At 40.9% G+C, this 57,671-nt stretch carries 49 protein-coding genes and 1 pseudogene (2 of these 50 cut by a window edge); 28 read left to right on the forward strand and 22 right to left on the reverse strand.

The genetic code is table 11. The annotated features are described in order from the left end of the window. Both QQK00_RS11390 and QQK00_RS11395 read left to right on the forward strand, forming a co-directional pair. Positions 1–553, forward strand: partial view of an AgmX/PglI C-terminal domain-containing protein gene (locus QQK00_RS11390; RefSeq protein WP_284217700.1) — the 3' portion only. The gene continues 470 nt to the left of window position 1, outside the view; only the last 553 of its 1,023 coding nucleotides appear in the window; the start codon falls outside the window, past its left edge; it ends in the stop codon at positions 551–553. Between the two features lie 126 nt (positions 554–679). Beyond that, a complete protein-coding gene (locus QQK00_RS11395) occupies positions 680–1,357 on the forward strand; it encodes a DUF4919 domain-containing protein (RefSeq protein WP_284217701.1) in 678 nt (225 codons plus the stop codon). An 82-nt stretch (positions 1,358–1,439) separates the two neighbouring features. On the opposite strand, the gene QQK00_RS11400 is transcribed toward QQK00_RS11395, so the two are convergent. The 3 genes from QQK00_RS11400 to QQK00_RS11410 form a co-directional block, all read right to left on the reverse strand. Beyond that, entirely contained in the window at positions 1,440–2,135 is a 696-nt protein-coding gene (locus QQK00_RS11400) for a hypothetical protein (protein ID WP_284217702.1), read from the reverse strand. A gap of 253 nt (positions 2,136–2,388) precedes the next feature. Then, positions 2,389–3,024 carry a CPBP family intramembrane glutamic endopeptidase gene (locus QQK00_RS11405; RefSeq protein WP_284217703.1) on the reverse strand — a complete coding sequence of 212 codons (636 nt, stop codon included), beginning with the start codon at positions 3,022–3,024 and terminating at the stop codon, positions 2,389–2,391. A 171-nt stretch (positions 3,025–3,195) separates the two neighbouring features. Then, positions 3,196–5,358 carry an exonuclease domain-containing protein gene (locus QQK00_RS11410; protein WP_284217704.1) on the reverse strand — a complete coding sequence of 721 codons (2,163 nt, stop codon included), beginning with the start codon at positions 5,356–5,358 and terminating at the stop codon, positions 3,196–3,198. A 116-nt stretch (positions 5,359–5,474) separates the two neighbouring features. Between QQK00_RS11410 and QQK00_RS11415 the strand changes: the two genes are divergently transcribed. The 4 genes from QQK00_RS11415 to QQK00_RS11430 all read left to right on the forward strand — a co-directional run bounded on the left by QQK00_RS11415 (position 5,475) and on the right by QQK00_RS11430 (position 6,927). Beyond that, the gene (locus tag QQK00_RS11415) at positions 5,475–5,666 is read left to right on the forward strand and encodes a zinc ribbon domain-containing protein (RefSeq protein WP_284217705.1); all 192 of its coding nucleotides are present in this window, start codon (positions 5,475–5,477) and stop codon (positions 5,664–5,666) included. A 3-nt stretch (positions 5,667–5,669) separates the two neighbouring features. Further along, positions 5,670–6,314: a flavin reductase family protein gene (locus QQK00_RS11420; RefSeq protein WP_284217706.1), complete on the forward strand. Its 645-nt coding sequence runs from the start codon at positions 5,670–5,672 to the stop codon at positions 6,312–6,314. Beyond that, a complete protein-coding gene (locus QQK00_RS11425; RefSeq protein ID WP_284217707.1) occupies positions 6,311–6,436 on the forward strand; it encodes a hypothetical protein in 126 nt (41 codons plus the stop codon). Before QQK00_RS11420 ends, QQK00_RS11425 begins: the two co-directional genes overlap by 4 nt. Positions 6,437–6,636: 200 nt before the next feature. Beyond that, positions 6,637–6,927: a high-potential iron-sulfur protein gene (locus QQK00_RS11430; RefSeq protein ID WP_284217708.1), complete on the forward strand. Its 291-nt coding sequence runs from the start codon at positions 6,637–6,639 to the stop codon at positions 6,925–6,927. A 66-nt stretch (positions 6,928–6,993) separates the two neighbouring features. Here the strand turns inward: QQK00_RS11430 and QQK00_RS11435 are convergent, their stop codons facing one another. Continuing rightward, on the reverse strand, positions 6,994–8,592 hold the full coding sequence (locus tag QQK00_RS11435; RefSeq protein ID WP_284217709.1) for an amidase: 1,599 nt from the start codon (positions 8,590–8,592) through the stop codon (positions 6,994–6,996). Positions 8,593–8,902: 310 nt separating this feature from the next. Between QQK00_RS11435 and QQK00_RS11440 the strand changes: the two genes are divergently transcribed. From QQK00_RS11440 to QQK00_RS11450, 3 genes are all read left to right on the forward strand, one after another. Continuing rightward, on the forward strand, positions 8,903–9,685 hold the full coding sequence (locus tag QQK00_RS11440) for a delta-class carbonic anhydrase (protein WP_284217710.1): 783 nt from the start codon (positions 8,903–8,905) through the stop codon (positions 9,683–9,685). Positions 9,686–9,835: 150 nt separating this feature from the next. Further along, entirely contained in the window at positions 9,836–11,095 is a 1,260-nt protein-coding gene (locus QQK00_RS11445; protein ID WP_284217711.1) for a cyclic di-GMP phosphodiesterase, read from the forward strand. 86 nt (positions 11,096–11,181) lie between these two features. After that, positions 11,182–13,818 (forward strand): ATP-binding protein, encoded by a 2,637-nt coding sequence (locus QQK00_RS11450; RefSeq protein ID WP_284217712.1) that lies wholly within the window; start codon positions 11,182–11,184, stop codon positions 13,816–13,818. 14 nt (positions 13,819–13,832) lie between these two features. Here the strand turns inward: QQK00_RS11450 and QQK00_RS11455 are convergent, their stop codons facing one another. From QQK00_RS11455 to QQK00_RS11465, 3 genes are all read right to left on the reverse strand, one after another. Beyond that, positions 13,833–14,447, reverse strand: a complete 615-nt coding sequence (locus QQK00_RS11455) for a tRNA-uridine aminocarboxypropyltransferase (protein ID WP_284217713.1) — start codon at positions 14,445–14,447, stop codon at positions 13,833–13,835. Positions 14,448–14,453: 6 nt separating this feature from the next. Next, a complete protein-coding gene (locus QQK00_RS11460) occupies positions 14,454–14,960 on the reverse strand; it encodes a DUF2721 domain-containing protein (protein ID WP_284217714.1) in 507 nt (168 codons plus the stop codon). A 159-nt stretch (positions 14,961–15,119) separates the two neighbouring features. After that, positions 15,120–16,034 (reverse strand): LysR family transcriptional regulator, encoded by a 915-nt coding sequence (locus tag QQK00_RS11465; RefSeq protein WP_284217715.1) that lies wholly within the window; start codon positions 16,032–16,034, stop codon positions 15,120–15,122. A gap of 179 nt (positions 16,035–16,213) precedes the next feature. Here QQK00_RS11465 and QQK00_RS11470 point away from each other — a divergent pair, with 179 nt between their 5' ends. Both QQK00_RS11470 and QQK00_RS11475 read left to right on the forward strand, forming a co-directional pair. After that, on the forward strand, positions 16,214–16,687 hold the full coding sequence (locus QQK00_RS11470; RefSeq protein WP_284217716.1) for a DoxX family protein: 474 nt from the start codon (positions 16,214–16,216) through the stop codon (positions 16,685–16,687). A gap of 252 nt (positions 16,688–16,939) precedes the next feature. Next, the gene (locus QQK00_RS11475; RefSeq protein WP_284217717.1) at positions 16,940–17,851 is read left to right on the forward strand and encodes an alpha/beta hydrolase; all 912 of its coding nucleotides are present in this window, start codon (positions 16,940–16,942) and stop codon (positions 17,849–17,851) included. A gap of 442 nt (positions 17,852–18,293) precedes the next feature. On the opposite strand, the gene QQK00_RS11480 is transcribed toward QQK00_RS11475, so the two are convergent. The 4 genes and pseudogenes from QQK00_RS11480 to QQK00_RS11490 all read right to left on the reverse strand — a co-directional run bounded on the left by QQK00_RS11480 (position 18,294) and on the right by QQK00_RS11490 (position 24,490). Next, positions 18,294–19,619 carry an ATP-binding protein gene (locus QQK00_RS11480; RefSeq protein ID WP_284217718.1) on the reverse strand — a complete coding sequence of 442 codons (1,326 nt, stop codon included), beginning with the start codon at positions 19,617–19,619 and terminating at the stop codon, positions 18,294–18,296. A 204-nt stretch (positions 19,620–19,823) separates the two neighbouring features. After that, positions 19,824–19,892, reverse strand: a pseudogene (locus QQK00_RS20520) (hypothetical protein); the annotation flags it as partial. 193 nt (positions 19,893–20,085) lie between these two features. Beyond that, positions 20,086–23,286, reverse strand: coding sequence for a DUF3427 domain-containing protein (locus QQK00_RS11485; protein ID WP_284217719.1), 3,201 nt, complete (start codon positions 23,284–23,286; stop codon positions 20,086–20,088). A 340-nt stretch (positions 23,287–23,626) separates the two neighbouring features. Further along, positions 23,627–24,490, reverse strand: coding sequence for a YicC/YloC family endoribonuclease (locus QQK00_RS11490; RefSeq protein ID WP_284217720.1), 864 nt, complete (start codon positions 24,488–24,490; stop codon positions 23,627–23,629). Between the two features lie 148 nt (positions 24,491–24,638). Between QQK00_RS11490 and rph the strand changes: the two genes are divergently transcribed. From rph to tusA, 3 genes are read left to right on the forward strand one after another with little or no spacing between them, the layout of a single operon-like run. Next, a complete protein-coding gene (gene rph / locus QQK00_RS11495) occupies positions 24,639–25,352 on the forward strand; it encodes a ribonuclease PH (RefSeq protein ID WP_284217721.1) in 714 nt (237 codons plus the stop codon). A gap of 48 nt (positions 25,353–25,400) precedes the next feature. Then, a complete protein-coding gene (gene pyrE / locus QQK00_RS11500) occupies positions 25,401–26,042 on the forward strand; it encodes an orotate phosphoribosyltransferase (protein WP_284217722.1) in 642 nt (213 codons plus the stop codon). A gap of 10 nt (positions 26,043–26,052) precedes the next feature. After that, positions 26,053–26,307: a sulfurtransferase TusA gene (tusA, locus tag QQK00_RS11505; protein ID WP_284217723.1), complete on the forward strand. Its 255-nt coding sequence runs from the start codon at positions 26,053–26,055 to the stop codon at positions 26,305–26,307. A 107-nt stretch (positions 26,308–26,414) separates the two neighbouring features. Here tusA and QQK00_RS11510 read toward each other — a convergent pair whose 3' ends face one another. The 4 genes from QQK00_RS11510 to QQK00_RS11525 form a co-directional block, all read right to left on the reverse strand. Then, positions 26,415–27,179: a class I SAM-dependent methyltransferase gene (locus QQK00_RS11510; RefSeq protein WP_284217724.1), complete on the reverse strand. Its 765-nt coding sequence runs from the start codon at positions 27,177–27,179 to the stop codon at positions 26,415–26,417. Positions 27,180–27,224: 45 nt separating this feature from the next. Further along, on the reverse strand, positions 27,225–27,809 hold the full coding sequence (locus QQK00_RS11515) for a YqaA family protein (RefSeq protein WP_284217725.1): 585 nt from the start codon (positions 27,807–27,809) through the stop codon (positions 27,225–27,227). A gap of 24 nt (positions 27,810–27,833) precedes the next feature. After that, positions 27,834–29,150 (reverse strand): metal-dependent hydrolase family protein, encoded by a 1,317-nt coding sequence (locus tag QQK00_RS11520; protein ID WP_284217726.1) that lies wholly within the window; start codon positions 29,148–29,150, stop codon positions 27,834–27,836. A gap of 107 nt (positions 29,151–29,257) precedes the next feature. Next, entirely contained in the window at positions 29,258–30,148 is an 891-nt protein-coding gene (locus tag QQK00_RS11525) for a DUF3014 domain-containing protein (protein WP_284217728.1), read from the reverse strand. 212 nt (positions 30,149–30,360) lie between these two features. On the opposite strand from QQK00_RS11525, the gene QQK00_RS11530 reads away from it, so the two are divergent. The 6 genes from QQK00_RS11530 (at position 30,361) to QQK00_RS11555 (ending at position 38,377) form a co-directional block, all read left to right on the forward strand. Then, the gene (locus tag QQK00_RS11530; RefSeq protein ID WP_284217729.1) at positions 30,361–30,504 is read left to right on the forward strand and encodes a hypothetical protein; all 144 of its coding nucleotides are present in this window, start codon (positions 30,361–30,363) and stop codon (positions 30,502–30,504) included. A gap of 146 nt (positions 30,505–30,650) precedes the next feature. After that, positions 30,651–31,331, forward strand: coding sequence for a response regulator transcription factor (locus QQK00_RS11535; protein WP_284217730.1), 681 nt, complete (start codon positions 30,651–30,653; stop codon positions 31,329–31,331). A 2-nt stretch (positions 31,332–31,333) separates the two neighbouring features. After that, positions 31,334–32,590, forward strand: a complete 1,257-nt coding sequence (locus tag QQK00_RS11540) for a sensor histidine kinase (RefSeq protein WP_284217731.1) — start codon at positions 31,334–31,336, stop codon at positions 32,588–32,590. An 89-nt stretch (positions 32,591–32,679) separates the two neighbouring features. Next, positions 32,680–34,809 carry a TonB-dependent receptor plug domain-containing protein gene (locus QQK00_RS11545; RefSeq protein WP_284217732.1) on the forward strand — a complete coding sequence of 710 codons (2,130 nt, stop codon included), beginning with the start codon at positions 32,680–32,682 and terminating at the stop codon, positions 34,807–34,809. 225 nt (positions 34,810–35,034) lie between these two features. After that, a complete protein-coding gene (locus QQK00_RS11550) occupies positions 35,035–36,735 on the forward strand; it encodes a carbohydrate-binding protein (protein ID WP_284217733.1) in 1,701 nt (566 codons plus the stop codon). A gap of 10 nt (positions 36,736–36,745) precedes the next feature. Next, positions 36,746–38,377 carry a LamG domain-containing protein gene (locus QQK00_RS11555; RefSeq protein ID WP_284217734.1) on the forward strand — a complete coding sequence of 544 codons (1,632 nt, stop codon included), beginning with the start codon at positions 36,746–36,748 and terminating at the stop codon, positions 38,375–38,377. 15 nt (positions 38,378–38,392) lie between these two features. On the opposite strand, the gene QQK00_RS11560 is transcribed toward QQK00_RS11555, so the two are convergent. Both QQK00_RS11560 and QQK00_RS11565 read right to left on the reverse strand, forming a co-directional pair. Next, on the reverse strand, positions 38,393–39,442 hold the full coding sequence (locus QQK00_RS11560) for a mechanosensitive ion channel family protein (protein ID WP_284217735.1): 1,050 nt from the start codon (positions 39,440–39,442) through the stop codon (positions 38,393–38,395). A gap of 38 nt (positions 39,443–39,480) precedes the next feature. After that, positions 39,481–40,797: an ABC1 kinase family protein gene (locus QQK00_RS11565; protein ID WP_284217736.1), complete on the reverse strand. Its 1,317-nt coding sequence runs from the start codon at positions 40,795–40,797 to the stop codon at positions 39,481–39,483. Positions 40,798–41,220: 423 nt separating this feature from the next. Between QQK00_RS11565 and QQK00_RS11570 the strand changes: the two genes are divergently transcribed. Together QQK00_RS11570 and QQK00_RS11575 are read left to right on the forward strand one after the other, a co-directional pair. Next, complete coding sequence (locus QQK00_RS11570; RefSeq protein ID WP_284217737.1) at positions 41,221–42,690, forward strand: NarK family nitrate/nitrite MFS transporter; 1,470 nt, start codon at positions 41,221–41,223, stop codon at positions 42,688–42,690. 46 nt (positions 42,691–42,736) lie between these two features. Further along, positions 42,737–44,533, forward strand: coding sequence for a bifunctional protein-serine/threonine kinase/phosphatase (locus QQK00_RS11575; RefSeq protein ID WP_284217738.1), 1,797 nt, complete (start codon positions 42,737–42,739; stop codon positions 44,531–44,533). 6 nt (positions 44,534–44,539) lie between these two features. Here QQK00_RS11575 and QQK00_RS11580 read toward each other — a convergent pair whose 3' ends face one another. Both QQK00_RS11580 and QQK00_RS11585 read right to left on the reverse strand, forming a co-directional pair. Next, positions 44,540–45,127 carry a DUF6702 family protein gene (locus tag QQK00_RS11580; RefSeq protein ID WP_284217739.1) on the reverse strand — a complete coding sequence of 196 codons (588 nt, stop codon included), beginning with the start codon at positions 45,125–45,127 and terminating at the stop codon, positions 44,540–44,542. A 17-nt stretch (positions 45,128–45,144) separates the two neighbouring features. Next, positions 45,145–47,595, reverse strand: a complete 2,451-nt coding sequence (locus tag QQK00_RS11585; RefSeq protein ID WP_284217740.1) for a M1 family metallopeptidase — start codon at positions 47,593–47,595, stop codon at positions 45,145–45,147. 241 nt (positions 47,596–47,836) lie between these two features. On the opposite strand from QQK00_RS11585, the gene proB reads away from it, so the two are divergent. From proB to QQK00_RS11610, 5 genes are all read left to right on the forward strand, one after another. Then, positions 47,837–48,961 carry a glutamate 5-kinase gene (proB, locus tag QQK00_RS11590; RefSeq protein WP_284217741.1) on the forward strand — a complete coding sequence of 375 codons (1,125 nt, stop codon included), beginning with the start codon at positions 47,837–47,839 and terminating at the stop codon, positions 48,959–48,961. 62 nt (positions 48,962–49,023) lie between these two features. After that, positions 49,024–50,274 (forward strand): glutamate-5-semialdehyde dehydrogenase, encoded by a 1,251-nt coding sequence (locus QQK00_RS11595; protein WP_284217742.1) that lies wholly within the window; start codon positions 49,024–49,026, stop codon positions 50,272–50,274. A gap of 141 nt (positions 50,275–50,415) precedes the next feature. After that, positions 50,416–51,006 carry a carbonate dehydratase gene (can, locus tag QQK00_RS11600; protein ID WP_284217743.1) on the forward strand — a complete coding sequence of 197 codons (591 nt, stop codon included), beginning with the start codon at positions 50,416–50,418 and terminating at the stop codon, positions 51,004–51,006. Positions 51,007–51,125: 119 nt separating this feature from the next. Then, the gene (locus QQK00_RS11605) at positions 51,126–52,916 is read left to right on the forward strand and encodes an alpha/beta hydrolase family protein (protein ID WP_284217744.1); all 1,791 of its coding nucleotides are present in this window, start codon (positions 51,126–51,128) and stop codon (positions 52,914–52,916) included. 129 nt (positions 52,917–53,045) lie between these two features. Continuing rightward, positions 53,046–54,272 (forward strand): multidrug effflux MFS transporter, encoded by a 1,227-nt coding sequence (locus tag QQK00_RS11610; protein WP_284217745.1) that lies wholly within the window; start codon positions 53,046–53,048, stop codon positions 54,270–54,272. Position 54,273: 1 nt separating this feature from the next. Here QQK00_RS11610 and QQK00_RS11615 read toward each other — a convergent pair whose 3' ends face one another. Both QQK00_RS11615 and ilvC read right to left on the reverse strand, forming a co-directional pair. Next, positions 54,274–54,534 carry a Cif family virulence factor gene (locus QQK00_RS11615; protein WP_284217746.1) on the reverse strand — a complete coding sequence of 87 codons (261 nt, stop codon included), beginning with the start codon at positions 54,532–54,534 and terminating at the stop codon, positions 54,274–54,276. Positions 54,535–54,673: 139 nt separating this feature from the next. After that, the gene (gene ilvC, locus QQK00_RS11620; protein ID WP_284217747.1) at positions 54,674–56,152 is read right to left on the reverse strand and encodes a ketol-acid reductoisomerase; all 1,479 of its coding nucleotides are present in this window, start codon (positions 56,150–56,152) and stop codon (positions 54,674–54,676) included. A 245-nt stretch (positions 56,153–56,397) separates the two neighbouring features. On the opposite strand from ilvC, the gene ilvY reads away from it, so the two are divergent. Continuing rightward, the gene (ilvY, locus tag QQK00_RS11625) at positions 56,398–57,261 is read left to right on the forward strand and encodes an HTH-type transcriptional activator IlvY (RefSeq protein ID WP_284217748.1); all 864 of its coding nucleotides are present in this window, start codon (positions 56,398–56,400) and stop codon (positions 57,259–57,261) included. On the opposite strand, the gene QQK00_RS11630 is transcribed toward ilvY, so the two are convergent. Further along, positions 57,243–57,671 carry the final stretch of a YifB family Mg chelatase-like AAA ATPase gene (locus QQK00_RS11630; protein ID WP_284217749.1) on the reverse strand. The gene runs 1,107 nt beyond the window's last position, so 429 of the gene's 1,536 nt are visible here — the last part of the coding sequence; the start codon falls outside the window, past its right edge; it ends in the stop codon at positions 57,243–57,245. The genes ilvY and QQK00_RS11630 overlap by 19 nt on opposite strands.

Genomic DNA, 57,671 nt, shown 5'->3' on the forward strand with positions numbered 1-57,671 from the left:
AAGTATGCGTGAATCTACAAATTTACAGAACTTGGCCAATACCCAACAAACAACGGGTGGTGGACAAGCTGCACTTACGCAGCGAAATACCATTGCTGCACCTGTCTTAGCTACTAGCGGTGGCATTCAATCCGGGCCTGTCTCGAGCGATATGGGTGCCAAAGGAGAATTGAGTGGGCGGCGCAATACAGAATTTGTTGCGGCAAGTGAAGGTGAAGCGTCCATCGCGACTAAACGAATTGAGCAAAAACAACAAGTGATTGGCAATCGCGAGCTAGATAAAATTCGTCAAACGCTTGATGCAAACAAAGGCGCGGTATATTCGCTCTACAGGAGAGCATTAAGACAAGACCCAAGTATTGAAGGTAAGCTATCGGTTAAATTAGTCATCATGCCGGACGGTACCTTGTCATCAGTTACTTTGATTGATTCAGAATTAGATGCGCCAGAATTGGTTGAAAAGCTGATTCAAAGGATTCGACTAATTAACTTTGGTGCGGAAAACGTTTCGCAGACAGAGTTAGAATACGCATATAACTTTTTGCCTTACTAAACGCTTGTTTCTGATTGTTTTTTGTTCCATGTGGAACCTTTTTACACTTGTAGCTAAAAAATAATGTAATTCTTGTGTACACTTGTGGTCGAAGAATTCGTGTTATTTAATCAAGGATTGAGCGCTATGTTAAAGCGACTATTCATTTGTTGTTTTATATTGTTATTAGGCGCTTGTGGGGCAACCGACAAATCGACTGAGCCTAAGCAAGTCTTAAATTATGCTAAGAGTGATGCTGATTTTCGCGCGTTAGCAACAAAAATTCGAAACCAATCTGCGTCGCCTGAGGATGTAGATCGTATTCTTCGATTGTATCCACTAACCTCAAGTTATCGCCCTGAAAGTCCAGCAGAGCAGTCAGCGAAAGTAAAATCAGAGCAATTTATTCAACAAAATAGTTGGTTGCGTTGCATACAGATAAACAGGCAGCTATTGCAAACAAATTTTACGTCTCTCATTGGGCATTATGGAATGGCGATATGTTCGCAAGAGGCAGGAGACAATGCGTCGGCACAATACCACAACTGGGTGCTAGATGCGTTTATTGAGGCGATTTGGCGCTCAGGGGATGGGCAAACACCGGAAACGGCTTTTTACATTAATAGCACACACGATTTATATGCTTTTATCCAACTTCATCAGTTGATGGCAGTGGAACAAGCGCTTATTTATCGAAATAAGTTACCGATTCAAAAAGTTATTGTACAAAACCCTGAGAGTCAAAAAAATTATACTTGGTATTTTGATTTAACACCGCAGTTTCGTAGGGCGCATATTGATAAGCTAGAAGGCCGAACAAATTGAATTTTTTGATTCGTACTTGTGCCTCTTAAAGTAGAAAAACGCACCGTTTTACGATGCGCTTTTTTTACAGTGCAATAATGATTTAGCTATTTTCTTTGTTTGTACTCATGTCTAGATATATAACAAATTTACCCGCCCAATCTTTCATCAATTGGCTAAACCAGCTGTAATTCATTGCATTGTCTGTTTCAATAAATACGCTGTCGAGCCCCCCGGCATCACGTCTGTCTTCAATTTCAAACATCGTTTGTTTGTCGGCGCCTTCAACGTTAATGACGATTGAAGACTGCCCAATATTCCTCACTAAGACATGCTCTCTCGTGAGTTTTTCAGGGCCAGTAATGAACAAGTCCTTTATTTGTGCGTTAACGATGAGCGCACCGTTTTCATATGTGTCTACGACATCCCACCCAGACAGTGTTAGCCTATCAACCAAATGGGCTTTTAAGGCTTTACTATAGTCATTGAGTACTTTGTTTCTATAATGCTTAGTTGTGTCGCTTCGATAAGTGTTCATCCAGTCCCTAGCAAAGTTAGCCTTTATATCACTTATATATACTTTACGAGACACTGGTATCACTGCGTCTTCAGCTACTTTTAGAGAGTCGAAATGGGGAGTGCCTACCGCCTCTAAGCCTTCGGTGCTTTGCTTTATGAACCCTGAGGCACCGGTCGAAAATAAAACCAAGGAGACAACAGCCAAAAGCCATGACTTTTTAGAAAGGTTAGTGAATTTGTTTGTTACCAAATTTATATGTGTAGATATACTATTTGCCATAACATTATCCTATTCATGTTTGTTTATTACCGAGTTCAACCAATCCTTTGTTGTATTAATTTTGTACGATTTAAATCAGTATAAATTAAAACCACTGGATTGCCAGTAATTCCCATGTCAGGTTAAAAATAAGATGTAATAAAGTTTATCAGCGCTATCTTGCGTGCAGCTTTACGAAATAAGCAATCGCAAATGTTTTCGAACGCTTTGTATGGTGTTGTGTTGCGCAATAATAACGGCGCTAGGTTTTTTACTATGAGGTAGGCGGTTGCGTTAATAGAAATGCGCCGAGCCCGATAGTAAAGAGAAAGCTACCCCACATACTATGTTCGATGATTACCACTAAGGTAGAGCGTGTTTGTATGTAACGATAACCGAAGATTAAGCCACCCACCCAAGTAACTGCAACCGCAATCCAATTGCCATAGACAATATGTGCAAGGCCAAAACAGAAGCTGCTTACTAACAAGCGGCCTGTTTTAGACGGTAATATGTTTTTATATCGGTGAAAAAAATAAGTCCTAAAGATGATTTCTTGAGGAATAACAGATACTAAGGGATAGATAAGTAAAGTGATGAGCCAAAGTGAATTATTTTGTATCGGCAAGGCTAAAAAGTAGTCGGGAAATATAAAATAAATACCAAGTGTCAATAAGCAAGCCCAAGGTGCAAAAAAGCGCACTGAAGACCGTAGATGGGATTTAATATTTTGCGTATGCCAAAGCCTAAATCGTTTGAACTGCTTGTCAACAAGTAACAAGCTGAGACAAACGACGCCCATGAAACCGAGCATAGGCATTAGCCACGCATCAATATCTTGTATTAGCAATACAATAATTACAGGCGAAATAAAGAATAGGCCAAAAAGCTCTAACCATCGACTAACCATGAAAACTAGGGTCTTACCTTTTATGAATAAAAATAGGATTATGCAACTAATGTGCAATTATTACATTTTTATGACAAATATACTTGAAGTTATCGGCAGATGATGGGCTTTAGTTATTTTTAACCAAAATCAGAGGATAATAACAATGACCTTGGCAGATAAAGACTGTCGTTACATGCTTGGCGCTGAGCGTTTGGCATTTACTAAATTTAGGAGTTCGCTTGCTGCTACTGCATCGGACATTGCGCGGTGATGTTTTTCCATTGTGATATCAAAATGCGCTGTTAAATTAGCTAGGGAGTATGACTTTAGTCCTTTATAGTGTTTTCGCATTTGTTGGACGGTGCACAGTTTGGGCCGTCGCCAGTATTTATCAATACGCGCGAATTCTTCTCGAATGAAGCCATAGTCAAAATTAACATTGTGCGCGACAAAAATAGCATTTTTCGTAAAATCATCCACCTTCTCCGCGACTTCAGAAAATATCGGTGCGTCTTTCACCATGTCGTTGTCTATGCCGGTCAGTTGGGTGATATTGGATGGAATAAATCTAAGTGGATTAATCAAAGACTGCCACTGATCCACGATTTCCCCCGCAATCACTTTGACCATACCTATTTCGGTAATTTTGTGGTGTTGCGCCCTGCCCCCAGTGGTTTCAATATCGACAACGACATACGGTTGCAGCGGATCGATAGTAAAATCTACGGTGGTTATTAATACGTTAAACCCTGCTTCGCGCATTTGCTGGATGCGCAAGAGTTGGTTACGTCTAAGTACGTCCCCTTCTCCTTTTACTTCCTCGAAGCGAAGCTTATTGTCATCCAATACCATTAAGTCTGGAAAACCATCGTTGGTTTGATGCCACGCTCGGCACATATTAAGCAGTACTGCGCTTATACTTGATAAGTCTGAGTGCCTGACAAGTACCGCTAGCTCGTCAATGAGCGTCGGATACCAATGAAAAATACTCTGCGAAAAGGCATAGTTTGCAGCCGCTATTTCCGCTAGATGAGTCAGCCATTTTTTTGGCGTATCTAGTGATGCCAACACACGTTTGATGGGTGCTTTTGCTTTTGTATAAAAACAATCTTGTTTTAAACACTCGGGTAAGTAATCAAATTCAGTCGTTAAACCTAAGCCTGGTGTTTCAAAAAGCACCGGCCAAAAAGTGAGGCCAAATAATGCCCGCCACAGATTGTTTTCGGTTTTAAATGCACGTTTATTCTGGTTTTCGTAGTACTCAACCACACCATGCTCAACCCTCCCCTTATGTATCTCATCTAAACGAATGTGCTGATTATTTTGTCTAAGCATATCAGTCATGATGCTAGTGCGTTTTTTCTGATATTTGCGTGCTAAAAAATCCTCTGCAAATATCAAAAGTTGATCGCTTAGTGGCGCGTCGATAATCGTATTTAAGTGATGTTCAACTTGTTCAGTTTTGCCATCTTTGTATGCTTCTCGGCACCATTTTTCTTGTGCATGGGGGTCTTTGCATGCAAGCAAATAATCGAGGGCTTTTGGCCTATCGTGAGTAAGCAGACGATGGGCTAATTTAAATTTAATGTTGTAGTGAATCGCTTCACTAGCGGCATCTTTGTAATCAGGTATTTGTTGAATGAGTGCATTAATTTGACTGCTATCAATAGTTGCCTCTGTCTTCAATCGTTGCTTCATATTTTGCAAGGTAAACATCATTAAGGCTGTTTGTTTACATTCAAACCTTGATTGCGCAGGTGTACTTTTCACCTGTGTGTCACGGGTTTTCATGACACCTAAGTCACGCAGCGAAAATTGATTTAGCCTATCTCGACAGTTACCAAAGTATAAAAACAGAAAATAATCCACGCAATCATCGCAATTACGCGCTAAATAGCGTTTTGCTGTCGCAGACTCAGGAATGGTTGTAGCAATAAGTGCGTGGCAGGCGCTTTGTAGTTGTAATTTGGGTATGCTTTTTTTTAGCGGTGAGACACTTTCGAATTTCGAACACTCTGCGTAAAGCGCAAACAACTCTTCTTTGGTAAAGATGTTGATAACATCATTTTTGTCCTCTGCACTTATTTCCCGTAGCCAAGCCAATTGTGTTAACTGCTTAGTCAAGTCTTCAATATTATTAAGCTCAGAAAATTGCAGTGTACTTTTCCGGATAAGACGTGATTTACGATTAATACATCTCACTAATAAGCATTGTTGCTCTTTTGTTGCAGAAAAATATTCTGTTAAAAAGGTTTTATGTTTGTCATGCAATAAATGCTCGTTGAATTCAATGACGAACTGTAAGAACTCGTTAAAGTGATCGAGGTAGTAAAATGTTGGCAAATCGCGCAAGATTTGAGTCACTCTAGTAAATATATTTTATACTGTTTTAATATACAGTATTTGTCAATATTTAAATCCGAAAAGTGTACTAAGGAGTATGCATTTACAATATAGGAGACGAATGTATGAGTTTGAGTCATGCGGAAACGTTTGAATGTCCATATTGTATGACCTATAACGATATAGAAATTGATCACGAAAATGATATCGGGCAGCAGCAAATAGTTGATTGCCAAATTTGTTGCTCGCCTATCGAAGTATACATTGAAGACAATGGTTTTGGATTATCTATTGTTGCAACTAGAGATGACGAATAAGGCATGCAAATTACACGGCAAGAAATTGCAGGAATGGACAAACGCTTTCGGGCAAATTTTATTAATAGTTTGTCTGGGTTTAAAAGTGCAAATTTAATCGGGACAGTGGATATGCAAGGCATTAGCAATTTATGCATAGTGAGCTCGGTATTCCATGTCGGCGCTAATCCACCTTTGCTAGGCATGATAATGCGACCTCATACCGTGGCGCGAGATACGTTGCAGAATATTAAAGACACTGAAGAGTTCACAATTAATCACGTGAATTCTAGTATGGTGCGGCAAGCGCATCAAACGTCTGCGCGTTACCCGTCTGATGTTAGCGAATTTGACGCGGTAGGGTTATCTCAATATAAAAGTACGCTGTTAAATGCGCCTTATGTTGAAGAGAGTAAAGTTCGAATAGGTATGCAGCTTCGAAGTATTCAAGAAATCGTATTGAATAAAACAGAACTCGTGATTGGGGAAATCATTGAAGTGCAGATGGACAACAAGTATGTATTAGAAGATGGCTTTATTGAATTAGAGCCAATGAATGGTGTGGTAGTCTCGGGCGTAGACGCCTATCATAGTACACAAATAATTGATCGTTTGAGTTATGCCAAGCCGGATGCGAGTGCGTCTTCGATTCGTGGGCATGCGAAATGATCCCAAATCTGACGCAATTGTTATTGGTTTGCGGTATAGCTTTTGCGGTTGTCGGTTTGATTATTTGGTTATTAATAAAAATACCCGGAGAGGACGGCGGTAGTGATCGATATGATGATTAATTGTTGCCTCATCAGGTGTTGTAAAAACTTTGATACGTCGCAAACAATTGCAGTATAAGGTTGTGAAGATCCCTTTAACTAGTGTATAAGTATATTAGATAATAAAAACAGAGGCTTGCCATTTAGGCAGGCCTTTGACGTTTATGGCTTTATGTAAAAAAGAATTATTATCATTATCAGTCTATCAATGAGGAAATGTTATGAAACAATTTGATCGCCGAGGCTTTTTGAAACTGTCAGGCTCGACGCTAATTGGTATGACGCTTGGTGGTGTAGCGTTGAGAGCAAATGCTCAAGAAAAATTGTCTTTAGAAGACCCAACAGCCGTAGCTTTAAAATATACCCATGCTTCTAAAGAAGAGGGTAAAAACTGTGCCAATTGTACGTATATTCAAGGAGAAGACGGCGCTGAGTGGCGTCCATGCGGTATCTTCCCCGGTAAATTAGTAAATGCTAAAGGTTGGTGCAGCGCTTGGATGAAAAAAGCGTAAACTAGCCGAAGATGCTCAGCAACTATACATAGCCCAACTTGTTTGGGCTTTTCTAATTAATATAGATTATTTTGACAAAGGTGCTAATGCTTTTTGTGTCTCAAAATGATCAAACCCACTTCCCGCAAAGCTTGGCATCATCAATTTAGGCGCGGCTTGTTCTAATTGCCATGCGATGTTGAGTAATAATTGTTCGTCCCAAGCTTTGCCAATAAAACTGATGTTAAGTGGTAAACCTTTCATTGACCCCATTGGAATACTAACCTGCGGATAGCCTGCAATTGCTGCCATCCAGCCTGCGCCAGCATTGCCGCCGGGAAAGCTATCGCCAAAGATTGGGTCAATCAAAAACGCGGGTGTTTGCGAGGGTGCTACTAGCGCGTCTACTTGATACTCGGACAGCAGTTTATCGATGCCATTTTTACGGGTAGCATCGGATAAAAATTGCTTAATGTCTTCATATTCATCATTGTAGCCTTGCGTTTCTTGTGCCTGTTCGAAGATACTTTGATCAAATAGGGCTAACTCACGCGCAGATTGAGCATTAAATAGTATTAAGTCCGCCAACGTACGGTGCTTGTTTATTGTAGGCGTATTACTTAGGTAATGGTTAAGCGTTTGTTTAAACTCTATGAGTAATAATTTCAATGACTTATCCCAAAAACCATCAGGTGTTTCTAAGGCGTCAATGTTAACCAATTCAACACCCAAAGATTCTAGTGTCGCCAATGATTCATTGAATGCTTCTATAATTGCGGGATGACTAGACTGTGTACTTCTTAATACCCCTAAACGTTTACCCTTAATTGTGGCTGTCAGTTGTTGGCTATATGATGTCTTGTTTTCGTCGGCTAAAGATGTTGCCGCGTCTGTTGGATCGCTTCCTGCCATAACTTCTAACATAAGCGCTGCGTCAGCAACACTCAAGGTCATTGGTCCTGCCGTGTCTTGCGTGACCGATATAGGCACTATATGTGTTCTGGACAACAAACCTACAGTAGGTTTTACACCTACCACGCCATTCATTGCGGCAGGACAAATAATTGAGCCGTTCGTTTCAGTACCAATCCCTAACGCTGCGAAGCGAGCTGCAATCGCTGCGCCTGTGCCCGATGACGAGCCACATGGGCTTCTATCTAAACTGTGAGGATTGCGTGTTTGGCCACCAATACCACTCCACCCACTAATTGAGTCATAAGATCTAAAATTTGCCCATTCAGACAGATTGGTTTTACCAAGAATAATCGCGCCGGCGTTTTTGAGTTTTTTTATAATGGGGGCGTCTCGCTGCGTCATATTTTGCTGTAAGGCTAAAGAGCCAGCGGTGGTTGGCAGACTTGCTACTTCAATATTGTCTTTTACCAACACAACCGTGCCATGCAGTGGTCCTAGCAGCTTCCCTTCATTTCGTTGTTTATCACGCAATTTGGCGAGACTTAAGGCACTTGGGTTTAAGGCGATAATCGCTTGAATTTTTATTCCTTGCCTATCCATCCCCTCTATACGTGCTAAATAACTGCTCACTATCTCAGCTGACGTAATTGTGCCCGCTTGCATTCTTGCCAATTGTTCTGTTGCGGTCAAGGTGTATAGCGGAACCGCTTTTTCGTTCGCCCAAGTAGCAGCGCCTACGAATAGATATAAGATAATAAAAAATAACCGCACGTTAAGCTCCTAAGTCATTAGCTGATGTTTATTTTGTATTCACCGTTTTTTTCGAATTACTTGTAAGTAAATAACTAACATTGACGTTTGAATTACGTAAAATGTAGCAAAAAAATGCTAAGATTATGATAATTAAATGAAATTAATTTACTTAATCGCAAATAATTGATGTGTATTATACAGTTTTTGTATAGATTCTAGCGTAATTCGGTAAAATGAATATATACAGAGCTGAACTATCTTCTGAATAAGCCGTAAAGGAATTTAAACAACAATTGTAAATGAAATTGTAATTACTTGAGGATAAATAATGAGAAAAGTTGCGTTAGCGAGTGTGCTATCTGTTTTGAGTTTCGCGTCTGTAGCAAATGTATGTGAAGGTTATGGGCCTCAAACGCCCCGAGACATTGATTCGCTTGAGGGAACCAACAAACGAATTTTCAGTATCGCACCGCCGTCAGAGCAAATGAATTTATGTAATATTCATTTTCATAACAACGCTGAACATAAGGCAAAAGACTTTTCTATCTACGCTGGTGAAGGAGACAAGGGTTATGGTGGTGGCTATATGTGTGGCATTAGTAAAGAACTGTCTGCAGCCGAGCTAAAACCTGTTAAAGGGAAGGTATGTGGTGGTTTGGAACCAGGTGATACGATTGAGATGCATTGGGTACATTCATCATGTGACGTAAAACCGGGCGCTGGTTTAGGTAGTTGTTTATCTGACACTTGTGCGAACCCTAATCTACGTGTAGAAACTCAAGTATTCACCTTGGTAAATGATTCGTCTGCAATGGATTTCAATGATATGGATTATGATGGCAATATGATTGATGGTTACCATCAAGCGAAAATGATCCCAACGACGACTGGTGCACCGGTTGAATTTTTAGGATCTACTACTGGTCCATCATACGATGCAGCGCAGAAGTGCTCTCCATTGCAGGTGACATGGTCAGTGCGTCCTCAGTGTGCGAAGCTTGATATTAATTCGATCGCAAAATGGTGTGAGAGCAATGAGTTTGACGAGAAAAAATCGCATGGTGTGCGTCAATTAGTGACCGACAAACGTTTACTTTCTGTTATTCACTAAAAGATACTCCTCGTGTGATAACACGCTTGTATCAATAGTTGAAGCCGCTGATTGTTCAGCGGCTTTTTTTTTGTAAAACTGAGGCTAAGTTCACAAGCATTTTCCTTCGCTGCCGATAAATAAATACGTTTGACGCATTCTTAGTTATCAATGACACATAATACTTTTTTGACAATTCCAATTAGTGAACTTAGGCCTGGCATGATGGTGCATAAGATTGGCGATCAAACAGGTAAACTTTCAGTAAAAAGTAGGGGAAAGGTAAAGCACCCAGCCATTATTGATCAATTGATTGCATGCGGCGTGCAAACTGTCGTTATTGAAAGAACCAAGCAAGTTACTAAAGAAACGATTCAGGCCTTAAATAATCGTAAACACGCATTAAGTAAGAAAACACTCAATATCACGCGCAATCAACCGGTAAATGCTGCATTCGAGTTAAGTGATGATGCACCGCAAAATAGTATAAGTGTAATACCAAGTTCGCGCGCTGAAGAGTTTCAGTTTGCGGAGCAACTAGTCATTGACTGCAAAGACCTATACAACTTACATAAATTGCGTGCAGAAAAAAGTTTGTCGATCGACATTACTCAAGCCTTAGACATAGTGAACGACGTCTATGCTAGTTTAATAAGAGACCCAAACGCTTTATTGTGCGTCAGTATGGTAAGAACCAAGGGGGATTACTTTGCGAATCATGCAATGCATGTCTCTATTTTACTTTGCTATTTTGCGCTTCAATTGGGCATGTCAGAAAGTGACTGCAAGCGTCTATCAATTGTCGGGTATTTATATGACATTGGCATGGTGAAAATTCCGCATGAGATCACGCATAAACTGGATCGCCCAACAATAGATGATTTAGTCACTATCCAATCTCATGTGCAACATTCACTAGACTTAACTGCCCCGCTAGCGATGGACAATGAGCAGCGCTTAGCGATAGAGCAACATCATGAGCGCTTAGACGGTACCGGCTATCCTTATGGTTTGGAGGGAGAGCAAATTCATAAATACGCTAGAATGTTAGCCATCGTAGATTGCTATGACGCAATGACGTCAAATAGACCCTTCCAGAAAAAGCGTTCACCGGCATCGGCACTTAGGATCATATGTAACAAAGACTTTGGATACGATCAAAAGTTGGCGCTAAAGTTTGTGCGCTCTCTTGGGATATACCCAGTCGGTTGTTTAGTCGCATTGTCTAACAAAAAAATTGCGTTAGTGACTGAGACTAACCGAGCAAAACCACTAAAACCTAAAGTGAAAGTATTCTTTTCTACTGCGAGTATGCAAGCCATCACTGCTCAGTATATAGATTTAAATGATGAAACCGATGATATCGTGATTGTTAAGCCAATTATTGCGGAACATTATGGCATTAAATTAGCTGAAATTGATTTAGGTTAATAATAATCAAAATAAATAATGCTAATTTCTTATAATTTGATAACTTGGTTGTTAACGTTAGTGACCATAAAAGCCGTAATTAACAGATGCGTTATTTATTCGAGATTTTCTTTGCCGTCAGTCTATTGATATCAATATCAATAGCGGCACAAGCAAAATCAGAGAATATTCTTATCATTTATCACCTCGGTAACGACGACACTGTTTATCAAAGTTTCGAATCAAATTTAATAGAGCAGTTAAATGCTAAGCTAGATGATCCGGCTATTTTCGTCGAACATTTAGATTTAAAACGCTTTGGATCTTCTGAGTATACGAATGCAATGCGTCGCTTAATTTTGGAAAAGTACACAGATATTAACCTTGACGTAATTCTCTTTAATACTGCGCAAGCAGCCTCGGTATTTGACTTTGACCATTTGGTGCTAGCTAACAGCCACAAATTTATTCTTGAGCGATTGTTTTCATCAACTGAACCGTCGTCTCCCCTTATACATAATATTCCTTTGTATCCCAGATATGATGTATTAGTTGAAAGTGCAGGCGAACTCACTAAGCGTAGTAAGATATTTGTATTGACTGCGGTAAATACTACCCAGCAGGAAAAAAACATTCTTGCCCAATTAGGTAATACGAAAGTCGACGTAGAGTTCTTACCGTTTATTAACACTGCTCAAACGATAAATTTACTGTCGCGTTTAGATCAAAGTACGCCACTTATCATTCCTCCGACGTTTGCTGAGGGCGTAAACTCTGTGAATAATCCTACACAGACCCTTAAACGCATTTCACGCATTGCCAATCAACCGATATTCGTGCCCTACGATTCGTTGATAGTTGACAATGTTGTGGGAGGGTACGTTCTTTCTTCCGCAGCGTCTGCCGCTTTTATTTCAGATCAGATTCGACTAGTCACCAATGGGTATTTGCCAGAAACGAATAGCGCAAATATTCATAACTATGTTTTTAATTTTCGAGCGCTCAATTTACAACGACTACCTATAAACAAACTGCCTGAAGGCCATATTATCCTCGATAAGCCAGCCAGTATCTTTGATCTATTCCTGCAAGAACTGCTGTACATTGTGTTTGTACTATCGATTCTTTCTGGTGTTGTAATATTCATGCTTTATTCAAACCGGCTATTGCGTGTGAAACAGGAGCAACTAGCAAGTTCACAAGCTAGCCTCAAGCGTTTTAATGAACGCATGGATGTCGCAACCAATGCCACCCGCATTGGTATTTGGGAATACGATTTACAAACAAGTGGCCTTTATTGGGACGCCGCGATGCATGTGCATCATGGCATTGAAGAAAATCGATTTAATAACAAACTTAGCAATTGGTTGGATTTACTCAATGTCCAAGACAAGGTGCAACTGGAAGCGTTAGTGAATGAGTGTGTGCAAACCGGGGCATCATGGAGCCTACGGTACACAGTGTCAATCAAAGGTAGTACAACGTATTTAACGTGTAATGTGACTAGTGTAAAAGACGCCAATAATAACGTTATTCGCTTAGTTGGTACGGTATTGGATGTGACGGAAAGTGAATTGCATCAGCAACGCTTGCAAGAACAACGATTTAAAGCGGAACAAGCGACAAAAGCAAAATCAGAGTTTTTAGCTAACATGAGCCATGAAATTCGCACGCCAATGAATGGTGTTATTGGCGCGGCTGATTTGCTGGCGGGTACTTCGCTTAGCGAAAAACAGTCTCAATATGCAAATATGATCAAATCATCGGCCGGTGGTTTACTACACATTTTGAATGACATTCTCGATTTATCAAAAATCGAAAGTGGGAAATTGCATATTGAAACGTCGCCATTTGACTTAAAGATGCTGGTGCAGCAGACGATGTCGACGTTTACACTAGAAATCGCGCGTAAAAAGTTAAAGTTTAAATTGCATCACCCGAATTACATTCCAGATGTGGTCAAATCCGATGCGCTACGAATTAAGCAAGTACTCTTCAATTTAATTGGCAATGCCATTAAATTTACTGAAAAAGGATGCATATACCTAGCGCTTGTTTACGATGCAAGTAATGCAGACTCTGACCAAGGAACCCTAAAGTTTACGGTGACGGATACGGGGATTGGCATTTCTTCTGATGATCATGAGCGTATCTTTAGTAGTTTCGAACAAGTGAACTTTAATAAACAATTCATTGCGCAAGGAACTGGACTCGGTTTAAGTATTTCGAAAAAATTAGCGCAATTGATGGGCGGAGATTTATCCGTTAAGAGTATTGTAGATAAAGGCAGCGCGTTTACCTTGTCAGTGCCTGTCACTGTTATTGATAAAATTCATCTAAGTGCTAACTTGGTTACTAAGGTAGACAAACCTGATCTCAAGAATAAGAATATTTTGGTGGTTGACGATAATGAGATCAATCAGACGATTGTGGGTGAGATGTTGTTGGATTGCGGTGCGGATGTGCAATATGCAAATAATGGTGCTGAAGCGGTTGATATGCATAAAGCTGATAGGCCATACATCATTTTAATGGATCTTTTGATGCCAATTATGGATGGCATTGAAGCTACTCGAGTTATTCGTGAATATGAGGTGGCGCACAAGATACCCAGAACTACAATAGTGGCACTTACCGCGCATGCGCTTAAGGGGTACGAAGACAACTGCAGAGAGGCGGGTATGGATGACTATTTAACAAAACCCGTCAATCGACACGAATTATACGCTGTCTGCCGCCCCTGAATTTTCGTTATCTTTTAGGGCTTACTGTACGTTAGCCAATGACTTTTTAATCCAGCGAGTGCGTTTTGCAACGGCCTAGGATCTATTTTATAAAGCACGTCTAGCGAGTACGCAAGTGCTTCGAGTGTAGACAATTGATGGTTTTTCTTTGATCTACGAATGTCATATTGTCTATTTGGTGGCGTATCGAAATGGTGTGCCTGTAAACCATGTAACCATGGGTTCGACTGCCAAAGCGCATACGCTTGCCGCCAACTGCCATCTAATAGAATCAGGTGTTCATGCGCCAAGGTTAATGCCTTCAATGCCTTATCTTTGCTTCCTTCAACATGTTTTAATATTGTCGATGCTGACTCAATAGGCGTACTTAACGCCGATGGGTAGATTAAGGTCGTATTTAGGGCATTTGTGTGTTTTTGCGCATTATCAAAGTCAGCAGGTAAATGGCCTACATAAATTGTTGCATTGGGGATTACTAACCCAATGAGTTTAGCTGTATTTTTACTATGCCCCGTTTCTTTTGGATGTTGCAAAATCGAAATTTTGGGGCAATGGTAGATTTTAGAAATTGAATGGCAAAGGCAAACTTTTTCTGGAAAGCCACAAGCTGCGCAGTATTGCCTTGACACAAAGCCTTACTCGCAGTAATTAGTTTCTGGTATTCGGAGTGTTGCGCTGGCAATACCGACTTCAATAAAGAAGCATATCAAACCACCAAAAATTGCACTCATTGTAAACATGTAAAGAAAGAGAATAATTGAATCTAGAGGCACAGAAACAATACCATTCAACAATAATAGAATGACGGTTAAGCAAACAAAAATAGCCGCGCCCGTTAGGAAGTTAATTGCCCAATTAGCAAATCGCATACGTCGTCGAAGTGCATTTAGTTCCTTACATTGTCGCTGGTTAAATTCAACAATAGTGCCCAAAAAACGCTGTTCTTCATAATAGCGTGCGCGGTCTATAACGCGCGCTAATCGACCCGTTACTACATTTAACATTTGACCAATTGCGACTAACAAAAAAACGGGTACTAATGACAATTGTATCAACTGTACGACGGAAGTATTGTCTACGTGTATTTCCAAGGTATTACTCTGCGTTAGGATGTAAGGTACTCGGCTTAGCTTGGGAAGCAATATCAAGCCTTGGTGTATTTCACCATATAATACAAAATTATCAATGATTATAAAGAGTAAGCGTGTTTTTATTTTACGAGCGTTTATCTCATAGATAGTATCGACTTGAGCAAATAATGCTTGAATACAAAAGTACGGATATTTATCTGCATTGTGTCCTTAAGTGTTAAAATGGTCCCAGTATGGTGGGCTTCCATAATAATCATCAAAAAATGCTAAAAATACACGTAACTTACTTGCGAGTAATTTTCGGTGCGGATATACGGCATATAAACCAACGGGGTTGGGTTCAAATTCAGGCAATATAATCTGAAGTTTACCCTGTTTAAGTGCTTCACCTGCAATGAATGTTGGTTGATATACGTAACCTTGTCCAGCAACTGCAGCAGCAGTCAATACTTCGCCATTATTTGATACAAAATTAGCCCCTTGTCTGTATTTCTTTTGCGTTAGAATGTTTAATAATGGTGAGTCATTTTGATGGCTTTCCATATGGCTATACCTAAGATAATGCTCTGGTATTAGCTCTTCGGGTGAATTAGGTTTTCCATGTTTGTTAATATAGTCTGGTGAGGCACATAGTACTAAGCGAACAGATGCGAGCTTTTTTGCAATCATGGAGGAGTTTTTTAAGCTACCGATACGTAGCGCAAGATCAAAACCCTCTTCTATTACGTCGATTTTTCGATCGTTGAGTTGCAAATTTACGGTAATTGCTGGGTATTTAAGTTTAAAGTCAGCCAATAATTGTGCTAAATGCAGTGTAGAAAATGATACCGGCGCATTAATATTTAGTATTCCTTGCGCTTCTTGAGTCAATTGTCCGAAATAGCCTTCCATATCATTCATGCTTTCTAGTATGTGTTGTGCATGCTGAAAGCATTGCTCCCCTGCTTCGGTTAAGTGAACTTTACGGGTTGTCCTGTTAAAAAGTCGAGTATTTAAGAGCTCCTCTAAATGAGAAACGTATTTGCTTACTAGCTGATTTGAGATATCTAACTTTTCAGCAGCTTTAGTGAAACTACCCTCGTTTGCAACGGTAACAAAAGCATTCATTGTGGTTATTCTGTCCATATATTCTGTCCGTATAACGTTGATTCACTTGTTAGATAATAAAAATTATCAACGTATTGTTGGTAATTATTCAATAATATATCTATTTATCTATAAATTAGCTGGTAGTAGTCTTATATGCAAGCTGATTAGAACGACTAGATAATCAGATTTACTACACAATTTATCGGAGACATATTATGAATAAGCAAACTATCTTAAAGTTAATTGCATCTAACAAGAATCTTGGTTCTCTTGCGCTAAGGGTCCCATTGGGCATTGTACTTGCTGCGCACGGTGCACAAAAATTATTTGGTTGGTTTGGTGGTTATGGACTTGAAGGTACAGGGCAATGGATGGCAAGTATTGGGCTTGTGCCTGGATTTTTAATGGCTTTATTGGCTGGGTCCGCAGAGTTTTTTGGTGGTTTGGCATTAGTGGTTGGTTTACTTACGCGTCCGGCTGCGCTTATTAGTGCATTTACAATGATCGTTGCTATTTTTAGTGTACATATTAGTAACGGCTTGTTTATGTCAAATAACGGTTATGAATTCGCGTTGGTGTTGTTGGCTGCGACTATCGCGCTCAGCATACAAGGTGGCGGGCGTTTTTCTGTTGATAATTGGATAGGTGAGCGTATAAATAATTCGCAAAGCAAAGGTATAGCCGGGTAATCAGAACGGGTATAAAGGCGCCTTAGCTGATGCGCCATATATTGCTTCAACGCTTTCAAATGTCGTTAAGAAAGCGTTGAATGTTATTTTTAAAGGGGTCCACGCTCCATGTTGATGTGCCTCATGAGTAGCCATTGCCATTAACTGCCTCAAATAACTATTGCCACCCACTAACCCTAGCAACTAATGGTAGTAACGCTATGAATATTACGATAGCGTATGTGCATATCGAATCTAATACTAAGTGTATTCATGCATCAAACTCAAAAGGTATACTCAGAAAAACGCCCCATTCTATTTGGCATTGTTTTTATATTGGTGAATTTGACTAGTTTTTCTGTATTTTCACAAGCAATCATTGAGCTGCCGCATAAAGATACTGAAGGTGTTGAATGGGATACAAAAGAACGTGAATTCTTTTCTGAGGCGTGGGGTGGTCTGGCAATTACAAATGTTGCTAGGCCTGAACTAGTTGTATTCAAAGCGCCTGAAAAGAATCGCAAGGATATTTCCGTTATTCTTTCACCTGGCGGCGGTATTTATGCGCTGAGCATGCAACACGAAGGCTATAGTGTGGCTAAATGGTTGAACGAACAAGGTATAACCGCATTTATTCTGAAGTATCGGCTTGTGCCAACGGGCGAAGATGGCATTGCAGAGTTGGCACATATAGCTAGCACAGATAACAATGCTCGAATAAAAAAAACGCAGAAAATATTACCTTATGCCGTCCAAGATGGATTAAGTGCCGTTAGCTATGTCAGAAACAACGCAAAGAGTCTTGGCGTGAGCCCAAATAAAATTGGTTTTATGGGCTTTTCTGGCGGTGGCGTCATTTTGTTTGGTGTAATGAATGAAGCAAATATGCAAAATAGGCCTAATTTCCTCATACCTGTTTATCCGGGGACAGATCTTATATTGCCCAAACCAGATAAACATACGCCACCTACCTTGTTTATCGCTGCTGCTAACGATCAGTTAATCGATGCTACGGTGTTTACCGGTATTTTTAATCAATTCCATACCGCTGGCGTAAGTACCGGTATCTATTTGTACAATGACGGAGGTCATGGTTTTGGTACTTGGTTGAAAGATAAACCGGCATCAAAGTGGTTAGAAAGTAGCTACGAATGGATGATGGATTTATCGTTTGAAGAGGAGTAAGCAATAGAAAGGTTTTTGAAGAAAACCTCATAGCTGTACTTTATTTTCAACGGATGACATAGGCATTATCCATTCGCTTTGAGCTATTTAAGTACTTGCTCACAACGACTCAATCCGTAAAGCTTGCCAAAACTGAGGTTTTAAGTAGGAAATTCCAAAGTAGCAAACCACTCCTTAGACATTGCACTGCCCACCACTTAACGATTGTTTTATTAAGGAAATTTGTAAACTGATTTGGTCGGAGAAAATAAAAACCATTAATTTGAGTTAATTAAGCTGGGTTTGGACAGGGTGATTTAGCTTGATGTCACCATTTGGTTTTAAGTTAGTTCTAAACACAAAAAAGATCGAGATAACTTAAAACCGGAAACGTATTTTAATTTAACATTTTAGCAAATGAATTACAGCGATACAGAACAATTCAATAAACCACTTTTACATATTAGTCATGAGTATTGATGAACTGCTCAATTTTACTTACATAGTATAGTGGTAATACTAAAGCATTTGGGTTATCTGCTGAGCCTTGTGAACCTATCAATTTAATTGTCTTTTTGGGTTGGTAACGTTGAACATATACATCGAGTGATTTTGCCCTTGTTCGCTTACTGCTTTTGACTTCAATCGGGAAAATACTTCCTGATTCATGCTTGAATAAAAATTCAATTTCACTTCGAGCATACTCCCAAGAATAGGTTGGGCTACCATATTTGGCTATCAGCTCATTTTGCACAAAGTTTTCGGCTATGTAGCCTTTATAGTTGAATCCTTGATCTTTGTGCTCTTTGTATGCAAGCCCGAGCATATTTCCTAGTAACCCAATATCGAAAAGGAAAAGCTTGAAGATATTTTCCTTAGCTAATGCGGGTAATGGCGAACTTGGCTGAGTATCGATAGGTTGGCATTTCGATAATAATTTACACTTGTCCAACCAATTAATTGGCCCTGATAATTCTTGATACCTTGTTTTCTTCTGAATAACATCTTTAAACTTAAACCGCTTTACTGAGTCATCAATGTTTTGTGAGAGCTGAATAGGTATATTATGAAATATAGCTTGAATATGTTGCGCTGAAACTTTGTCTGAATACTTGCCAAAGTCACGCTCATAACCAGCAATTAAAGCTTTGTGAATTTGATTAACTATTTGTGTCCTTTCGAAAATTCCAGTTGATTCTTCTGCCTCAAACCACGCGTTAACTGCCTCAGGCATGCCTCCAACATAATAATAATCGAGCAACAAACCAAACAACTTATCATGTGCAACAGATGTCATTTTGTTTTGCTGAAACGATTTAATCAGAGGTGCTTTATTTGAAGCTAGTAAAAACTCTTCGAAAGTAAGCGGATAGAGTTCTAGCAATTCTACTTTGCCAACGGGAAACGAACCTAACAAACCAATGTTAGAGCCTGATGCACAAACAAACATCTCAGGGCATTGTTCTGAAAAAAACTTTAAAGAACTAATTGCGGCTTGGCACTCTCCAATTTCATCAAAAATAATTAATGCGTTATCGCGCTGAATGCTTACATTAAGCTCAAGCTCTATATTATCCAGAATTTCTTGCGGCTTTAACGAGTCATTAAAAAGATTTGCTAACGAAGGCTGCTCTAAAAAATCTAAACGAATAACTTGCTCGAATTGAGCGCCAAATAGCTTTTCAAGTAAGTACGACTTACCTGTTTGTCTCGCGCCATCAAGAAGAATAGGCTTACGAGCCTTTTTATCTTTCCAAGCAATAAGCTTTTGAAGTAGTAACCGTTCCATTACATAGCCACGTTTAAAAAATCCACTTACCAATGAGTATATGAAAACTCATCTAAATGCGCAATTAAATGCTTTGATAATACATTTTAATGCGCATAAAAGTGTTGTTTGTTATCGTATTTATCCGCAAAAAAATGTAATTTGGCTATTTTTTTATAATCCACTTTTGCACATCAGTTAACCGTCAACCGACATTACTAGCAGTTAACGGTATTGTGCAGGAAATTTTCCTTCGCGCTCTAAGCGCCAAATAGTCGTTCTTGATAACTCGGTAAGTTCTTAAACTTTTTTCGAACGTGTAATGGTCTAAGGTGCAGTTCAAGTGATCACTGCAACGCTCTTGTCAATTTTGTGTGATGTCATTTTACGGCTCATATTTACCTCATTAGTTGGGGGTAGTGTACCTCTGATAAGGTGTCCGGAAAAAGTAGACCGTTACAGATGTCTAAAAGAGCACATCTTTAATCTAACCAACAGCCAACCTAGCCGTCTCATGCCACAAATATGCTGGCATGGGATGCTTTAACTTCCATGTAATATTCATAGGTTGACTACCTTCATGTTTAACGAAATCAACAGGGCCAAAGTTTACAAACCCCATTGTTCTGCCATTTGCATCTTTGGCTTGCTCACGTACAAATAAGAGGAATGTTTTCTTATTTTCTTTTTGTTTTATATAGCCTAAGCCTCTACCTGAAGTCGGTTTAGCACTATTTTGAGTTTGCCAATGGAATAATGTTGGGCTAATTGCGTAATCATGATACATGGTTGTTGCAGAAAACTGTTTTTCACACTTATCTAAAGTTACAAATAAAAGCTCTGTATTGGCATCTGCAATATTTAGCACACCTTCTCTACTTGATGATTTTTTAGCAAAAGTACTATCTCCAAAAGCTATCAATATATGTTCCTTGGGGTAGCGAACATGCATTTTCAAAACAGAAGTATCGATTATAGAGTTTCCAACAGAAGGCATATCAAACTCCTTAAACTCAAGGCGTTCAATAAGCAGTGATATAACATCTGATAACTCACTTTTTAGTTTACTGTGATTTAGAGAGGCTAAACTACTAACAATCGAGTCAAAGTCTGCTTGAGCGCCTGTTTTATCCCAAAAGTCATAGTGGCACATTGTGCCGAATAAATTATTGTGCCTCGCAGGCACGGATTCAATATTTTCTAAGTTTGGTAATTCCAAACTGCTTTCACAAAGTGCCTTAATGAATGTGAGGTAATTTAATGAAGTACAGCTCAATAGACGATTATTGATTGCACGATAGTAAGCCGCATAAATAGCTTTATCTTCTTCGTTTATTTCTTCCTCATTGCTTGTCGCAATTAAAGTGTTCCATCCTCCAAATTTACCTACTTTTACCTTGTATATGTCTTCTATCGATATATAGGGATATATATGCAGGAAGTTGCGTAAAGTTAAAGGTAACTCAGTAACATGTGGGTAGTTTAAGATTAGACTCATTAATTTGTTTTTATTCAGAGTTGCTTGTGAAATGTTCTTGAGGATCATTTGTTGAGTTTTTTCTTGCAACTCAATTCGGCACCCTAAAGGTAAATGGGGGAAGCCTTGCTTAACTTCTTTAGAAATGGATTGGCTGGTTTTACCTACAAGTGCTCTGAATTTATGAGAAAAGTCATACTCTGGGCGAGAGTTACCAACAAAATCAATTATAGTGCAGCATTCTTTATCTCCAGTTAACCTCAATCCTCGTCCTAATTGCTGAAGAAAAATAGTTAAGCTCTCCGTTGGCCTCAAAAACAACAAGGTATCTAACTCAGGTATGTCTACGCCCTCATTAAATATATCAACAACGAACAATACATTAATCTCTTTTGATCTCAAACGCTGCTGCTGTATATCTCGCTCTTTTGTATTGTCGCTAGTCAAAACACCGCAAGCGATATTATTTAATGTGAATTTCTGAGCCATAAAGTTCGCATGATCTTTACTGACACAAAAAGCCAACGCTCGCATTTGCGATATATCAGTAACTATTTCTTCTAAGCTTTGAAAAATTCTAAATACTCTTTGGTCATTATAGGTATAGAGTTTAGTCAGCTCTGCAATATCGTATCTACCGTTAGACCAAGATACATTTGTCAAATCTGTTTCGTCGTTTACGGCAAAGTATTGGAATGGAGATAAATGACGTTGATTAATCGCTTCAGGTAATCTGATTTCAGCAGCGATAACGTTGCAAAAATCTTTAAGAATATCAGCTCCATCGTGTCTTTCAGGAGTGGCTGTCAGCCCAACTAATATCTTGGGATTAAAATGCTCTAGTATTGCTCTATAGCTATTTGCAGCAATATGGTGAACTTCATCAATGACTATGTAGTCAAAATAATCTTCAGTTAACTGAAGGTTAGGTAGTTGGTTGTTTAAGCTCTGAATTGAAGCAAATAGTTGATTGTATGCGTTAGGTTTATTTTGACTGACCAATAACTCACCAAATTGACTGTTTTTAATAACTCCACGATATGCACTTCTTGCTTGTTTAAGGATTTCTTCTCGATGAGCAAGAAATAAGAAATTTGCTTCAGGTTTCTTGGCGTAATAATCAGCGAAATCGAAAGCTGAAATTATTGTTTTTCCTGTACCTGTTGCTGCAACTACAAGATTTCTATATCTACCATGCAGCTCTCTTTCTACCTTTAACTTATCTAAAATAGCTCGCTGGTGTGAGTGTGGTTGTATATCAAAATAAAAGCTCGGAGTGGATGTGTCAAATGTGCCTTTTGCTTCTTGTAAGGCATTGGTTAATTTTTGCTTACTTTCCGTTTTGCCATTAAATATTTCAAAGTCTGATGATTCCCAATATGTTTCAAAGATACTTAGTGACTTTTCAATTATGTGTGGAATTTCTTGTGAAGTTATTTTTAAATTCCACTCTAAACCATTAGTTAATGCCGAGTGAGATAAGTTAGAAGAACCTATATAACCAGTATTAAATTTGGTATCGCGTATGAATAGGTAAGATTTGGCGTGTAGACGCTCTCTGTTAGTGTTGTAGCTAAGTTTTACTTCCGTATTAGGTAAGGATGCCAAAAACTCAACTGCTTTGGCGTCAGTCACTCCCATGTAAGAAGTCGTTATAACTTTTAGTTGTTTTCCGCTGCGAGCAAATTGTTCCAATTCCTTTTTGAAGATTCGTATGCCAGCCCATTTGATAAAAGAAACTAACCAATAAATTTTATCAGAAGACTGAATCTCACGTTTTAACTCTGTCTCCAATGAAATACCAACATTGCTACCACAGAAAAGTTCACTTTGTGTCAGCCCAGTTAAAGGCATTATACCGTCGATATATTTCGGTAGGTCAGATGATATGGGGTTTTGTTTATCTAGCAGCGCTGTGAGAATCTTTCCTTGAGTATCAATCAAGTTTTCAGAAATTAATTCATGATCACTGATATGGGTACTGAGCCACGCAATGACTTTGTTGGCCAAATTGATTTGTTCACAGACTCTATTGTCACCACTCGGTATAGAATCCATCGCGATTTCAATAATTCGAGTTAAAAACCGAGACAGCCACATCGCGGCTTCCCCATTCTCTAATGAACGTTCACCAACATAAAAAGTGTCTCTATCTAACTCTTGTTCAACCAATTGGGTGATTAGTTGCTCATATATGCCAGCTTGATTCATAAAGTTCCTTTTTAGTCATTGATTCCTTGAGAATAACTGAAAAGTGAATTTGGGTAAAAGCTTAATGGTATGGGCATAATCTTTAAACAGATCAGGCAAATAAGTATTATTAATTATTAGAAAACTAGTTTTTTTATTTTTGAAAAAGTTTACTAGAATATGGATTAGCAAAATGAAAAATGGCTGACTCGCCATATGACTCGTTTTTCTGATTTAGAAATCGAAGGGAACTGAAGGTTAATAAAGGCCAAGAAGGTTTAGAGTTACCGTCAAGGCACTATTTGATAGCACCATGACGGTAAATGACGGTTTATAACCCTATGTAAAGGTTAATAAACCTCTATTCTATATTCTGGATCTGCTCGCGCATCTGCTCAATCAACACCTTCAACTCAACCGCCGATTGGGTGATTTCGGCGTTAATTGATTTCGAGCCTAGAGTATTGGCCTCGCGGTTAAACTCTTGCATCATAAAGTCTAAACGTCTGCCAATGGCGCCGCCTTTTTTGAGGATTTTTTGCGTTTCGCTAACATGTGATTTTAAGCGGTCAAGTTCTTCGGCAACGTCGGATTTTTGTGCCAGTAGCACCATTTCTTGTTCTACGCGACCGTCTTCTAATTCAATGTTGGCGTCTTTAAATTTGTTCTGAATACGTTCTTTTTGCCATTCAAGTACCGTTGGCATTTGCTGTTCTACTTTTTCTGCTTCAATCAAAATTGACGACATGCGTTGGTCGATAAGCGCCGCCATGTTAGCGCCTTCACTGGCCCGCGCGTTAATGAAATCGTCGAGTGTATCGTTAAAGCTCGCCATCATCGCTTGCTGTATAGCATCGATATCAGCCTCTTCGGCAGAGGTAACACCTGGCCAACGCAGTATGTCTACAGGATTAACTTCACCACTGGCACCATTATTGGCTACCCAATTTGCTGCGTCGATGATTTGTGCCGCAAGGGCTTCGTTTATTGTCACGCCGGTGGCGTTGGCTTCGTTTGCGCTAAAACGCAATGAACATTCAACTTTACCTCGTTGTAATTTTTGACGAAAGCGCTCGCGTAACATAGGTTCTAAGCCGCGGAATTGTTCGGGTAAACGGAAGAACATTTCTAAATATCGTTGGTTAACAGATCTGATTTCCCACACAGCTGTTCCCCAATCCGCTTTTAGCTCTCTGCGTGCAAATCCGGTCATGCTGCAAATCATAATGTCTTCCCAATAAATAGTTGATTAAGTTAATAAAAAGTAAACAATGTTAAGTATGCTATTTTACCTCAAGTTTGTTGGATTTGCTCATTTTAAACTACTTCTCTATTCGCTATAATTAATCTTAATTAAACAAGGAGCCAATTTAATGCGTCCAAGTAGCCGCACCGCGAGCCAAATACGTCCAGTTAGCATCACCCGCAATTATACAATTCATGCAGAAGGTTCTGTATTAATTGAATTCGGCAATACCAAAGTCTTGTGTAATGCGAGTGTCAATGAGGGCGTTCCTCGTTTCATGAAGGGGCAAGGAAAAGGCTGGATCACAGCAGAATATAGTATGCTGCCTCGCGCTACTCACACGCGCTCTGATCGCGAAGCCGCTAGAGGTAAACAAGGCGGGCGAACGCTTGAAATTCAGCGTTTAATCGCACGATCTTTGCGTGCAGCTGTCGACCTTAAAATGCTAGGCGAAAACACAATTGTAGTCGACTGTGACGTGATTCAAGCAGATGGTGGCACACGGACTGCCTCGATTACTGGTGCATGTGTAGCGCTGGTTGATGCGCTTTCACATATGCGTACAAAAGGCATAATTAAAAATAATCCGCTGAAATGTATGATTGCCGCTATTTCGGTTGGCATTTTTCGGGGAACACCCATTGCGGATTTAGAATACTTGGAAGATTCAGAGGCCGAAACTGACATGAATGTCATCATGACAGACACAGGTAAACTGATAGAAGTGCAGGGAACAGCGGAGGGGGAAGCGTTTTCGTTTGACGAGCTAAACGAAATGTTAGGGCTTGCAAAAACAGGCATTAATGAATTATTCGACATTCAACGTACTGCGCTGAGTTAGATAATTCTTTGAATTGATTATCTTATAAAACACTAGTGAGAGCCTATTATGCAAGACTACAAAAGAGAGTTTATTGAATTTGCTATCAGGCGAAAAGTATTACGTTTTGGTGAATTCACCCTTAAATCTGGGCGCGTAAGTCCGTATTTTTTTAATGCGGGTTTATTTAATAGTGGTGGTGATTTAGCCAAACTGGGTCGCTTTTTTGCGTCTGCTATTCAAGCAGAAGGGATTGAATACGACGTATTATTTGGTCCTGCATATAAAGGTATTCCGATTGCTTGCGCGGCTGGTATTGCGCTAGCAAATAGCTTTGGGGAAGATGTACCTTATTGTTTTAACCGTAAAGAAGCAAAAACTCACGGTGAAGGCGGCAACTTAGTGGGTAGCCCGCTGGAAGGCCAAGTATTGCTAGTCGATGACGTTATTACTGCGGGTACTGCTATTCGTGAGTCTATGGATATCATTAGTGCAAACAACGCCAATTTAGCTGGTGTGTTAATTGCGCTTGACCGACAAGAACGCGGTAAAGGTGAGCTATCAGCCGTGCAAGAGGTGGAGCGAGACTTTTCTACTAAAGTGTTTTCCATTGTGACCTTAGACGACTTAGTTGCGTATTTACGCACGCATCAAGATGCGGCGGGTGCCATCGAATCGATTGATGAATATCGCTCGCAGTTTGGTATTTAGTCTTTCGTAAATGTCTAACGAACGTAGTTTTGAAAGCGCGGATCGCGAGTTGGATGCATTAGGTTTGCGGTGTCCTGAACCAGTGATGATGGTACGTTTAGAAGTGCGCAAGATGAAAGACGGCGAAACCTTATGTATTGTGGCGGACGATCCTGCCACTACCCGAGACATTCCAAGTTTTTGTCGTTTTATGGAACACCAACTATTGCGCAGTGATACCCAATCAATACCCTATAAGTTTTTGATTAAAAAGGGTTGTGCCTAAGCGGTCGACGCTAAACTTATTTGTTGTACGCTACTGAAAAAGACGAATCAAATGTCGCATTCGATTCGTCTTTTTTGTGTTTTGGAAATTGAACAAACTGAAAGTAGTTATTCAGGTTTCATAAACTTCAGTGTCCAGCGGTCGGTATTGCCAGAAACGCTTCTTGCACCCACTTCGTACTCAAGTTCATCATCTTCCCTATGATGCAAACTTGAATAATCGACTAATACAAAACCTGCATCTTGAATTTCTTTAATTGCTTTCACTGGGTCAAAGCGGCGTCTATTACTCGGGGTCATCGGCTCCATATGTCTGGCGGTATGATCAATAACTCCGTATATACCACCTGGCTTTAGTGCTTCAAACGCCGCTTTATTCATTGCTTCACGACCTTGATCACCAAAGTTGTGATAGTTTCTAAACGTTAATACCATATCGGCATTTTCTACGCCTAAAGAATCAATTTTTAGCGAGTAAAAACGAGCGCCATCCTCACGCCATAATTCTGCGTCTTGTGCTGTAATAGTCATGCGCTCAAAGCCCGGTAAGGTAGACAAATTCTTTTCTATTCTAGACGTACCAATGGCTGCTGCATAACTGCCTTTTTCGGCAAGAATCGGCACGAGCAGCTTTGTATACCAACCGCCACCAGGAATTAATTCGACAACACTCATATCATCTTCGAGACCAAAAAATGCTAAGGTCTGCGCCGGTTTTCTGTTCTTGTCACGATCAACCTCTGCTTGTGAGCGCACATCTGATGCTATTGCTACTTTCAGTTTGTCTGCTACATTTGCCATACTAAAACTTGACGACAAAAGCAGCCCACTAAAAACACTGATATAAAGGCTACCACGCACTAATCTGTTCATTTTTGTCTCCGTTTGTTTACATTTTCTCAGTATGAGCGACACATTTTAGTGACTCGCGAATACTGTATACTTTAAGGTAATAATTATACTGATGATTGCGATGCTGGTCGCAATCGCTTGCCATTTATACTTTCTGATAATTTTTTCGGTTTTGTTTCCAAACAACTTTACCAATAACGCTATGCCAAAATAACGAATAAAACGACTACTTGTGACTGCCAGCATATATAAGAACAATGAATAGCTTGTTACTCCCGCGGCTAACATCGCTATTTGCAGAGGGATTGGCGTAACACCTGTGGAAAACACAAACCAAAAGCCATCGTTTTTCATCATGTCCTGAAACATAGAGAATTGTGCGTCGGTTGTCAGATGTGTCATCACAAATTCACGCAGTACATCAAATAAAAAGTAGCCAACAGCATATCCGACTAACGCACCTAGCATACAACCGAGAGTCGTTATTGCCGCAATTAACCATAACTTTTCACGACGGGCTTGCATTAGCGGAACAAGAATCGCTTCAAGTGGTATAGGTACAATGATAGATTCTAAAAAAGATGCTATACCAATACTGGTAAGCATATGTTTTGAATGTATTATTCTTTTAGTGCGTGCTTTTATCGACACTCAAATACCTAAGCGCTTCACGCTCTACTGTTGTTTATAAACCTTTCCGTCTTTCATGATAAAGTCGATATTTTGAAGCAAAGTAATGTCATTTGTTGGGTCACCTTTTACTGCAACTAAATCGGCAAATTTGCCTTCCTCAATAGTGCCCAATGTATCCTGTACTTTAAGTAACTTTGCGGCATTGATGGTTGCCGATAGAATAGCATCCATTTCGGACATACCGGCTTCAACCATTAACGCAAACTCCTGACCATTGTCGCCATGCGCCGATACGCCAGAATCTGTGCCAAACGCAATTAACACGCCATCTTCATGGGCTCTTGCAAACGTTTGTTGAATGAGTGGGCCGATAGTGGCTGCTTTAGGGCGCACTATGTCAGGAAAGTATCCGTCTATTTTGGCTTTTTCAGCAACGAAATTCCCAGCCAAGATGGTCGGCACGTAATATACGTCATGTTTACGCATTAATTTAATGATTTCCTGATCCATGTAGGTGCCATGTTCAATGCTATCGACGCCAGCTAAAATCGCGCGCTTCATGCCTTCTTTTCCATGCGCATGCACCGCAACCGTCATGCCATAATCTTTAGCGGTTTGGACAACAGCCTCTAATTCATCGGTCATAAATTGCGGATTCTGTCCACTTTTCGCAACAGAGAGCACGCCGCCTGTGGCTGTTATCTTAATGAGATCTGCACCATCTTTATATCGTTGACGTACCGCTTCCCTTGCTTCCGCAACGCCATTAATTACGCCATCTTGTGGTGTTGGTGCGCCCATTAAGTGTTTGTGCATGCCATTGGTAGGGTCGGCATGACCACCTGTCGTTGCGATAGACTTTGCAGAGGTATAAATGCGAGGGCCATCAACAACACCTCGGGTAATCGCGTTTCTAAGGGCAACGGTCTCATTATAGGAGTCACCAAGGTTTCTCACGGTTGTGAAACCCGCTAGCAAGGTTTTTTTCGCATAATTTACCGCTTGAATGGCGTAGTCAGCTTCATTGTTTGTAAATCGCTTTAGGTAGCCGGCAGTGCCTTCATGTTGAAAGGTTAAATGCACGTGCATATCCATTAAGCCGGGCATTAAGGTATAGTCGCTTAAATCAATGAATGTATCCGCTTCATTGCCCTTGCGTATACCATCTTGAATTTCAACAATTTTATTGCCTTCAACAATCACGGTTTTATCTTCGGTAACACGAGAGTTAGTACTAGTGATAAGTTTACTGACATATATGTAAGTAGCGGCATATGCAGAGTGAGTTGTGAGCAAGGCGAGTAGAAAAAATGCAATACAGCGTTTAGTATATTTTGTCGTTATTTTTATTTTATTCATGAGTGTAGAAACCTGCCGAACCATGTGAGCATTTAGCACTATTTGTAGTGCCACATTAGGGCAAAATTACTCACAAATCAAAAGAAGTAAAAAACAGGCGTAAATATCTACTGTAGTTCGGCCTTCAAATCACGTAGTACTTCTTTTAATCGACGGATGTTGTCTGGTCCCATTCGAAGCATTTGTTTTTGTGGAGCACTAAGTGCTTCGATGCGTTCATCCTTAAATTTATACATTACACTATCTGTATACACTTCAATGGGCACTGGCACTTGTGGGGTATTTAATAAGGTATCGAGTGCATCAATTAACGCATCATCAAAGCTTGCTCCTGGTCTAGAAATCTCTGCATAACGTTCTTCAATAACGGGTTTGTATTGTTCAAATAATTTGATGAGTTCATCAGTATCGAGACTTTCAAGCACATCTACATATGGAGTGTAACGCTGAAAACTAGCAGGGTCTATCCATTGGCGATCTGCTTGTGTATATACCCTGAAAGATTGTTGAGGTGGAACAACGAGAGCATCCTTAGGCGATGCTTCAGCATTTGCTAGATTACTCACGTTAATCACAAATTTTTGAATGAGCGCATCATTAACTAGCAAACGCACAAATGCTGGCGAGTCGGTCACTTGCGCAAGCATGGTTTTGACGACGGCATCACTTACGTCAATTTCAGGCTTTGTTACTGGTTCCGGTATTTCTTCAATCACGGGAGGGGCAGTGGTTGTTTCGTCTTTTTGGTTTTCCCCGATAACAACTTCCTTCATGTCAGGTAAAGGCTCAAATGTGTCAGACGATTCCACGTTATCGTCTGAAATAGTGTCTGCCGAAACTACTGAGTCTGTTTGCGTAGATACTGGCAATTCAACAGGTGCTGATGGTTGTTCTGATGTGGTTGGCCAAAAGAGAATAACGAGTAGCATGATAGTTAACGCCCCCGCAGCAATTAGATACGGCTTCATTTGTGCTAATTGACTTGGTTGCTCAGACATATTCACTCTCCGTTAGATTACTCTAGCTATGCACTTCATGACTCTACAGTATACATATTGTCGACTCCATAAATTTCAATAAATTCAATTTAAACGCAGCGTTGAAGAACAGGTTCAAGTGATGCTTTGACTTGAATATGGTATGTGTCGAATCTATTTTTCTATGATACGCGTAATTTAAACAATGAAAATTATGTTAATAGGGAAGTAAATTGACAAAATTCTTATTTGCTAGCTTACAAAATGCGTCTATACATATTGAAACACTCGAAGTACATTCTTTTGAAATGATTGGAAATCCGAAAAAAGCTGAAAAGCCCATGTCATTGCCCTTTAGTATGGATTTACCCTACTAGCGCACGGCAATGAAACTCTCTTATGTCCCATGCTTTCACGAATGTTTCACACATCAGAAGATAAGATTAATGATGTACTCGGCCAAATTCTTAGGTAATCTGGCTTGAAAATAATTCATCATTAAGTAGCGGAAGGAAACCGACGAATGCAATCTTTGTCTATATTGGTCGTAGAGGATAATCGAGATATAGCAGAAAACTTGGTTAACTTTTTGGAGGACTGCGGGCACGAGGTAGATGCAATTCATTCGGGTAATCGGGCGCATCAACTATTGTCAATTAATCAGTACGATGTGTTGTGTCTAGATGTGATGTTACCTGGTATGGATGGCTTTACGCTGGCCAGAAAGGTGCGTAACGAACTTAACTTGTCTATTCCTATTTTATTCATGACCGCTAGAGATACCCTTGAAGATAAGGTTGAAGGCTTTACCTTTGGCGGCGATGACTATTTAACTAAGCCTTTTGACCTTCAAGAAGTTGAATTGCGTATTTCTGCTTTAGCAAGGCGTGCATACGGCAATGTGACTAACCGTTTATTGGTTGGCCAATGGCGAATAGAGTTTTCTCGCTTGCAGCTATTTCATCGAGATGAAGCAATTAAAACGACGCAAACTGGCTTCAATATATTTAAACAACTCGCCCTTAATTACCCAAACCTAGTGAGTCGACAGGCCCTTGAACGAAGCCTGTGGGGCGAATTACCCCCGGCAAGTGATGCTTTGCGTAGCCATATTTTTGCATTAAGAAAGGCGATACGTGAAGCGACGACACATGACGCCATTGAAACGGTTCACGGACTTGGTTTTCGCTTGGTAGTTGAATAACCGTGATTCCCAACAGAAAGTCATCGTTGCGCCGTTCGATTACGCTCGGTTTACTACTTTTTTTTAGCCTTCAATTGCTAGTTGGTTTATTTTATTTGTTGATGAGCTTCTATTCTGGTCAAGAAAGTGTTCATTCCGCATTTTTAACCATGCAAGCGAAAGAGTATTTGCTTGCTAAGGCGCAAGATTCAAGCGTCGTCACGCCAAGAAATCCGTCGTTCAGTGTCTATTTATCGACTGACGAAATGCCGAGTACTCTATCAACGATTGCTGAAGATTTATCTGTGGGTTATCACGATTTAGATGAAGTAGATCCCTTTGGCAGCGGCGAACAAACGGAGCTGCAAGTATACATTGTCGACATTCAAAACATCGGGCGACACTATTTTGTGTCGCGCATTTTTGAGCCTGATGATGTTAATTTTATGCGAGATAAAACCTTGGGGTTCATTGGTAGTTATACACTCGCGGCGATGGTATTGAGCTTCTTCTTTATCTGGTTACTTCGCCGTCACTATTTACATCCTCTAAACGCTTTAATAGACAGTGTAAACACCTGGGACTTTTCTTCAGAACCGAGCCAGTTTGCCAAAACGTATAACAAGGGGGACTTGGGCATACTTGCGCGTTCATTAGACGAACTGAGTCAGCGACAAGCTGAATTTCTCCGCCGTGAACAAAATACGACTCGCAACATAAGCCACGAACTTCGCACACCTATTACAGTTATTCGCAGTACGTTGGATCTAATGCAAATGCGCGCAAACAAAAATGGTGAGCATGAAAATGACAATCAACTCGCGAAGCTTAAACGTGCCTGTGATGAGCTAGAAGCCAACGTGTACGGCATTTTGTATTTGGGCCGGGAAAAACACTTAGACAACGAAATTACGGAAGCCACCGAAGAATGCAGAGATATTATTCAAGGACTTGAAGAGCACCCTGCTTGGAACATGTCTTATGTTGAACTGGACATTGAAAACGGGATCGTACTAAATTGTCAGCGCATCATGTTTAGAATTCTTGTCGGGAATTTGCTTAGAAATGCATTGGAGCATGGTGAAGTTAATTCCATCAAAATTTCATTAAACAGTACCTTGTTATCTATTCACAATACGCAGCAATCGCCACTTGAAGACATTGATGAGAATCATTTTGGTTTAGGGCTCGATATCGTTAGGCAAATATGCGAGCGCTTAACGTGGCGTTTTTCTTTGACTAAGAGTGGCGTAAGTATTTGCGCAAAGGTCACGTTTTAAATATTTCACACTTGCTTCACACTCCCTTGTCATTTGATTGACGTAAGCCATGGCAACCTAGTCCCAGATTGAATAAATAGGGACTAAAAATGAAGAAAAATGGTGTTAAGTATATTTCGTTTTGTATTGCTTCATGCTTGCTGTCAAATGCCTTTGTCATTAATCAAACATTTGCTCAAACAGAAACGAACGGTGTATCTACAAATAGCGAAGTAGAAAAAGAAACTGAAGTGATTGATGTGGTGGCAATGCGACCACAAGGTATCCAAATTTCTTCAAAACAAATTACGACGATGCCGGGTGGTTTTGGTGACCCTCTCAAAGCGTTAGATGCACTGCCAGGCGTGGTCTTAGCGCTACCCTCTACAGGCAGCCCTGTTGCACAACCGGCGATTCGAGGCAGCTCCCCAGGTGACAATCAATATGAAAGTGATTTTTTGCCAGTTGGATACGTGTTCCACCGTGAGGGCATTAGTATATTTAACCCCTTGTTGATTAAAGGTTTCGATTTGAAAACGTCTGCCTGGTCAGGACAATATAATGATTCTATTGGTGGTGTTATTTCAACTGAACTCAGAGATCCTAACTTTGAAGAATTCAATGCCATCATTGATTTGAGCCAAATTCGTTCCGGTATTTTAGTTGAGTCGCCTCTAGGATCGAAAGCCGCATTTTATGCATCTTATCGAGAATCACTTATTCATCACTTTGTAGATGATGTGGTTGAAGATGAAGATTTTACCTTCTCAACCCCCCCGCGAAATCACGACTATCAAGTCAAGTTTGTGTGGGACATGAATAGCAAAAACACTTTGCGTGTAGTGGCTACAGGGGCTGAAGATATCGCCAGAATTGCATTTAAGGAAGATGCAAAAGAAGTTGCCAGAAACCCTGATCTAGCCGCCGGGGAAGGTTTTAGCTCAAAATATGACAACGTAGGATTTATTCTTGATAACGATAGCTGGCTAGGCGAATCAAAATTTGCTGTAAACTTTTTAGATCGCCAAATTGATATCAATGAAGGGCTTGTAGAGCAAAGTTCATTTAAAACTAAGGATACATTGTTTAAATGGCGGACAAAAACTGCCCTCGACATTGGCCATCTTACATGGGGAGGGGAGTGGTTAAATCGAGCGATCACGCATACCAATAATAGTCGTTTGCTGACCTGTATCCCTGAGTTCGATACTTGTGCACCAAGCCCGTTGTCGCCAATTGTGCAAGATATTGTCGACGTGGATGTCAGATTTTCCTCACTTTATGCAGATTGGTACATGCCTGTAACTCAAAAATGGGATGCTACCCTTACGCTAGCGGTAAACAATGATGATTTTACGGATACCACAAGCCTTGAGCCACGAGTGTTAGCGAGTTATCAGCTGAACGAAAAACAGACCTTGAGTTTTTCTGCAGGTAAGTATCAACAATGGTTTAGAGATCCGAATATATTGAGCCCCGTGTTTGGAAATCCAGATTTAACGCCAAGTGATGCGACTATGTTGGGTGTTGTTTTTGACCAAGCAATGGGCAACGGTTTTAATTGGAAAGTTGACCTTTATTACAAGCAGCTCAATAACTTGATTGTGCCTGAACAAAGCGATAGTCAGATGGCAGAAAATGGGCAAGTGATGACAACAAGCGATGTTGCGCCCTATAGCAATAATGGCGAAGGTACAGCATGGGGGGCAGAATTTATGATTAATAAGGCGTTGACTGACGATTGGTATGGTTGGTTTTCCCTTGCTTATACAAAGTCCGAACGCAAAAACTCGCAGACAAATGAGACAATCAATTATGAGTTTGATATTCCAGTGATTGCAAATTTGGTTGCAAAATACCAATGGAGTGATAATTGGCACTTTGGCGTTAAATGGACTTACCGTAGCGGTCGACGTTATACCGATGTGTTAGATTCGTTTCCGGTATTTGCAAATGCGGATAACCCCAATACGCCATCGGATGAACCACTGTTTTATGTGCCTGTTTACGGCGAATTCAATGGGCAGCGCAGAGAATCAGGTCATCGCTTAGATATTCGTGTGGATTACATGACAAAAATTTATGGCTCTAATGTGAATATGTATATCGATGTCTTGAATGTGTTAGGTAGTCAACGAATACAGGAGGACGAATGGAATGCTGATTACACCTCGTCTATTCCAGATTATGAATTTCCTGACGAAATGTTTCCGGGTTTAGGTATCTCAATGCAATTCTAGCGTTGTGTGCAATGACTTGGCCATCCGAAATTCCCTGGCGGGTGGTTAAGTCATTTTTCTTTTGTGACGTCTTCTGATGACTGTTTGTAGAGGCGTTTTAGCGTCAAAAGCTATTGCTCTAATGGTAAACGACTAAATTTCGTAAAATAAAAATAAATTTTAGATATAAAATTTGTTAATATTATGTTGCCAATTAATGGAAGTATATATTTACGAGATTTTGCAATGCAACGAACAGTCCATAGTTTAATATTAAGCGCAGCCTTATGTTCGCCCTCTTTGGCTAATGATTGGGAAGGAATTCCAGTACCTGCAGATGCCGGTCAAGGTAAAGTCTGGGTACTACAAGATTTGTCAGATAGCTTTGACTATGAAGCACCAGCTGATGATAAAGGTGCTGAGTTTTTCTCTCGCTGGAATGAAGGTTACATAAATACTTGGTTAGGGCCAGGTAAAACAGTTTGGGAGGATACTCATTCATCAGTTACCGGTGGCGAGTTATTGATAAGAGCCAGTAGAATACCCGACAATTATGTGCTTGAAGATAAACAAGGTGGTGTGTTCGTTGGCAGTATCAGCTCGAATCAACCTGTTATTTATCCCATTTATATGGAAGCACGGGCGCAGCTTAACAACTCAACTTTGGCATCTACCTTTTGGTTTTTAAGTGGTGACTCGACACAAGAAATTGACGTGATTGAGGCATATGGCGGTGATGGCGCTGATAATAACGGCGATGGAGTAATAAGCGGGAACAACGAAGATAATCGCTGGTTTGCCAAACGCCTACATTTAAGTAGCCATACATTTATACGCGAACCTTTCATGGACTATCAACCAAAAGACGAAGAGGGTGTTTTGGGGACTTGGTATCATGAAGATGGGCGCGATAACTGGCGAGATGAGTATGTGACAGTCGGCGCATATTGGAAATCACCAGACCATATCGAATACTATGTGAATGGGAATTGGGTGCGGACGATTACGAGTACTGGTTACTCTTATCTTCAACCTGACGGAGCCGTATTTGAAGAAACATTAGATTTTAACCCGCTTGATAAATTTGATTATACAAATGGCACTGGGCTTAATAAGCCCATGTTCGCTATTATTAGTATGGAAGATCAAGATTGGCGAGAAGCAATTGGTCTTACTCCTACCAATACAGATTTAGCGAATGAAGCGACCAATACATATAAGGTAGATTGGGTAAGGTTTTATAAACCTGTGCTGGAGGCCAGTTTAATAGATACTAGTGACTGGACCCGGGGGGACGCGATTACTACAGAATTCGGTAGTTTTTCTGCGACAGGTAAAGATGGTGCAGCAGTCAGTGGAGATGACGTAGAAGGATTTAGTCTGTCGGGCATCGACAACATTAACTTCAACACCGTCGGTGATTGGGGAGATTACCTTGTTGACGTCCCTCAAGCAGGGCATTACGACGTAGAATTTGTAACTGGCTCGCCAGCGGCGTCAGGCATAGGTATTCAGTTGTTTATTGACAATGAGCTTGTTAAGACCGTCAGCTTTGATGGTACAGGCGGTTGGGAAAATTACGCAGCAGTGGATGCCGGTGCTATCTATATAGCGGAGGCGGGCAGTAAAACAGTCAGAGTACAAAGTTCTGGAAACGAGACGTGGCAATGGAATGGCGATGAATTCTCATTTTTTCAGTTAACCAATCCAAATCCAGAAGTTTTCCCAGAGCCAGAGCCTGTGCCTACACCAGCGCCTGAACCTTTGCCAGAGCCCGAACCTGCACCAGAGCCCGAACCTGCGCCAGCACCAGAACCTGCGCCCGAATCACCGCCTGCAACGGACGCGAGCACGGACTCTGGCGGTGGATCAACTAGTATTCTTCTGCTTGGATTGTTAGCTTTATTGGCTGGGTGCAGGCGACACGTTAATTTTAACCAATACTAAATGGAAAAACATGACGGTTAATAAACAACAAAAATGCTCAGGCGTGATAGTGCAAGCTATATTTGTTTTTGGGGCGTTGTTAAGTCTAGTGGCCTGTGGCGGGGGCGGAGGCGCTAGCCAGCCAACAGACTCCCCTCCAGCAGTGCCTTCATTGCCTGCGCCGGAGCCATCTCCGACGCCAGCACCTGAGCCAGAGCCTATGCCACCTAGTAGTCTAGGCTGTGATCTTGGTCATATATGTGAAAGCTTTGATGACGCACAGCTTGATGAGGCTTGGAAGATGTCGATTGGAAGAGGTGAAAAATTTTCTACGTCTGAAAGAAGTAGCGCGGGTACGCGTTCTTTCCAATTCATTAGTAACAATAGCGTCTCTGTTGATTTAGCTGAAACCCGCTTCAATACCGTACTACAAATGTCATTTGACAACGAAACACTCAGCGACGTGTCAACGAACAATCACAATATAGAGCGCCATGGCGGCGAGTTTGCTGAAGGTATTGTAGGCAGTGGATGGCAATTTGATGGTAACGATGACTACTTAGAGGTCTCACATTCTTCTCGTTTAGAAATTCGCCGGGCGATTACCGCGAGCTTATGGTACAAACACAAAGATCAGGCAGACAACTTATTTTATTCACTTGTAGAGCAGAGCGCGAACGAGTTTAGCGGGCATTCGCGATACGGTATTTGGATAGATCAGGTGAATAGAGTGTCAGCTTGTATTGAACCCGACACTTGTGACGGTGGTGATACTTGCCAACGATGTGTTATAGCCCCGTCTGTGCGTTTAATTGAGGATGATTGGTATCACCTTGCAATGACCTATGATGGTCGTGCGCTTAAGCTCTTTGTGAACGGATTAGTTGCCGGTGAATTTACTTATGAAAGAGAAACTAACATTTCGACTAAGCCTTATCCTTTAACTTTGGGCACTGACATTTATGATGGTAGTAGTTCATTTTTGAGGGGCACTATTGATGAAGTGTATTTAGCTGAGAGGGCCACCCCTGATGCAAATATTGTGACAGAATATCAGGCCCTCGGTATTCGCGATGCGAGTATTAGCTTACCTTTAGCCAATTATCCAGAAATTCAACAGGATCTATGGGGGCGAATGTGGGTGTATTTCAAATCTTCAGATGAGGATAATTCAGGGAGTGGCACTGTTACAGGTTTTAATTTTCTTGAGATGTCCGGTAAACCAAAGGCTTCGGCGGATATTAGTGAAGAGACTAAGGTTAGCTATCAGTTGGGTGTTGGCAGTAATGAAAGTGGTGATAGTCACCTATTAGCAAAGTATAACACTGAGCTGGATCGAAATTTTGATGGTATATCGGACGTTGTGACAGATTGTGCGTTGCCAAGTGACGCTATTTCACCGCCTGAAAATCAATGGACTTGCATTGAATGGCGTTTTAACACTGAAAATAATCATATTGAATATTGGTTGGACGGTACTCAAATTATATCTGTGGATCAGCGTGCGGGGAGTTGTGCGGGTGATGATCAACTACAAGTGTGGAATGGCCCGGAAAAATTCACTGAATTAAAAATAGGGGTTATGCAGACTTCGCAAGACCTTACTCACACTATGTACGTAGATGAGCTAATTGTCGATACTGAACAAATTGGGTGTAACTAAGTATTTGTTGCGCCCTTAAGATTTTTGTTCTTTTTTGAGTTGATGTATCCGCGCAAGCTTTGCTTGTTTGATACTTAGTTGCTTTTGATATTTCTCTTTTTTTTCTGGTGTCGCTAGTTTTAAACTTTCTTGTAGCGTTTTGATTTGTTCCATCAGTTGTTGCTCCACGAACTCTTGTTGTTCGGCCGCTTCAGCTTTATCGAAAATGAGTTCCTCAGGTGTTGCTTCTGGCAATGTATCGGTTTTCTTTGATCTCGGTGATTTTGCTATTACTGGCGGCTTGTCGTCCATACGACGTTGATTAATAAATCCAGGTGATACTATCTCTATACTGGCATTGTGCAACGTGTCCAGTACATTCGCGAGCAAACGTGACCGCGCAGATATAAGACTTTTGACTTCTTCCAATAGCCCTGAAATACGGTAGGTAATCGAAAAGTCGCCTAGTTCAATAATTTGCACGAAGGGGTCTTTTAGATCTGCGCTCTCTGCTGCATCAATTAATAGTGCTTCAATCTTTTTGTGATGCAGATCATAACCGAGTGACAAATTCGCTGAAATGATCGTGCCTGAACTGCGCACTACTTGGAGTGGTTGAGCGAGTAAATAGCTATTGGTGAAAGCAACTAATTCACGCTGTTCGGTTTGAATTTCAGTGTCAAAAATCCCTGCTTCGGTCACCCGCCCAAAAAATTCGCCCACACGAATAAAGTCACCGGTTCGAAAAGGTTTTGTTATTCGCATAACAAGTCCCGACATAATGTTAGAGACAAGGGCGGTAGATGAAAATGCAATAACACCAGACAATAAAATACCAAGTAAGCCGAGTACTTGATTCCGAGTGTCTTTTTCAACTGGTAACGATATGACAATAGAGATGACAGCGATAAAATATAGTAAGGCAAGGGTTAATTGTCGTGGAAATTTTGCTGACATACTCAGTGTTTTATCACCGAGCAAAAGTTTATGACTAGATCCTAGAATGAGAATACTGAACATCAATGTAAACACAAAGGGAATAAGTGATATGCCGGTGGTAAAGACTAACTGACTAAAATCATCCATGTGCTCTCCCTATTATAGTATACACATTGACTTACATGTTATTTTGCTGGTTTCGTTAAGTGTTGAGCAAGCAATTGTTTAAGTTTGATATTCGCGCTCACTCGATTCGCAAGTAATATCATGCCACTTATTTTCCGGTTTACCAATGCAGTATCAAAATCAGGTGACGCCACTGCATTTTTATTTCGCATGAGTGATTGTGTTTGTTTGTATAGGCGTTGGATTAAATTTTCTTTTTTTAGGTTATAGCTGTCTACTTGCAAACACTCGCTAGCGGTCATTGAGGCATCTACAACGGTTGTAATGATATCATTGGGCATATCATTTCGTAATAAGCCCAAATCCAATAGTGACGCTTTCATTTCATTTGTATCTTGTGCTTGCATGCCACTTGCCATTCTGCGGTAAGTTGTTTGAGTTTTTGGTGATATTTCGCAGCATGCACCAAAGTCCAAAAGCGCAATTTGTCCAGTACTCGGTAACAGAAGAAAGTTTGCGAAGTTGGGGTCACTTTGCATAAAGCCATGCGAAAATAGCTCATCGAGTGTAAGGGTGATCAATGCTTGCATCGTTTTGTCGATGTACGCTTGAGGTTGTTGGCCTAGAGTATCTAGCGATTGGCCGTCAATAAATTCCATTGCTAAAATAAACTCATTGCATAACGATGCTTCGATATCTGGAATTACGAAAATACTCTGTTTGCCAAGTAAGTCCTTGTATTTAGCTAAATACGCGCGCTCTTCAATATAGTTAGCTTCTTTCTTTAGTTGTTTCTTTGCTTCTTCCAAGAGGTGGTTTAAATCAAATTGAGGAGGTATGACGCCACTCAATTTAAGTAAGCGGCCAAGATTGTTAATGTCACTGTCAATGCTTTTTGCAATGTTAGGGTATTGTACTTTTATCGCTAATTCTCGCCCGCCTTTTAGTCGCGCTTTATGTACTTGTCCAATGGAGGCACTCGCGATGGGTTCAAACGAAAAATATTCGAATTGGGTTTGCCAATCTTGTCCCCAATGGTTGTTTAGCATATACAATAGTTGGTCTTTAGGCATTGAGTCCGCGCCTTGCCGGAGTTGCGCTAAAATGGGCTCCCACTCTGCTGGCAAAAACTCACCAGCGTCCATTGATAGCATTTGACCTACTTTCATTGCTGCGCCGCGCATTTGCGCCAATTGTTGCGTGATCGACTGAGCATTATCGTTAGTGAGTAAGGTATTTTGCAGTGTTGGGCGTTTAGCGCTGAGTAGTTGGCTTGTGGTGTTAGAAATAACCGCGCCCGTTAACTTTGCTGCCAAGCCGCCTATTTTGCCCAGACGACCCATTCGAGAACTTGGTACTTTGCTGCTGCGTTTCATACATTCATTGTATTTGATACTGATTCGTTAACAGTTAGCTTAAACGCTAAATCTAGCCAGCAATAGTAATTTTTGTATTTTTCTTGTGCACCGTTATTTATGAAACTTCAGGTTTGGTGCAATGCATATGGCATGAATAGTGCTTTATAAGCGCACCTTGGCGGTGAATTTACACATGAAGTAGGCTAGATACCTTGTTTTTGTTGTAAATTTATATTGAGCACGCTTCTAAATGCTCGGTTGTTGTGCGATCTTGTTGTTATGTGCACACATATGGTGCCTTTTGAATGCACTAAATCATACCGTTAAAGCAAACACAATTTGATTAGAACACAGGCGTTCGTGATTTATTTGGCTTAAATGGCTAAGTAAAGACGGACGTTTTTTTTTGCAAATATTATTTTATTGATTGAGGCATCTCCTATGAGTGAAAGCGGAAAACTGAATCTTTTGTCATTTACCGGCAAGATGAAGATTCTCCACATGAGTTGGATCGCATTTTTTATTACGTTTTTTGTGTGGTTTAACCATGCGCCATTACTTGGGTCAATCGCCGCATCATTGGGTTTAAGCCCTGCCGAAGTAAAAACCCTACTCATTTTGAATGTGGCGCTCACTATCCCAGCTCGCATAATCATCGGGATGTTAACCGATAAGTTTGGGCCTCGCATTACTTACGCTGCTTTATTGTTCATCGCTAGTATTCCTTGTTTCATGTTTGCACTATCTACAGATTTTGCAACTGCCGCACTGTCTCGTTTTCTACTTGGTTTTATCGGTGCGGGTTTCGTTGTTGGAATTCGTATGGTAAGTGAATGGTTTCCTGCGAATGAGTTAGGTACTGCAGAAGGTATTTATGGTGGTTGGGGTAATTTTGGTTCAGCTGCAGGTGCAATGTTACTGCCTACTATCGCATTACTTTTTGGTGGAGAGGATGGTTGGCGTTACGCTGTTGGTATAACTGGGGCAATGAGTCTTTTCTTCAGTTTCGTTTGGTATAAAAACGTGTCTGATACACCAAAAGGATCTACCTACTTTAAGCCTAAAAAAATAGGCGGTATGGAAGTAACCAGTAAAGGTGACTTCGTATTTATGCTAGTGATGAAAATTCCTATGTATGCTGCATTGTCTTTATTAACGTGGAAGTTGTCACCGGCAGGCGTTTCAATTTTATCAGACATGGCGGCAACGGGTATTTATGTCAGCTTAGCCCTTATTTTGGTTTATGACTGCTACAGTGCATATGACGTAAATCGTGATATGTTTAAAAAGCCTGTGCCTGAAGTTGAGCGATATCAGTTTAAACAAGTAGCTGTGCTCAACATATTGTACTTTGCAACGTTTGGTTCTGAGTTAGCCGTGGTATCAATGTTACCTTTGTTTTTCTCAGAGGTATTTGAGTTAGATATGGTTTATGCGGGCCTATTGGCTTCTGCATACGCCTTCATGAATTTAATGTCGCGTCCAGCGGGCGGCTTTATTAGCGATAAATTTGGCCGTAAGAAAACCTTGTTAATTTTAACGGCAGGTTTGGCTGTGGGTTACACCGTTATGGCACTTATTGACAGTACTTGGCCTTTGTACTTGGCGGTGGCTGCAGCGATGGCTTGTTCATTCTTTGTGCAATCAGGTGAAGGCGCTGTGTTCGCGGTCGTGCCACTCATCAAGCGTCGCTTAACTGGACAAATCGCGGGTATGACCGGTGCTTATGGTAATGTAGGCGCGGTATTCTATTTAACTGTATTGTCGATGGTTGATTACTCTACTTTCTTCTTGGTCATTGCAGCAACTGCAGCATTGGGCTTTGTTACATTGTTCTTGTTACGTGAACCAGAAGGCCACATGGCAGAAGTGAACGAAGATGGTACAGTAGAGCTTATTAAAGTTAACTAATGGGGTTTTGCCGCCATGTTTTTATTTGCTTGGCGGCATTACAATAATGACACAATCTTCTCGCTCCCCTACTTCATCTTTGTCTTTGCAATTTGGCGGTAAGTCTATTGCAGGGGCAAAAAGCATGAATCAAGATGCCTTTGCGGCACATTTACCTGATAATAGTGATAAAGACTTTAAAGGTGGTGCTGCTGCCATCGCCGACGGCGTCAGCAGTTGCAAGGATTCGCACATTGCAAGTCAAGCCAGTGTGACTAGCTTTATTCAAGATTATTTTAGCACTCCCCAAAGTTGGAGTGTGCCCAATGCGGTCTCTCGTGTATTAACTGCGCTGAACAACTGGTTACACAAAGAGAATAGTCAAAGCAGTCGAGAGCAAGACAGTAAACTATGTACTTTCTCAGCCGTTGTCATCAAGTCAAATACCTTGCATGTATTTCATGTTGGCGATTCAAGGGTCTATTTACTTCAAGATGGGGAGCTTGAACTTCTTACCACCGACCATGTGAGAATGGCGGGCGGTACGCAGTTTTTGGCGCGCGCAATGGGGGCAGATCGTCACCTTGATGTGGACTATGCCAGTCGTATTGTTAACAAGGGTGATCAAATCTTGATGACCACCGATGGCGTACACGAACATATTTCGCAAAATGCACTCAGAGATATGATGCTGCAAGTAAATATGCCTGACCCGACAAGAACAAATATTGTCAATCTAGGTGACAATAAACCCTTTGGTGTAAATACCCCAGAAATGATTGCCGACAAAATGGTAAAAACGGCGCTAGATAGGGGGAGTGATGATAATTTAACTGCGCTCATCGTCAGTATAGACGAGCTCCCTAGCGAAACACTAGACGAAACTCACAAAAGAGTGCTGCAACTTGCGATACCACCAGTATTAGCGCAAGGTAACAAACTTGACGATTACGAAGTTTTGGATGTGATATTTAGCGGTACTCGCAGTCACATGTACCTAGTAAAAGATAAAAACACTAGTGAAAAATTTGTGCTTAAAGCACCGTCGCTTAACTTCCAGCAAGACACATTGTACTTAGACGGCTTTATTCGTGAGGAATGGGTAGGGCAAAAAATCGATCACCCCAATGTGATGAAGACATACAAGCCACGTCCAGATACTCAGTTTTTATATTACTTAGGTGAGCATATCCAAGGTATGAACTTGAGGGAGTGGATGAATGACAACCCAAATCCACCCTTGGATGAAGTCAGAGATTTAACAAAGCAAATTATTGCTGGTCTTCGTGCATTTCAACGTGCTGATATGGTGCATCAAGATCTAAAGCCCGAGAATATTATGATCAATCAAGATGGGCGCGTGAAAATTCTTGATTTTGGTACGGTGAAAATTGCGGGTGTGGAAGAAATGAATTCACCACTAGATAAGTCAATCCCTCAAGGGTCTGTGAATTATGTTGCACCGGAGTACTTACGCGGTGAACAAGGTAATTTTCAAGCAGACCTATTCTCATTGGGTGTAATTGTTTATGAAATGATTACTGGGCAACTTCCGTATAAGGAGATGTCGACGAACGATGTGAGCTTGGCTCGTTACTCTGATTTGGAGTACAGACCGGCCATTCACCATCGTAAAGACTTGCCCTTTTGGGTAGAAGGTTGTCTAAAGAAAGCCCTGCAGCCCAATCCTCGCTATAGGTATATGGCATTTTCTGAGTTTTTATTAGATTTAACTAAGCCGAATCAAACGCTTGAGGCAAACATACAACACCAGCCTTTAATAGAAAAAAATCCGATACTTGTTTGGCAAATAATAGCTGCAGCGCTATTAGGACTAAATTTACTGCAACTATTGATAACATGACTCAAATTAATGAGAAAAATCGATATTGAGTACTTCTGTGTTGTCAGTAAAGGTTAACGTATTAATACTGTCATCAAATTTAACGTTTACGGTATTCGTTTGTGCATGCCAAATATCGCGTAATGCGTTATGCACTACTTGAAGGCCGCCTAATTTTTCAGGCTTTGTGGTTTCTTGGTATACCCAAAAGTGTTTGCCATCAATTTCATAACCCACAAGTGTTAAATCCAGCGCGGTATTGTCTGCCTGATAAATACCGAAACGTTCCGCAACATAGCCTGCAAACGCTTTTTGCGTTTCTTCTTTCCTGTGGATATCTGCACCAGTGTCGAATAACTCTTGTACCGCGTGTTCTGCATCATGAAGGCTGAAACGGTGCATAATTTCAAGCGTATTCGTTCGTTGGTTTAACTCTACTCTTGATATTGCTGCTTTTACTTGGTGAGCTTCCGCAACCGCATTACATGTGAGCAACACACTGAATAGCAAATACCCTAATAGCGTATGTATTTTTTTTGTCTTGCTTTGACCCTTTTCTATCGCAGAGAATAAATCTGCGATAGAAAAGCTTGAAGACATCAACTTATTATTCATCTTCAATTGCGCCTGCATTACTGGTCGTCTTCCTCGTCAGAATCGAGTTCAGTTTTAATATCATGCATGATATCTCTGCGCACCTTAGCTTTGCTGGCACTGCGCTTATAGCTTTCTATACGCGACTCAATAATACGACGGGGGTAGTGGTTGTTATCCACATCTACGTCTGCTGTTTCCCAGCGTGGATCAACCGTGACACTCTCCAATACTTTGTTTTTATCCGTTACAAAGAGCTTACTTACTTTTTTGGGCGTTCTTCTCCAAATTTCAGCTGGAATGCGCACCAATTCTTTACTTCCGTCTTCAAAGGCCATTTCAACAATAATTGGCATTACTAAGCCTCCAAGATTTGAAAAGTCCATGACGTAGTAGTTCTTGTCTTCTTTGACAGCTCTTTCTAAAGCTGCTCGCTCCCACGGGTCTAAGTCTTCGAGGTACGACTGATAGCTATTGCGTTCCTTATTAGTCACTGTGAATCGATCGTTGTCGTCGTAAAAATCTTTGATGTCTTTGTTACGATCAACCCAAAGTGTTTTACCCTCAGCTTTGTTTCGCTCATCAGTCAACGATAGAGGTTTATCTAGTTCTGCTTGACGCTCACGAGCGAAATCGATGTCAGGATCTTCGGTATCCAAACGCAATTTGTATACACGGTCGACCGAGATATCTACGTGATCGGTAGAATAGAACCATCCGCGCCAGAACCAGTCCAGGTCGACACCAGATGCTTCTTCCATCGTTCTAAAAAAATCGGCTGGCGTTGGGCGTTTGTATTTCCATCGTAATGAATACTCTTTGAAGGCAAAATCAAAAAGTTCACGACCCAAAATAGTTTCACGCAAAATATTTAACGCTGCCGCTGGTTTGGTGTATGCATTAGGCCCTAGGCGAAGCACTGAATCTGATTGCGTCATTATGGGGACTTGAGTACTTGATGCCATGTAGTCAGTAATATCTCGAGGCTCAACGCCCCACGGAATCATCGGATCCCATTCTCGACCTGCGACACCATCTAAGAAACTGTTAAGGCCTTCGTCCATCCATGTCCATTGACGTTCGTCAGAATTCACAATCATTGGAAAGTAAATGTGTCCAATTTCATGGATCACTACGCCAATTAGAAAGCGCTTTTCTGCAAGTGAGTATGTGCGCGAACCGTCATCACGCAATTCCGTGCGAGGACCATTAAAGGTGATCATTGGATATTCCATACCACCAACTGGCCCATTGACTGATTGAGCGGTTGGATAAGGGTAATCAAATGAGAAGCGTGAATATACTTCCATTGTATGGATCACCGATTCAGTGGAATATTTTTTCCAAAGATCGCCGCCTTCTTTTGGATAAAAAGACATTGCCATTACCAATGGCATCTCTTCTCCACCCTGCTGATAACCTTTTGCATCCCACATAAACTTGCGAGAACTGGCCCACGCAAAGTCCCTCACATTGTCAGCAGTAAACTGCCAAGTTTTCGTTTTTGACGTGCCCTTTTTTTCGTTATCTAGCGCTTCTTCTTCGGTCACAATAAATACAGGACGCTTGGCTTTTTCCGCTTTTTTAAGTCGTTCTCGTTGCTTTTTGGTCAATACATCTTTTGGATTTGCTAAGACACCAGTAGAAGACACAATGTGGTCAGCAGGCACAGTGATATTAACCTCATAGTCGCCGAATTCTAAGGTAAATTCACCTCGGCCAATAAATTCTTTGTTTGTCCATGCTTCATAGTCAGTATACGCGGCGAGTCTTGGAAACCATTGCGCAAGTAAGAAAATATCGTTGCCACCTTCCCTTTCATCGTCAGGAAAATGCTCATAACCAGCACGGGCCGAGACTGCATCCTCTTCAACGATGTTAAACGCAAAATCAATATCAAAGACGGTAGTTTTGTTTGGACTTAAGGGCGTAGGTAAATCAACACGCATCAAAGTACCAACAATGACGTACTCCAATGCCTGTCCATTAGCGCTTTCAACGCGAGTAATGTCATAACCAAGCTCAGTATCTTCTACAAAGTGTTGACGTCTAAGTGCCGCCAAGCTTATTTTTGCTGGCGTACTACCCGAAGCTGCTTGCGTTGAAGGGCCTCGACTACCAATACCACCAAATGTAGTAGTAAGGGCTGACATTGAGTCATTCTTGAACTTGTTTTGGTCTAGTTGTATCCACAAATATTTGAGTGTATCTGGTGAGTTGTTGGTGTACGTAATTTTTTGAGATGCTTCAAGGCGACGTTTTTCTTCATCGAGTGTAACGTCAATGACGTAATCTACTTGCTGCTGCCAGTACATGTGACCAGGTTCGCCGGCGGCATTCCTGTATACGTTGGGCGTTGGCAATACTTCGTCTAATTGTCTAAATTTGTCTTCGTAATTCCCTTTCGTTTGATTTATCGCAGAGTGGGCATTTGCAGTCGCAAGCAACAATAGACCCAAGGGTATGAGCCTGACATGTTTAAATAACATAGAAATTCCTTTGATTTGTCGTTTTTGGTAGGTCTATCGCCTATCTTTCACCCACATCATATAGGAAAGAAAAGCGCCTGTCAGTTGATGTAAATAGTGTGTTAATAGGTATGACTAAAGTTATTAAAATATAAGGTAAATTTGGGCAATTCTTTTTTTTTGTGCATATTTTTGCTTAAGCGCTTGAGAAACCCCTCAATATCACTATCCTTTACGCATTGATTTACAAAATGAAGTGTTAATGGCTGAATTTACTTGGCAAACTGCAGTAATTAAGATTGGAAGTGCGTTAGTTTCACCTGACGGCACAGGGTGCAGTATTCAATATATTCAGCATGTCGCTAGATTTATTAGTGAATGTCGAAAGCATAATAAGCATGTGATATTGGTGTCGTCTGGCAGCGTTGCCGCTGCTAGAGGGAGTATAAAAACAGGCATTAAAGTAAGTGCTAGCGAAAAATCTGCGATGGCGGCGTTAGGACAAACGAAGTTGATGACCTTATGGTCGACCTTGTTCGACTTTCCTTGCGCGCAGCTGCTTCTAACTGTCGATGATCTGAATGACCGACAGCGCTACGTAAATATTAAAAACACTATTCAAGAGTTGCTCGACAATGGTGTTTTGCCGATTGTAAATGAAAATGACACGGTAACCGTCGAAAGGTCTAAAGTCGGTGACAATGACAATTTAGCGGCGCACACGGCAATCGCGGTGCAAGCAGATTGCTTACTAATTTGTACGGATGTTGACGGTCTATATACTGGTAATCCTCGAACGAACCCTGCTGCAACATTGATTCCCGTTGTAGAGCATATTAATGATGAAATCATGGGTTTGGCTGGCGGCGCAGGCAGTAATGTTGGCACTGGTGGCATGATCACAAAGATTCAGGCGGCAAAGCGCGCTACCTATTCAGGCATTCAAACCTTATTGGTGCGTGGTAACGATCCTACCACTTTTGATAAGTTACTCACAGGCGATTGCCCCGGTACCTTGTTTTTGCCTGAAGATCAGGGGAACCGTGCAAAGCATGAATGGATTGCGCATACGTCGCACCCAAAGGGCGAAATTATAATAGACCACGGAGCTTTCATTGCGATGACAGAACGTGGTGCATCATTATTGCCGGCAGGCATTATTGAAGTAAAAGGCACGTTTGCACAAGAAGATGCGGTGCTAGTAATGCATGAAGGAACAGTTATTGGCAAAGGTATCAGTGAGTTTTCATCCGCCGAAATTCAACAAATTGCGGGTGTTAAGAGTCATTTAGTGTCGAGAATCTTAGCCTATGACGCATCAGAGGTGGTTATTCACCGAGACAACTTTGTGTTAATTACACCTGAAAAATTAACGCATTTCGAATAGACTACAACGTAATATTTAGTGCATCATTTATATACCATGGAGAACCTTCGAGTCTAATCGTCATGACATTCGATATCAAGCTGGCTGCAGCTCAAGCAAAAGCAGCAAAAAACGCAATAGCAAATCTAAGCCAAGCACAACGTTTGGCATTGCTTCTTTCTGTGGCAAAAGGTCTACGCGAAAATGTAGAGCCTATTTTGGCAGCAAATAAGGTTGATTTAGACAATGCCAAGGAGAGTGGTTTAAGCGATGCAATGATTGATAGATTGGCGCTTAACGCTGACGGTGTTGAAGCCATCGCTAAAGCCGTTGAAGAAATAGCACATCAACCTGAAGTGTTGGGTAGCATTAATAACATTCAACCACTGCCAAGTGGTATTCAAGTTGGGAAAATGCGTATTCCTCTTGGTGTCATTGCGATGATATACGAATCAAGACCTAACGTGACAATAGATGCCGCCGCACTATGCTTAAAAGCGGGTAACGCTGTGATTTTACGTGGCGGTAAAGAGGCGCAGGCGTCAAATAAAGCACTAGCATCTGTGCTCCACTCAGCGTTAGAAGCTCAAGGTTTGCCAGCAGCAATAGCGACAGTTATTCCAGTCCCTGACCGTGAAGTGATGCAAGAGATGCTTACATTAAGTGAGAGTATCGATTTGATTATTCCAAGAGGTGGTGAAGGTCTCATTCGTTATGTTTCAACGAACAGTCAGATTCCGGTTATTCAGCACTTTAAAGGTGTTTGTCATTTATTCATTGATAAAGATGCCGATTTAGATAAAGCAATTCCTATTTTGGAAAATGGAAAGACGCAACGCACAGGCGTATGTAACGCATTGGAAACGTTACTTGTTCATGTAGACGTGGCGACGCAAGCCATGCCAAAAGTTGCTGCGTTGTTTGATGAAAAAGGCGTAAAAGTACATGCCTGTGAGCGAGCAATTGGCTATTTAAGCAACGCTGAATTTGCTACAAAAGAAGATTGGGAAGCAGAATATCTGGCGTTGGAAATTGCAGTAAAGATAGTGGATGACTTCGATACGGCGGTGACGCATATACAAGAGTACGGCAGCGGCCATACTGAAGTTATTGTGACTGAGAATCTAGCAAGTTCACAACGCTTTATGCGAGAAGTTAATTCATCCGTAATTATGTTAAACGCGTCATCTCGTTTTTCTGATGGTGGACAGCTTGGCCTCGGCGCAGAAATTGGTATATCAACATCTAAGTTACATGCATACGGACCAATGGGTGCACAGCAACTGACCACGGAGAAATTTGTGGTTTACGGTGATGGCCATATTAGAGTGTAAGCAATCGTTATTTCTTTAGTTAATAAAGGTGGCAATTATGCCACCTTTATTGTTTATTCCCACTAAGTTTGAAAGCTGCGCTAGGTTTTCTATTAAAAAATCGTCATAATCAAACATCCCTATGAATTAAGGCAATATCGAATGCCAGAAATAAAAAAACTCATTGATAACAATACTCGTTGGGCGGAAGCGGTAAATGCAGAAGATCCTACTTTTTTTGATCAACTATCGAGGCAACAAAGCCCGGAATATTTGTGGATAGGTTGTTCTGATTCAAGAGTGCCCGCAAACCAAATCGTTGATTTAATGCCGGGAGATATTTTTGTTCACCGTAATGTAGCTAATCTTGTTGTACACACGGATTTTAATTGCCTATCGGTACTGCAATATGCAATTGATGTGTTAAAAGTAAAGCACATTATCGTTTGTGGTCATTATGGTTGCGGGGGCGTTGAAGCAGCGTTGTCAGATCAAAAATTTGGTTTAATAGATAACTGGTTGTTGCACATAAAAGACATTGCAAAAGAGAATAAACTTGAGCTTTCGCAATTGGAAAAAGAACAACGTTTGGCACGTTTGTGTGAACTCAATGTGCTACAACAGGCAGAAAACGTGACCAAGACCACCGTATTTAATGACGCTATTGCACGTGGACAAGAGCTACAAATACATAGCTGGGTGTATAGCTTATCAAATGGAAAAATAAAGGTACTTAATCGTCAATATGCCTAGTTAAGGGCATAAACGTATTTTGATGATCGTATTCTAAGCATCATAGTGTATCTGTTTCCCCGTCAGGGAAGCGTATCGCATTTGTTCAAAATTATCAGCAAAATGGCGGTGTATCTGTATTGTCTACACTCGATTTTGAGAGTGGTGAAAGCAAACTTATGCTGACATCGGACAATGTAAAGGTAAAGTTCAATTGGTTTGAGTGGGCAAACGATGACATTCTATTAATTAGTGCTAGGTACGAAACAAAAGAGAGGCAACTTAGGTATTATCAAACGCGGCTACTTAGTATGAATGCCGCAGACAAAGAGCCTAAGGCTAAACTGCTTTTAAAACCATCGTTAGCTAGATTTGGTAATAAGGACAATAATAGTCAATTCCAAGACAACGTGATTGACTATTTGCCTGACGATCCCGAGCATATTTTGCTTTCAGTTGACCTTGATGTACCCAATATGCCCTCGGTGTATCGTGTGAATATCCGTACGGGTAAAAAAAGGCGGGTAGAGCGTGGCAAGCTTAGTATTCGCAATTGGATAACTGACCAGCAAAATCAAATAAGGGTCGGATATACATATGATTACAAAACGGCTGACGCAAGCTATCTGATACGCACCGAAAAGGGCGCTTCATTTGAGACATTATTTGAATTTAACGCAATTAATGACAAACCAAAACATGTGCTTGGGTTTGCCATAGATCCTAATATTCTTTATTACTCTGCTTACAAGGGGGACTTCCGCGCTGTTTATAAGTTGCGCATTGATACTAACGAATCAGAGTTAGTGCTAGCGCATGAAGACAGAGATGTCAGTGGCGGTGTGATTTATTCAAAGAAAACAGGCGATGTTATCGGGATTTACGATAGGTTGTCATCTTATGGTCGGTATTATTTTGACAAGCGGAATTATGCCTTAAATAGAGGTCTTGAAGCCATTTTTGAAGGAACAAAAGCCTATATAACAGACATGACCCGTGATGAAACTAAATATGTCGCATTGATTGAGTCAGACGACAAAGCGCCTGAGTATTATTGGGGTGACCGTACCGATAAATCAATAAATCTTTTGTTTGAGCAATATCCTGATTTGTATCAGAAAAAACTGTCCCATCATAAACTCATCAGCTTCGAAGCAAGAGATGGTGTATCCATCGAAGGATACTTAACACTGCCTTTGGTTGGCGAGGCGCCGTATCCAACGGTGTTGCATCCGCACGGTGGGCCAGGTGCGAGAGACCAAGCTGGTTTTGATCCATGGGTCGCTTATATGGCCAATAGGGGGTATGCGGTGCTACGGCCTAATTTTAGAGGTTCGACGGGTTATGGGTACGAGTTTGCTCAAGCACAAATGGGGCGTTGGGGCTTAGAAATGCAAGACGACTTGACGGATGCCACTGAGTGGTTGATTGAAAGTGGTGTAGCAGATAAAGATAAGATATGTATTTTTGGTGCAAGTTACGGCGGTTATGCAGCGATGATGGCCGCGGTTAAAACACCTGAGCTATATACATGTGCGGTCAGTTTTGCAGGCGTGTCGGATTTAAAAATGTTACGTAGGACAGGGCGTAAATTTTTAGGTGGGAAAGTTAGAGGGGATGCGCAGTTAGGCGACGATACGAAGGATTTGAATAGTCGTTCACCTATTCGTCATGTCGAAAAAATTGCGACGCCAATGTTAATTATGCATGGTAGTGACGATATTGTTGTAAGAGTTAACCAATCTCGATACTTTGTTGAAGAACTCATTGATGAAAAGAAAAAGCACAAATATGTAGAATTTGAAAATGGCGACCACTATCTCTCTATTCAGAAAAATCGTCACTTATTTTTTGACGAATTGGATGCATTTTTTGCTGAGCATTTAGGTGTCCCTGCCGCATCAGCCACTGGAACGGAAATATCTGAATGATACAAAAAATGATACAAATTACACATAACTTTTATCCGATACCGAAGTAAACTATGTTACATTCTGCACTCGTTTTGTTTGACGCTGAGTGACTATAGTTTCGGCGTATTCATTCTAGGATAAGAGTTAATGCATAGTATCGATAGCATCAGTACAGAGACTCAAACTAGGCAGTTACCACTTGCCGAGTTTATTGTATTGATGGCGCTGTTTACCGCGTTAATCGCACTTAGCATTGACGCGATGTTACCTGCATTAGACATTATCGGGAATGACCTTAATAGCACAAGCCCACAACAAAACTACCTAATAATCTCATTGTTTTTTGTCGGCCTAGCGCTCGGCCAACTTTTCTTTGGGCCATTTGCTGATGCGCGAGGTCGGCGTTTGACGATTCTCGTTGGTTTGATCATCTTCATGTGTGGTACGGCGGTGTGTTATCTGTCTACGAACATCGAAATATTGCTGTTTGGTAGAATAATACAAGCCTTTGGTCTGTCAGGACCACGTATCGCGAGTATGGCCCTTGTAAGGGATTTATATAAAGGCGACGCAATGGCGCGAGTGATGTCGCTCATCATGGTGATATTTATCTTGATGCCGATGGTTGCACCATTGATTGGCCAGTTCGTGATGTTTTGGTTGGGGTGGCGTCATATTTTTTCTGTTTTTGCGGTCGTAGCGATTATATCGGCAACTTGGTTTTTTTTGCGTCAAGGTGAAACATTACCAAGAGCGAATCGCGTAAAATTTAGTTGGAAAAACTTTTCCTCGTCTATCAAGTGGCTATTGAATCATCCTGTTGTAATGGGCAGTACGTTAGGGATGGGGACAATATTTGGTGCGTTCTTAGGGTATTTAAGCGCATCTCAAAGGATTTTTACACAAATATATGATACTGGCACGTACTTTCCCCTCATATTTGCATTATTATCTTTTTCTATCGGCGCGGCGTCACTGTTTAACAGCATAATGGTGATGAAGTTAGGCATGGTTAAGCTAGTGAAATGGGCAACTATTATGTCGGTTGTTTTTTCTTTTTGCTTGCTAGCTTCTGTTGTCGTTTACCTTGATAAACCGCCCTTATGGCTATTTATACTGATCATGTTTATTGGTTTTTTCTTTATTGGAATTCTGTTTGGGAATTTGAATTCTTTAGCAATGGAACCCGTAGGACATATCGCTGGCGTCGGGGCTGCATTTATTGGGTCTTTCTCAACGGTAATTTCGGTAGTTATTGGCGTGTTTATCAGTCAATACGTGCATGATACGCTATTGCCTATCGGCCTCGGTTTTACAGTGTTTAGTATACTGACATATATATCCGTGATGTATGCTATTCGTCACAAACAATGAATCAATTGCTTCTTTGTAGTTTTGTATTGTGACGTATAATTTCATGACCATAGGAATTATCGACTGAACATAACCAAATGCCTTTTGCGTTTTTGGTGAACACATATGTTGCTTTACGAATCGCTATTTTTCCTTTGGCATTGCGACCCGGCTCAATCACTAAAATGGCATCATCTGTATAGATATCAATTAAGGAATCAAAGTCCTCAGAAACAATCACGTTGTCTGCTTTATGGATTTGTTCAATTACAGGATGATCCATTGTCTCTCCAAAATATATGTTTTTATTTAGCATATCAGTATAGAGAGTAACAGCCATAAAAAAGCCCGGCCAAATTGACCGGGCAAAAGGAGCTTAGTTAAAGCACCTAACGACAGAACTGTCGAGCGTTAATAAATGACTATGAAACGATAGCTTTCATATCTGTCATGTATCCACGCAATTCTTTACCTACTGATTCGACGCCATGGCTGCGAATCGCTTCGTTAATTTGTACAAGTTTCATGTTGTCAACGCCGTTAGAGGTGTTGCTCAACCCACCACCTAAGTGTTCGCTAGTGATACTTGGTAAAATTTTGTCTTTCAAAATCGGCACTGCTGCATTGGCAAACAAATAGTTTCCGTATTCGGCGGTATCTGAAATCACTACATTCATTTCGTACAAACGCTTACGTGCGATGGTGTTTGAAATAAGTGGCGTTTCGTGCAATGACTCGTAGTACGCTGACTCAGGTAAGATGCCCGCTTCAACCATTACGTCGAATGCTAACTCTACACCTGCTTTGATACACGCAACTAAAAAGATGCCTTTATCAAAGAAGTCTTGGTCTGTGATTTTGCCGTCGTACACTGGCGCATTTTCAAAACCAGTTTCGCCGGTTTCTTCACGCCATTTAAACAAGTTAGCATCGCCATTTGCCCAATCTTCCATCATTGTTTTTGAGAATTCACCGCTGATGATATCATCTTGGTGCTTTTCAAATAATGGACGGAATTCAGTAATTAATGTTTCAGATAACTCGTACGCAGCTACTTTCGCTGGGTTCGATAGGCGGTCCATCATGTGGCTAACGCCGCCAATCTTAAGCGCTTCTGTAATGGCTTCTAAGCCATATTGAATAAGTGCTGCTGCATATGCAGGATCAACACCATCTTCAAGCATTTTTTCGTAACCAACAATCGCCGCAGCTTGCTGCATACCACATAGGATTGTTTGCTCACCCATTAGGTCAGACTTAACTTCAGCGACAAATGAGCTCTCAAGCACACCGGCTCTATCTCCGCCTGTTGCACTCGCTAATGCTTTCGCAATGGCAAGACCTTCGCCTTGAGGGTCGTTTTCTGGGTGAACTGCGATAAGAGTCGGTACACCAAAACCACGCTTGTATTCTTCACGTACTTCAGAACCAGGGCTTTTTGGCGCACACATCACAACAGTAATATCACCGCGAATCTGCTGGCCTTCTTCAACGATGTTGAATCCGTGAGAGTAACCTAGTGTAGCGCCTGTTTTCATTAGTGGCATTACTGCCTCTACAACACTCGCATGTTGCTTGTCAGGCGTCAGGTTATATACTAAATCTGCGTTTGGAATTACGTCTTGGTAAGTTCCTACAGTGAAGCCATTTTCGCTAGCGCGTTTAAATGAATCTCTTTTTTCGTCAATAGCTGCTTGGCGTAATGCGTAGCTGACATTTAAGCCAGAGTCGCGCATGTTAAGGCCTTGGTTTAGACCTTGAGCACCACACCCAACGATAACAATTGATTTCCCTTTCAATACTTCACATCCCTCAGCAAATTCTGAGCGTTGCATAAATCTGCAACGACCAAGCTGATCGAGTTGTTTGCGAAGTGGTAAGCTATTAAAGTAATTTGCCATGATTTTTCCGAGCATCTAGAAAACAAACAATTTGTTTTCACATAATTTATGTCTGTGACGACAAGTTGAGCGCATACTATATAGTTTGTTTTGTTGTTTAAAGTGAATTATATGAAATTTAATGTTTCATAAAGTGAAATATATATAGCGTAATGCGCAAATAATCGTATAATCCCTGTACAGTAGTTAACTAAAAGCTCATCACTAATTTAAAAACGCCTGTTTTTATTTAAAAGTCGTCGCAAATGGATATTAAATCTCTTAAGTTATTTCAGCATTTAGCCAATAGCCTGCATTATTCTAAGACGGCACAGGCAATGTTTGTATCACCACCTACTTTGTCGCGCGTGATTACGCGTTTGGAAGAAGAGTTCAATACTACGTTGTTTATTCGCAACAACCGAAAAGTCGCGTTAACTAAAGCGGGTCAAACCTTACTTGCGTTTACCGATAATTTTCTAAGTGATTACACGTCCTTAGTACAAACACTGAATAAAGATGAAAATGTCCTAAAGGGAGAGTTGTCATTATTTTGTTCGGTTACAGCGAGTCAAAGCTATCTCCCTGCTATGCTCGATAGACTCCGTGAGCAGCACCCACAAGTGGATATAAAGTTGGATACTGGCGACCACGCATTAGCCGTTGAACAAGTCGCTTCACGACAGGTCGACATATCTATTGCTATTCATACACCGGATTTTCCGTCCAATGTGTATTTTCAGCAAATAGATACTGTACCTCTAACCTTGATCGTACCTAAACAGATGCCCATTGATCGCGTGGGAAATATTCGTTGGCAAAATATTAAGGTCATAATGCCAGCGCGAGGCCCGTCAAAAAGGATCGTACATCATTGGTTCGCCGAACAGAACATTCGGCCCAACGTGTATGCGCAAGTCTCGGGCAATGAAGCCATTGTCAGCATGGTGTCACTCGGCTTAGGCGTCGGGTTTGTGCCTCGTATCGTGTTGGAAAACTCAGCCGTACAACACAAAGTAAAAAGTTTAGCCGTAAATGAAATAGAAGCGTATCGCTTAGGCTTATGCTATCTAAAAGAACGCAGTAATGAGCCCTTAATCCATTCAATGTCTCAGTTATTTGCTAACTGATGCAATAGTCTGTCAAAGCTTCTATAAGAAAGCGCTTCTGCTAAGTGCTGATGCTGAATGTCATTAATATTCGCTATGTCAGCGATGGTTCGGGCAACTTTTATGGTGCGATGATAGCTACGCATAGACAGCCCTAGTTTTTCAGAGGCATTTGTCAAAAAATTCGAACAAGCTGCGTCTAACTTACAATGCATATTGAGTTCTTTATTATTCAATGCCGCATTTAATTTGCCTTGCCGCGCTAACTGAATGTCTACGGCTTTTTGCACGCCCTGACGCGCTTGTTTACTGGATAGCCGCTCGCTCGGCCCTTCTCCGGTTGATGCCTCAATGGACTTTTTTATATCAACTTTAGGTACATTTACCTGCATATCGATGCGATCCAATAAAGGCCCTGATAGTCTATTCAA

The sequence above is a fragment of the Agaribacter marinus genome, assembly GCF_030160655.1.
Taxonomy (GTDB): Bacteria; Pseudomonadota; Gammaproteobacteria; order Enterobacterales; family Alteromonadaceae; genus Glaciecola; species Glaciecola marina.

Bases quoted from the DNA above. Each gene is read 5' to 3' on its own strand.
- QQK00_RS11395 (WP_284217701.1), top strand. From the start codon at position 680: ATGTTAAAGCGACTATTCATTTGTTGTTTTATATTGTTATTAGGCGCT.
- QQK00_RS11400 (WP_284217702.1), bottom strand. From the start codon at position 2,135: ATGGCAAATAGTATATCTACACATATAAATTTGGTAACAAACAAATTC.
- QQK00_RS11405 (WP_284217703.1), bottom strand. From the start codon at position 3,024: ATGGTTAGTCGATGGTTAGAGCTTTTTGGCCTATTCTTTATTTCGCCT.
- QQK00_RS11415 (WP_284217705.1), top strand. From the start codon at position 5,475: ATGAGTTTGAGTCATGCGGAAACGTTTGAATGTCCATATTGTATGACC.
- QQK00_RS11420 (WP_284217706.1), top strand. From the start codon at position 5,670: ATGCAAATTACACGGCAAGAAATTGCAGGAATGGACAAACGCTTTCGG.
- QQK00_RS11425 (WP_284217707.1), top strand. From the start codon at position 6,311: ATGATCCCAAATCTGACGCAATTGTTATTGGTTTGCGGTATAGCTTTT.
- QQK00_RS11430 (WP_284217708.1), top strand. From the start codon at position 6,637: ATGAAACAATTTGATCGCCGAGGCTTTTTGAAACTGTCAGGCTCGACG.
- QQK00_RS11440 (WP_284217710.1), top strand. From the start codon at position 8,903: ATGAGAAAAGTTGCGTTAGCGAGTGTGCTATCTGTTTTGAGTTTCGCG.
- QQK00_RS11445 (WP_284217711.1), top strand. From the start codon at position 9,836: ATGACACATAATACTTTTTTGACAATTCCAATTAGTGAACTTAGGCCT.
- QQK00_RS11450 (WP_284217712.1), top strand. From the start codon at position 11,182: ATGCGTTATTTATTCGAGATTTTCTTTGCCGTCAGTCTATTGATATCA.
- QQK00_RS11465 (WP_284217715.1), bottom strand. From the start codon at position 16,034: ATGGACAGAATAACCACAATGAATGCTTTTGTTACCGTTGCAAACGAG.
- QQK00_RS11470 (WP_284217716.1), top strand. From the start codon at position 16,214: ATGAATAAGCAAACTATCTTAAAGTTAATTGCATCTAACAAGAATCTT.
- QQK00_RS11475 (WP_284217717.1), top strand. From the start codon at position 16,940: ATGCATCAAACTCAAAAGGTATACTCAGAAAAACGCCCCATTCTATTT.
- QQK00_RS11480 (WP_284217718.1), bottom strand. From the start codon at position 19,619: ATGGAACGGTTACTACTTCAAAAGCTTATTGCTTGGAAAGATAAAAAG.
- QQK00_RS11485 (WP_284217719.1), bottom strand. From the start codon at position 23,286: ATGAATCAAGCTGGCATATATGAGCAACTAATCACCCAATTGGTTGAA.
- QQK00_RS11490 (WP_284217720.1), bottom strand. From the start codon at position 24,490: ATGATTTGCAGCATGACCGGATTTGCACGCAGAGAGCTAAAAGCGGAT.
- rph (WP_284217721.1), top strand. From the start codon at position 24,639: ATGCGTCCAAGTAGCCGCACCGCGAGCCAAATACGTCCAGTTAGCATC.
- pyrE (WP_284217722.1), top strand. From the start codon at position 25,401: ATGCAAGACTACAAAAGAGAGTTTATTGAATTTGCTATCAGGCGAAAA.
- tusA (WP_284217723.1), top strand. From the start codon at position 26,053: ATGTCTAACGAACGTAGTTTTGAAAGCGCGGATCGCGAGTTGGATGCA.
- QQK00_RS11510 (WP_284217724.1), bottom strand. From the start codon at position 27,179: ATGAACAGATTAGTGCGTGGTAGCCTTTATATCAGTGTTTTTAGTGGG.
- QQK00_RS11520 (WP_284217726.1), bottom strand. From the start codon at position 29,150: ATGAATAAAATAAAAATAACGACAAAATATACTAAACGCTGTATTGCA.
- QQK00_RS11525 (WP_284217728.1), bottom strand. From the start codon at position 30,148: ATGTCTGAGCAACCAAGTCAATTAGCACAAATGAAGCCGTATCTAATT.
- QQK00_RS11535 (WP_284217730.1), top strand. From the start codon at position 30,651: ATGCAATCTTTGTCTATATTGGTCGTAGAGGATAATCGAGATATAGCA.
- QQK00_RS11545 (WP_284217732.1), top strand. From the start codon at position 32,680: ATGAAGAAAAATGGTGTTAAGTATATTTCGTTTTGTATTGCTTCATGC.
- QQK00_RS11550 (WP_284217733.1), top strand. From the start codon at position 35,035: ATGCAACGAACAGTCCATAGTTTAATATTAAGCGCAGCCTTATGTTCG.
- QQK00_RS11555 (WP_284217734.1), top strand. From the start codon at position 36,746: ATGACGGTTAATAAACAACAAAAATGCTCAGGCGTGATAGTGCAAGCT.
- QQK00_RS11560 (WP_284217735.1), bottom strand. From the start codon at position 39,442: ATGGATGATTTTAGTCAGTTAGTCTTTACCACCGGCATATCACTTATT.
- QQK00_RS11565 (WP_284217736.1), bottom strand. From the start codon at position 40,797: ATGAAACGCAGCAGCAAAGTACCAAGTTCTCGAATGGGTCGTCTGGGC.
- QQK00_RS11570 (WP_284217737.1), top strand. From the start codon at position 41,221: ATGAGTGAAAGCGGAAAACTGAATCTTTTGTCATTTACCGGCAAGATG.
- QQK00_RS11575 (WP_284217738.1), top strand. From the start codon at position 42,737: ATGACACAATCTTCTCGCTCCCCTACTTCATCTTTGTCTTTGCAATTT.
- QQK00_RS11580 (WP_284217739.1), bottom strand. From the start codon at position 45,127: ATGAATAATAAGTTGATGTCTTCAAGCTTTTCTATCGCAGATTTATTC.
- QQK00_RS11585 (WP_284217740.1), bottom strand. From the start codon at position 47,595: ATGTTATTTAAACATGTCAGGCTCATACCCTTGGGTCTATTGTTGCTT.
- proB (WP_284217741.1), top strand. From the start codon at position 47,837: ATGGCTGAATTTACTTGGCAAACTGCAGTAATTAAGATTGGAAGTGCG.
- QQK00_RS11595 (WP_284217742.1), top strand. From the start codon at position 49,024: ATGACATTCGATATCAAGCTGGCTGCAGCTCAAGCAAAAGCAGCAAAA.
- can (WP_284217743.1), top strand. From the start codon at position 50,416: ATGCCAGAAATAAAAAAACTCATTGATAACAATACTCGTTGGGCGGAA.
- QQK00_RS11610 (WP_284217745.1), top strand. From the start codon at position 53,046: ATGCATAGTATCGATAGCATCAGTACAGAGACTCAAACTAGGCAGTTA.
- QQK00_RS11615 (WP_284217746.1), bottom strand. From the start codon at position 54,534: ATGGATCATCCTGTAATTGAACAAATCCATAAAGCAGACAACGTGATT.
- ilvC (WP_284217747.1), bottom strand. From the start codon at position 56,152: ATGGCAAATTACTTTAATAGCTTACCACTTCGCAAACAACTCGATCAG.
- ilvY (WP_284217748.1), top strand. From the start codon at position 56,398: ATGGATATTAAATCTCTTAAGTTATTTCAGCATTTAGCCAATAGCCTG.